The 56,129-nt window shown below is 71.2% G+C and carries 54 protein-coding genes and 2 pseudogenes (1 of these 56 running past the window's edge); 28 read left to right on the top strand and 28 right to left on the bottom strand.

The genetic code is table 11. The annotated features are described in order from the left end of the window. The 3 genes from AB0J36_RS24935 to AB0J36_RS24925 form a co-directional block, all read right to left on the bottom strand. Positions 1-1,265, bottom strand: partial view of a DUF234 domain-containing protein gene (locus AB0J36_RS24935; protein WP_357127775.1) — the 5' portion only. It extends 148 nt beyond the left edge of the window; only the first 1,265 of its 1,413 coding nucleotides appear in the window; its start codon is at positions 1,263-1,265; its stop codon lies beyond the left edge, outside the window. A 92-nt stretch (positions 1,266-1,357) separates the two neighbouring features. Next, a complete protein-coding gene (locus AB0J36_RS24930; RefSeq protein WP_363661184.1) occupies positions 1,358-2,125 on the bottom strand; it encodes a response regulator transcription factor in 768 nt (255 codons plus the stop codon). After that, complete coding sequence (locus AB0J36_RS24925; RefSeq protein ID WP_363661182.1) at positions 2,104-3,363, bottom strand: histidine kinase; 1,260 nt, start codon at positions 3,361-3,363, stop codon at positions 2,104-2,106. Before AB0J36_RS24925 ends, AB0J36_RS24930 begins: the two co-directional genes overlap by 22 nt. Before the next feature lie 132 nt (positions 3,364-3,495). Here AB0J36_RS24925 and AB0J36_RS24920 point away from each other — a divergent pair, with 132 nt between their 5' ends. From AB0J36_RS24920 to AB0J36_RS24905, 4 genes are read left to right on the top strand one after another with little or no spacing between them, the layout of a single operon-like run. Next, positions 3,496-4,392 (top strand): ATP-binding cassette domain-containing protein, encoded by an 897-nt coding sequence (locus AB0J36_RS24920; RefSeq protein ID WP_357127781.1) that lies wholly within the window; start codon positions 3,496-3,498, stop codon positions 4,390-4,392. After that, entirely contained in the window at positions 4,389-5,189 is an 801-nt protein-coding gene (locus AB0J36_RS24915) for an ABC transporter permease (RefSeq protein ID WP_357127784.1), read from the top strand. The genes AB0J36_RS24920 and AB0J36_RS24915 overlap by 4 nt, the downstream gene beginning before the upstream one ends. A 2-nt stretch (positions 5,190-5,191) precedes the next feature. Further along, positions 5,192-5,929 carry a hypothetical protein gene (locus tag AB0J36_RS24910; RefSeq protein WP_363661181.1) on the top strand — a complete coding sequence of 246 codons (738 nt, stop codon included), beginning with the start codon at positions 5,192-5,194 and terminating at the stop codon, positions 5,927-5,929. A gap of 31 nt (positions 5,930-5,960) precedes the next feature. After that, positions 5,961-6,524: a heme-binding protein gene (locus tag AB0J36_RS24905; RefSeq protein ID WP_357172968.1), complete on the top strand. Its 564-nt coding sequence runs from the start codon at positions 5,961-5,963 to the stop codon at positions 6,522-6,524. A 68-nt stretch (positions 6,525-6,592) separates the two neighbouring features. On the opposite strand, the gene AB0J36_RS24900 is transcribed toward AB0J36_RS24905, so the two are convergent. Next, positions 6,593-7,879: a hypothetical protein gene (locus AB0J36_RS24900; protein WP_363661180.1), complete on the bottom strand. Its 1,287-nt coding sequence runs from the start codon at positions 7,877-7,879 to the stop codon at positions 6,593-6,595. A gap of 146 nt (positions 7,880-8,025) precedes the next feature. Here AB0J36_RS24900 and AB0J36_RS24895 point away from each other — a divergent pair, with 146 nt between their 5' ends. Further along, positions 8,026-8,565, top strand: a complete 540-nt coding sequence (locus tag AB0J36_RS24895; RefSeq protein ID WP_363661179.1) for a DUF1697 domain-containing protein — start codon at positions 8,026-8,028, stop codon at positions 8,563-8,565. A gap of 33 nt (positions 8,566-8,598) precedes the next feature. Here AB0J36_RS24895 and AB0J36_RS24890 read toward each other — a convergent pair whose 3' ends face one another. Then, positions 8,599-9,573: an MBL fold metallo-hydrolase gene (locus AB0J36_RS24890; protein ID WP_363661178.1), complete on the bottom strand. Its 975-nt coding sequence runs from the start codon at positions 9,571-9,573 to the stop codon at positions 8,599-8,601. 152 nt (positions 9,574-9,725) lie between these two features. Continuing rightward, complete coding sequence (locus AB0J36_RS24885) at positions 9,726-10,610, bottom strand: serine hydrolase (RefSeq protein WP_357127802.1); 885 nt, start codon at positions 10,608-10,610, stop codon at positions 9,726-9,728. Between the two features lie 48 nt (positions 10,611-10,658). Here AB0J36_RS24885 and AB0J36_RS24880 point away from each other — a divergent pair, with 48 nt between their 5' ends. Then, positions 10,659-11,618, top strand: a complete 960-nt coding sequence (locus tag AB0J36_RS24880; RefSeq protein ID WP_357127805.1) for a LysR family transcriptional regulator — start codon at positions 10,659-10,661, stop codon at positions 11,616-11,618. 95 nt (positions 11,619-11,713) lie between these two features. Further along, entirely contained in the window at positions 11,714-12,565 is an 852-nt protein-coding gene (locus AB0J36_RS24875) for an aldo/keto reductase (RefSeq protein WP_363661177.1), read from the top strand. A gap of 57 nt (positions 12,566-12,622) precedes the next feature. On the opposite strand, the gene AB0J36_RS24870 is transcribed toward AB0J36_RS24875, so the two are convergent. Continuing rightward, positions 12,623-13,465: a helix-turn-helix transcriptional regulator gene (locus AB0J36_RS24870; protein WP_357127811.1), complete on the bottom strand. Its 843-nt coding sequence runs from the start codon at positions 13,463-13,465 to the stop codon at positions 12,623-12,625. A gap of 102 nt (positions 13,466-13,567) precedes the next feature. Here AB0J36_RS24870 and AB0J36_RS24865 point away from each other — a divergent pair, with 102 nt between their 5' ends. Together AB0J36_RS24865 and AB0J36_RS24860 are read left to right on the top strand one after the other, a co-directional pair. Continuing rightward, positions 13,568-14,320: an SDR family oxidoreductase gene (locus tag AB0J36_RS24865; RefSeq protein ID WP_357127814.1), complete on the top strand. Its 753-nt coding sequence runs from the start codon at positions 13,568-13,570 to the stop codon at positions 14,318-14,320. Between the two features lie 83 nt (positions 14,321-14,403). Continuing rightward, positions 14,404-15,390 carry an aldo/keto reductase gene (locus AB0J36_RS24860; RefSeq protein WP_363661176.1) on the top strand — a complete coding sequence of 329 codons (987 nt, stop codon included), beginning with the start codon at positions 14,404-14,406 and terminating at the stop codon, positions 15,388-15,390. A 24-nt stretch (positions 15,391-15,414) separates the two neighbouring features. On the opposite strand, the gene AB0J36_RS24855 is transcribed toward AB0J36_RS24860, so the two are convergent. Beyond that, the gene (locus tag AB0J36_RS24855; RefSeq protein WP_357127820.1) at positions 15,415-15,930 is read right to left on the bottom strand and encodes a GNAT family N-acetyltransferase; all 516 of its coding nucleotides are present in this window, start codon (positions 15,928-15,930) and stop codon (positions 15,415-15,417) included. 174 nt (positions 15,931-16,104) lie between these two features. Here AB0J36_RS24855 and AB0J36_RS24850 point away from each other — a divergent pair, with 174 nt between their 5' ends. Together AB0J36_RS24850 and AB0J36_RS24845 are read left to right on the top strand one after the other, a co-directional pair. Then, the gene (locus AB0J36_RS24850; RefSeq protein ID WP_363661175.1) at positions 16,105-17,118 is read left to right on the top strand and encodes an ATP-binding cassette domain-containing protein; all 1,014 of its coding nucleotides are present in this window, start codon (positions 16,105-16,107) and stop codon (positions 17,116-17,118) included. Further along, the gene (locus AB0J36_RS24845; protein WP_357398770.1) at positions 17,115-17,978 is read left to right on the top strand and encodes an ABC transporter permease; all 864 of its coding nucleotides are present in this window, start codon (positions 17,115-17,117) and stop codon (positions 17,976-17,978) included. The genes AB0J36_RS24850 and AB0J36_RS24845 overlap by 4 nt, the downstream gene beginning before the upstream one ends. A 387-nt stretch (positions 17,979-18,365) precedes the next feature. Here the strand turns inward: AB0J36_RS24845 and AB0J36_RS24840 are convergent, their stop codons facing one another. Next, positions 18,366-21,767, bottom strand: a complete 3,402-nt coding sequence (locus AB0J36_RS24840; RefSeq protein WP_363661174.1) for an AAA family ATPase — start codon at positions 21,765-21,767, stop codon at positions 18,366-18,368. Between the two features lie 104 nt (positions 21,768-21,871). Between AB0J36_RS24840 and AB0J36_RS24835 the strand changes: the two genes are divergently transcribed. The 5 genes from AB0J36_RS24835 (at position 21,872) to AB0J36_RS24815 (ending at position 25,823) form a co-directional block, all read left to right on the top strand. Beyond that, on the top strand, positions 21,872-22,411 hold the full coding sequence (locus AB0J36_RS24835; RefSeq protein ID WP_363661173.1) for a PadR family transcriptional regulator: 540 nt from the start codon (positions 21,872-21,874) through the stop codon (positions 22,409-22,411). Beyond that, positions 22,408-23,121, top strand: coding sequence for an ABC transporter ATP-binding protein (locus AB0J36_RS24830; protein ID WP_357127835.1), 714 nt, complete (start codon positions 22,408-22,410; stop codon positions 23,119-23,121). Before AB0J36_RS24835 ends, AB0J36_RS24830 begins: the two co-directional genes overlap by 4 nt. Before the next feature lies 1 nt (position 23,122). After that, complete coding sequence (locus AB0J36_RS24825) at positions 23,123-24,904, top strand: FtsX-like permease family protein (protein WP_363661172.1); 1,782 nt, start codon at positions 23,123-23,125, stop codon at positions 24,902-24,904. A gap of 108 nt (positions 24,905-25,012) precedes the next feature. Continuing rightward, positions 25,013-25,462: a helix-turn-helix domain-containing protein gene (locus AB0J36_RS24820; protein WP_357172940.1), complete on the top strand. Its 450-nt coding sequence runs from the start codon at positions 25,013-25,015 to the stop codon at positions 25,460-25,462. Further along, positions 25,455-25,823 carry a DUF4180 domain-containing protein gene (locus AB0J36_RS24815; protein ID WP_357395976.1) on the top strand — a complete coding sequence of 123 codons (369 nt, stop codon included), beginning with the start codon at positions 25,455-25,457 and terminating at the stop codon, positions 25,821-25,823. Before AB0J36_RS24820 ends, AB0J36_RS24815 begins: the two co-directional genes overlap by 8 nt. Positions 25,824-25,866: 43 nt before the next feature. Here AB0J36_RS24815 and AB0J36_RS24810 read toward each other — a convergent pair. The 3 genes and pseudogenes from AB0J36_RS24810 to AB0J36_RS24800 all read right to left on the bottom strand — a co-directional run. Next, positions 25,867-26,049 (bottom strand): annotated as a pseudogene (locus tag AB0J36_RS24810) (hypothetical protein); the annotation flags it as partial. 137 nt (positions 26,050-26,186) lie between these two features. After that, on the bottom strand, positions 26,187-27,092 hold the full coding sequence (locus AB0J36_RS24805) for a hypothetical protein (protein ID WP_363661171.1): 906 nt from the start codon (positions 27,090-27,092) through the stop codon (positions 26,187-26,189). Between the two features lie 216 nt (positions 27,093-27,308). After that, positions 27,309-27,656, bottom strand: coding sequence for a beta/gamma crystallin domain-containing protein (locus tag AB0J36_RS24800; RefSeq protein WP_357127850.1), 348 nt, complete (start codon positions 27,654-27,656; stop codon positions 27,309-27,311). A 130-nt stretch (positions 27,657-27,786) separates the two neighbouring features. Between AB0J36_RS24800 and AB0J36_RS24795 the strand changes: the two genes are divergently transcribed. Next, positions 27,787-28,665, top strand: a complete 879-nt coding sequence (locus AB0J36_RS24795) for a cellulose binding domain-containing protein (protein ID WP_363661170.1) — start codon at positions 27,787-27,789, stop codon at positions 28,663-28,665. A gap of 88 nt (positions 28,666-28,753) precedes the next feature. Here the strand turns inward: AB0J36_RS24795 and AB0J36_RS24790 are convergent, their stop codons facing one another. Continuing rightward, positions 28,754-29,884, bottom strand: a complete 1,131-nt coding sequence (locus AB0J36_RS24790; protein ID WP_363661169.1) for an FAD-binding oxidoreductase — start codon at positions 29,882-29,884, stop codon at positions 28,754-28,756. A 215-nt stretch (positions 29,885-30,099) separates the two neighbouring features. Between AB0J36_RS24790 and AB0J36_RS24785 the strand changes: the two genes are divergently transcribed. The 6 genes from AB0J36_RS24785 to AB0J36_RS24760 all read left to right on the top strand — a co-directional run bounded on the left by AB0J36_RS24785 (position 30,100) and on the right by AB0J36_RS24760 (position 37,761). Further along, complete coding sequence (locus tag AB0J36_RS24785) at positions 30,100-30,618, top strand: flavoprotein (protein ID WP_363661168.1); 519 nt, start codon at positions 30,100-30,102, stop codon at positions 30,616-30,618. Between the two features lie 113 nt (positions 30,619-30,731). Continuing rightward, a complete protein-coding gene (locus AB0J36_RS24780) occupies positions 30,732-32,249 on the top strand; it encodes a hypothetical protein (RefSeq protein ID WP_363661167.1) in 1,518 nt (505 codons plus the stop codon). Then, positions 32,246-32,788: a GNAT family N-acetyltransferase gene (locus AB0J36_RS24775; protein WP_357127865.1), complete on the top strand. Its 543-nt coding sequence runs from the start codon at positions 32,246-32,248 to the stop codon at positions 32,786-32,788. Before AB0J36_RS24780 ends, AB0J36_RS24775 begins: the two co-directional genes overlap by 4 nt. Positions 32,789-32,805: 17 nt before the next feature. Continuing rightward, positions 32,806-33,495, top strand: coding sequence for a DUF4433 domain-containing protein (locus tag AB0J36_RS24770; protein WP_357127868.1), 690 nt, complete (start codon positions 32,806-32,808; stop codon positions 33,493-33,495). Then, positions 33,492-34,571: a macro domain-containing protein gene (locus tag AB0J36_RS24765; RefSeq protein ID WP_363661166.1), complete on the top strand. Its 1,080-nt coding sequence runs from the start codon at positions 33,492-33,494 to the stop codon at positions 34,569-34,571. The genes AB0J36_RS24770 and AB0J36_RS24765 overlap by 4 nt, the downstream gene beginning before the upstream one ends. A gap of 106 nt (positions 34,572-34,677) precedes the next feature. Next, complete coding sequence (locus tag AB0J36_RS24760) at positions 34,678-37,761, top strand: DUF3427 domain-containing protein (RefSeq protein ID WP_357395993.1); 3,084 nt, start codon at positions 34,678-34,680, stop codon at positions 37,759-37,761. Positions 37,762-37,778: 17 nt separating this feature from the next. Here AB0J36_RS24760 and AB0J36_RS24755 read toward each other — a convergent pair whose 3' ends face one another. Together AB0J36_RS24755 and AB0J36_RS24750 are read right to left on the bottom strand one after the other, a co-directional pair. Further along, positions 37,779-38,078 (bottom strand): helix-turn-helix transcriptional regulator, encoded by a 300-nt coding sequence (locus AB0J36_RS24755; protein ID WP_357127877.1) that lies wholly within the window; start codon positions 38,076-38,078, stop codon positions 37,779-37,781. Then, positions 38,075-38,470 (bottom strand): type II toxin-antitoxin system RelE/ParE family toxin, encoded by a 396-nt coding sequence (locus tag AB0J36_RS24750; protein ID WP_357127880.1) that lies wholly within the window; start codon positions 38,468-38,470, stop codon positions 38,075-38,077. The genes AB0J36_RS24755 and AB0J36_RS24750 overlap by 4 nt, the downstream gene beginning before the upstream one ends. A 108-nt stretch (positions 38,471-38,578) precedes the next feature. Here AB0J36_RS24750 and AB0J36_RS24745 point away from each other — a divergent pair, with 108 nt between their 5' ends. Continuing rightward, positions 38,579-39,016 carry a VOC family protein gene (locus AB0J36_RS24745; protein WP_357127883.1) on the top strand — a complete coding sequence of 146 codons (438 nt, stop codon included), beginning with the start codon at positions 38,579-38,581 and terminating at the stop codon, positions 39,014-39,016. A gap of 30 nt (positions 39,017-39,046) precedes the next feature. Here AB0J36_RS24745 and AB0J36_RS24740 read toward each other — a convergent pair whose 3' ends face one another. The 6 genes from AB0J36_RS24740 to AB0J36_RS24715 form a co-directional block, all read right to left on the bottom strand. Beyond that, positions 39,047-40,252 carry a hypothetical protein gene (locus AB0J36_RS24740; RefSeq protein WP_357395999.1) on the bottom strand — a complete coding sequence of 402 codons (1,206 nt, stop codon included), beginning with the start codon at positions 40,250-40,252 and terminating at the stop codon, positions 39,047-39,049. A gap of 167 nt (positions 40,253-40,419) precedes the next feature. After that, positions 40,420-41,550 (bottom strand): epoxide hydrolase family protein, encoded by a 1,131-nt coding sequence (locus tag AB0J36_RS24735; protein ID WP_363661165.1) that lies wholly within the window; start codon positions 41,548-41,550, stop codon positions 40,420-40,422. Between the two features lie 129 nt (positions 41,551-41,679). Next, entirely contained in the window at positions 41,680-42,078 is a 399-nt protein-coding gene (locus AB0J36_RS24730; protein WP_363661164.1) for a VOC family protein, read from the bottom strand. Then, a complete protein-coding gene (locus tag AB0J36_RS24725; RefSeq protein ID WP_363661163.1) occupies positions 42,075-42,824 on the bottom strand; it encodes a MarR family transcriptional regulator in 750 nt (249 codons plus the stop codon). The genes AB0J36_RS24730 and AB0J36_RS24725 overlap by 4 nt, the downstream gene beginning before the upstream one ends. A 39-nt stretch (positions 42,825-42,863) precedes the next feature. Then, the gene (locus tag AB0J36_RS24720) at positions 42,864-43,409 is read right to left on the bottom strand and encodes a hypothetical protein (protein ID WP_355051961.1); all 546 of its coding nucleotides are present in this window, start codon (positions 43,407-43,409) and stop codon (positions 42,864-42,866) included. A 45-nt stretch (positions 43,410-43,454) separates the two neighbouring features. Continuing rightward, a complete protein-coding gene (locus tag AB0J36_RS24715) occupies positions 43,455-44,603 on the bottom strand; it encodes a hypothetical protein (RefSeq protein ID WP_363661162.1) in 1,149 nt (382 codons plus the stop codon). A gap of 138 nt (positions 44,604-44,741) precedes the next feature. On the opposite strand from AB0J36_RS24715, the gene AB0J36_RS24710 reads away from it, so the two are divergent. Then, complete coding sequence (locus AB0J36_RS24710) at positions 44,742-46,292, top strand: gluconokinase (RefSeq protein ID WP_357172884.1); 1,551 nt, start codon at positions 44,742-44,744, stop codon at positions 46,290-46,292. Between the two features lie 334 nt (positions 46,293-46,626). Beyond that, positions 46,627-48,042 carry a serine hydrolase gene (locus AB0J36_RS24705; RefSeq protein ID WP_357396015.1) on the top strand — a complete coding sequence of 472 codons (1,416 nt, stop codon included), beginning with the start codon at positions 46,627-46,629 and terminating at the stop codon, positions 48,040-48,042. Between the two features lie 7 nt (positions 48,043-48,049). On the opposite strand, the gene AB0J36_RS24700 is transcribed toward AB0J36_RS24705, so the two are convergent. The 3 genes from AB0J36_RS24700 to AB0J36_RS24690 all read right to left on the bottom strand — a co-directional run bounded on the left by AB0J36_RS24700 (position 48,050) and on the right by AB0J36_RS24690 (position 51,697). After that, positions 48,050-48,808 carry a MerR family transcriptional regulator gene (locus tag AB0J36_RS24700; RefSeq protein WP_357396016.1) on the bottom strand — a complete coding sequence of 253 codons (759 nt, stop codon included), beginning with the start codon at positions 48,806-48,808 and terminating at the stop codon, positions 48,050-48,052. 50 nt (positions 48,809-48,858) lie between these two features. Further along, on the bottom strand, positions 48,859-51,114 hold the full coding sequence (locus tag AB0J36_RS24695; protein WP_357396019.1) for an EAL domain-containing protein: 2,256 nt from the start codon (positions 51,112-51,114) through the stop codon (positions 48,859-48,861). A 349-nt stretch (positions 51,115-51,463) separates the two neighbouring features. Beyond that, entirely contained in the window at positions 51,464-51,697 is a 234-nt protein-coding gene (locus AB0J36_RS24690; protein WP_355232752.1) for a zinc-ribbon domain-containing protein, read from the bottom strand. A gap of 98 nt (positions 51,698-51,795) precedes the next feature. Between AB0J36_RS24690 and AB0J36_RS24685 the strand changes: the two genes are divergently transcribed. Further along, on the top strand, positions 51,796-52,161 hold the full coding sequence (locus AB0J36_RS24685) for a type II toxin-antitoxin system RelE/ParE family toxin (protein ID WP_357172872.1): 366 nt from the start codon (positions 51,796-51,798) through the stop codon (positions 52,159-52,161). Then, positions 52,158-52,475 carry a helix-turn-helix transcriptional regulator gene (locus tag AB0J36_RS24680; RefSeq protein WP_357172870.1) on the top strand — a complete coding sequence of 106 codons (318 nt, stop codon included), beginning with the start codon at positions 52,158-52,160 and terminating at the stop codon, positions 52,473-52,475. The genes AB0J36_RS24685 and AB0J36_RS24680 overlap by 4 nt, the downstream gene beginning before the upstream one ends. Positions 52,476-52,592: 117 nt before the next feature. On the opposite strand, the gene AB0J36_RS24675 is transcribed toward AB0J36_RS24680, so the two are convergent. The 4 genes and pseudogenes from AB0J36_RS24675 to AB0J36_RS24660 form a co-directional block, all read right to left on the bottom strand. Next, positions 52,593-53,462, bottom strand: coding sequence for an SRPBCC family protein (locus tag AB0J36_RS24675; protein WP_357172868.1), 870 nt, complete (start codon positions 53,460-53,462; stop codon positions 52,593-52,595). After that, entirely contained in the window at positions 53,455-54,012 is a 558-nt protein-coding gene (locus AB0J36_RS24670) for a helix-turn-helix domain-containing protein (protein ID WP_355051970.1), read from the bottom strand. The genes AB0J36_RS24675 and AB0J36_RS24670 overlap by 8 nt, the downstream gene beginning before the upstream one ends. Positions 54,013-54,146: 134 nt before the next feature. Beyond that, entirely contained in the window at positions 54,147-55,490 is a 1,344-nt protein-coding gene (locus AB0J36_RS24665) for a class I SAM-dependent methyltransferase (protein ID WP_363661161.1), read from the bottom strand. Then, positions 55,487-56,129: pseudogene (locus AB0J36_RS24660) on the bottom strand (FAD-binding protein); the annotation flags it as partial. The pseudogene AB0J36_RS24660 and the gene AB0J36_RS24665, both read right to left, overlap by 4 nt.

The following is a 56,129-nucleotide window of genomic DNA, read 5'->3' as shown; positions in this document are numbered from 1 at the left end:
TGGGCGTCGAAGGGCCGGTTCTCCTGCCACTTCACCGAGCCGACGAAGCAGATGCGCTCAGCGACCGGCCCCCGATCGGCACCGACGATGTCGATCTCCGGGTCGTTCGTACGCGTCCAATAGCCGCCGATCGCCGACGCTTCGGCCGGCAGCGTGTCTCCGGGCAGCCGGCGCATCGTCTCGCGGACGACAGGCTCGATCGCCCGACCCCGCCAGGACGTCCACGATCGCAGGATCCGCTGCAGGGTCAGGTCACCTCGCCCACGCTCGATCTCGGCCAGGTGGGGCCCCAGGAACGACAGCCAGAAACGCAAGTACGGGTCAGCCACCGCATACCTCGTTTCCCGTGACGGCTTGGTCGACAGCGGGACGGTGACCTCCACGGCCCGCTTCTGGGTCAGCAGACCCAGGGCACGGTTCAGGGACGCCTGCGGTAGGTCCCCCGCCGCACGGGAGATCAGCGTAAAGGTCCGTTCACCGGAGCCGATGGCCCGCAGCACCAGACCTGCCTGGGACTGGGGTGGAAACTCCGCCGCGAGCGCGCGTTCGCCGCTGACCAGCAGGGCCGAGGTCGGATCGCGTACCGCGTCGGCCAGATAGTCGTGCACCGACGCACCGGTCGGCCACTCGTCGAGGATCAGCGGCAGACCCCCGGACACCAGGTAGGCGTCGAACGCGTCGGCGGCGGAGAGGTCGAGCATGTCGCGGACATCGGCCGGGCTCAGCGGAGGGACGACCATCTCGGTGGCCCGCTGGTGGAACGGCCGACCATAGTCGTTCAAGGCCTCCATCATGGCCAGGTCCGAGCCGACGCAGATCAGCAGGACCGGCCGCCGGGACAGCTCGCGGTCGAAGACCTTCTGCAGCGTGCCCTCGAAACCCGGATCGCTCGCGATGAGGTACGGCATCTCGTCCAGGACGACGACGCTCGGCCGATCGGTCGGCAGGGCGGCGACGAGCAGGGTGAGCGCGGCGTCCCAGGTCCGTGGCTGCTGCTCGCTCAGCAGTTGCGCTTCGGGCAACGTGGAGGCGGCCGCCGCTTCCACGAAGAGGGCGAGGTCGGCGGCGGCAGAGGGCTGCGCGGAGGCGGTGAAGAAGAGGTGGGGGACCTCAGCCCGCTCGACGAACTCCTCCACGAGCCGGGACTTGCCGACCCGGCGGCGGCCGCGCATGAGCAGCGCGCGCCCCGGCCGACCAGCCCGGCCACCGCGAGCTACCCGGGCGAGCATTCCGTCGAGCAAGGCCAGCTCTCGCTCTCGTCCCACGAAACCGTCCATGAACCACCCCTGATGCTGTCATTTTTGGAACACTCAAAAATGAGTGTATCAACGACAGTGGCGCGAGCCAGCTCGCAAGCTCAGACGAGGTCGGCGTCGTGCACGAGCAGGGCCACCTGGACCCGGTTGTTGAGGTCGAGTCGGGTCAGCAGCCGGGAGACGTACGCCTTCACCGTCGCCACGCTCATGAACAACTCCCCCGCGATCTCGGCGTTGGTGTAGCCCCTGCCCAGGGCGATGGCGACCTGCCGTTCCCGCTCGCTGAGCGCGGCGAGCAGGCGCAGCGCCCGTTCGCGTCGCGGATCGGGGCCGGGCGGGCCCGGGTTGGCGGCGGTCACGTGGTTGATCAGCGTGCGCGTCACCGACGGGGAGAGCATCGCCTCGCCCCCGGCGACCCGGCGTATCGCGTGCACGATGTCCACCGGCGGGGTGTCCTTGAGCAGGAAACCGGCCGCTCCGGCGCGCAATGCCCGGAGCACCTGCTCGTCGGCGTCGAAGGTGGTCAGCACCAGCACCTCGGGCGGGTTCGGTTGCCCGCGCAGCGCCTCGGTGGCGGCCAGCCCGTCCACCCGGGGCATCCGGATGTCCATCAGCACCACGTCCGGGGCGTACGCGGCGACCGCGGCGGGAACCTCGCCGCCGTCGGCCGCCTCGCCCACCACCCGCAGGTCCGGCAGGCCGCCGAGGATCATCGAGAGCCCCGCGCGGACCAACGCGTCGTCGTCCACGATCAGCACCCGCACCGGCTTCGGCCCCGCCCCGGCGGTCGGACCAGCGTCGTGGGCGCTGGGCACGTCAGGAGAGCCGGGACCGCTGGGCTGTGCGGTCACGCCGGCCACGGCAGCCAGGCCGCCAGTCGGAAGTCGCCGGTGTCGTCCCGCCCGTAGGCGAGCCGGCCGCCGGCCAGGGCGACCCGTTCGCTGATGCCGACCAGGCCGGTGCCCGCGCCCGGGAGCGTGCCGCCGACCGGAGTGCCCACCGGCCATCGATTGGCGATCGCCACGGTCAGCCCGCTGCCCGGACCACCGGTCACGTCCACGGTGACGACCGCGCCGGCCGCGTGCTTACGGGCGTTGGTCAGACCCTCCTGCACGATCCGGTAGGCGGCCCGGCCCAGCGCCGCCGGCACCTCCGCCGGCCGCGCCACACCGTCGCTGACGTTGACCCGCACGCCGGCCGTCCGCGACTCGTCGATCAGGGCCGGAAGGTCGGCGAGGGTGGGCTGGGGCGGCTCGGGCGCGTCGCCGGCGCCGTCGCCGTCGCCCTCGGCCCGGAGCACCCCGATGACCTCCCGCAGGTCCTGCAGGGCCGCGTGGGCGCTGCCCCGGATCACCCCGGCGGCTCGGGCCACCTCGTCGGCGGGCGCGTCGGGGCGGAACTCCAGCGCTCCCGCGTGCAGGCTGAGCAGGGAGATCCGGTGGGCCAGCACGTCGTGCATCTCCCGGGCGATGCGGGTGCGCTCGAGGTGGCGGGCCTGGGCGACGCGCAACTGCTGCTCGGCCTCGGCCCGCTCGGCGCGTTCGCGTAGCGAGACGATCAACTGCCGGCGGGCCCGCACGAACATCCCCCAGGCCAGCACGGCCAGGGTGATCACCGCGCCCCAGGACACGGTGAGCCAGTACGGCATGGCCGGATCGGGACGCGCCCAGCTGAAGACCAGGTTGGTGAGCAGGCCGACACCGGTGACCGCCACCGCGACGGCCGTCCGGCGGTGCACCACCACGGTGAAGTACACGATCACCAGCGGGATCGCGGCGGCCATCGAGAACATGCTCAGCGGCAGGGTGGCCAGCGCCAACCCCAGCGGCCACCGGCGACGCACCCAGAGCAGACCGCAGCAGACCAGCCCGATCAGCGCATCCACGCCGACCATCCAGTCGTGCGGAAGCGGGACGGCCGCCTCAGGGGTGGGCGAGAGGCTGTCGACGGTGGCGAACAGCACCCAGAGCAGGCTGATCAGGAAGGCCAGGCTGTCCACCACCCAGTCCCGGGTGGTGCGACGCGGACGGGCACGCTCGGGCTCCGCCGGCACCACCAGCTCCCCGGGCAACAGCCAGGGGTGCTCGGGGACGGCGATGCTGGTCACGCGCCCATGCTAGGCAGCTACCGGCCCGGACAACCAGCTACCAAAGTCTCGACCCGGGCGTCGACCAAGGTAGCTGCGGCACCGACCAGCGGCCGCAGCGGATGGCCGGCCGGCGGCGGCAGGCTCGACCGCATGATCACCGTGGAGAACCTGACCAAGCGGTACGGGCCGCACCCGGCGGTGGACGACGTGTCGTTCCAGTGCGAGCCCGGCACCGTCACCGGCTTCCTCGGTCCCAACGGGGCCGGCAAGTCGACCACCATGCGCATGATCTGCGGGCTCACCACACCGACCGCGGGTCGCGCCACCGTCGCCGGGCACCCCTACCGGGAGCTGCCCAACCCGGGACGGGAGGTCGGTGTCCTGCTGGACGCCTCCGCCCAGCACGCGGGCCGCACGGGCCGCGAGGCGTTGACGCTGTCCGCGTACACCCTGGGTTTGAGCAGGCGCGAGGTCGCCGCGAAGCTCGACCTGGTCGGGTTGAACGCGGTGGCGGCGAAGCGTCGGGTACGGGCGTACTCGCTGGGCATGCGTCAGCGGCTCGGCCTGGCGCAGGCGCTGCTCGGCGACCCCCGGGTGTTGATCCTCGACGAGCCGGCGAACGGCCTGGACCCGGAGGGGATCTTCTGGATGCGGGGTCTGCTGCGCGACTTCGCCGACCGGGGCGGCACGGTGCTGCTCTCCTCCCACCTGCTGCGCGAGGTGGAGGCGGTCGCGGACCGGCTGGTGGTGATCGGGGGTGGCCGGATCGTGGCCCAGGGCCGCAAGGACGAGCTGCTGGCCGGCGGCGGCACGGTGGTGCGGGCGCGCGACGACGGGGCATTGCGTCGGGCGCTGGAGGCGGCCGACCTGACCCCCACCGACAGCCCCGACGGCCTGCTCGTGCCGGCGGACGCCGAGACGGTCGGCCAGGCCGCGGCCGACGCCGGCGTCGCGCTGGCCGAGCTGCGCCCGGCCGGCAGCGGCGGCCTCGAACAGCTCTTCCTCACCCTGACCGCCGGCGAATCCACCCGAGAGGCCGTCCGATGACCACCACCACCGCCGCACCCACCGCCGGGGCCGTCGCGCCCCGGCACCATTCCCCGGTACGCCGACCGTCACTGCTCCGGCTCACCGCCGTCGAACTGCGCAAGCTCGTCGACACCCGGGCCGGCCGCTGGCTGCTGATCACCATCGGCCTCGTCGTCGTCGCGGTCGTCACCCTCCTGCTGATCTACGCGGAGGACGCCGAACAGACCTTCGGCACCTTCTTCGTGACCTCGCTGCTGCCCGCCAACGTGCTCCTGCCGGTGCTGGGCATCCTGTCGATCACCAGCGAGTGGTCCCAGCGCACCGCCCTCACCACGTACGCGCTGGTCCCCCGGCGGGAACGGGTGGTGACCGCGAAGCTGATCGCGGTGGTGCTGGCCGCGATCGCCTCCGTGCTGGTCGCCCTCGCCGTCGCCAGCATCGGGACGCTCGTGGCGTCGGCCACGGGCGGTGCGGGCACCTGGCAGGTCGGCGCGACGCTGATCGTCAACGGGGTGATCGTCCAGGTGGCCGTGGTGCTGATGGGTGCCGCCTTCGGTCTGCTGCTGCTCAACCCGCCGTTGGCGATCGTCGGCTACCTGCTGCTGCCGACCCTCTGGTCGGTGCTCGGCGAGATGGTCCGGCCCCTGCGCGGTCCGGCCGGGTGGCTGGACACCAGCCGGACCATGGACCCGTTGTTCAGCAGCGATGCGCTCACCGGCGAACAGTGGGGGCGGCTGGCGGTGTCCCTGCTCGTCTGGATGGTCCTTCCGTTGGCCGCCGGCCTGGTCCGGACGCTGCGCCGCGAGGTGTCCTGACCATGGACGCGGCCGACTACCGCCCCCGCACAGTGGTCACCGGTGGTCCGCTGGAACTGGTCGTCCTGTGGGGTGGCTTTCCGCTGCTCGGCGCGGGCGCCGGTTGGCTCCTCGCCGCGTCGACGGGATGGCTGGCCCGGCTGTCGTGGGTGCCGTTCGGCGACCTCATCAGGTGGTTGGACCGGCTGCCCGAGCCGCCGGCGACCCTCGGCGCGATGGCCGTCGGCGTCCTGGGCGGCCTGGTCGTCGCCGGGGTCGGCACCGCCGAACGGCTGATCGTCACCGTGGACTCCACGCAGGTCCGGCTGCGCCGCGCCGACCAGGTACGCACCGTCGCACGGGCCGACACCCGGGCCGCCTTCCTGGCCGACAAGCACCTGGTGCTGCTCGACGGCGACGGCGCGGAACTCGTCCGGGAGTCGACGGACCTCCCGGCGGCCCACCTGGCGGCGGCGTTCCGCGCGCACGGCTGGGCCTGGACGGACGACGATCCGCACCGCTCGGCGTACCGGCTGTGGGTGCCCGACCTGCCGGGGCTGCCGGTCGGCGCGGACGCTCTGCTGCGCGCCCGGGAGCGGGCTCTCGGACGGGACCACCGCGACGACGTACGGGAGCTGCGCCGCGAACTCGGCCGGCTCGGAGTGGTGCTGCGCGACGAGGGCGGACGCCAGTACTGCCGGACCGTCGCCCGGCGGGCGGGACAGTCGACTTCGGCAGAGCGGGAGCCGGAGGGGCGGTAGCGTCTGTTCCAGCAGATCCTGGGAGCGCGCGATGACCGAGCAGCAGCCGTACCGGGTGGTGTCCCGACACCCCGGCTTCGAGCTGCGCCGCTATCCGGCTCACCTGGTGGCCGAGATGCGGATCCAGGCGTCGTTCACCCGGGCGCCGATCGAGGCGTTCCGGCCGCTGGCCGCGTACGTCGGGGGCGCCAACCGGGCCCGACAGCCGGTCGGGTCGGCGCTGCCGGCGACGTCCACGGCCGACGGCGCGACGAAGATCCCGATGACGCTGCCGGTCGTCCAGGTCGAGGGCGAGTGGCCGGGCGCGTACCTGATCCAGTTCGTTCTGCCGGCCACCGTCACCGCCGCGACGGTGCCCGAGCCGGTGGACGCCCGGGTACGGATCCACGAGGTCCCGGCCCAACTGGCGGCGGCGATGCGGTTCTCCGGCCGGTGGACGGAGCGGGCGTTCAGCCAACGGGCCACCATGCTGGGCCGGTCGGTGACGGCCGCCGGGCTGCAGCCCACCGGCGCCATCCGGTACGCGCGTTTCGACCCGCCGTGGAAGCCGTGGTTCCTGCGCCGCAACGAGGTCGTGCTGCCGGTCGTCGAGTGAGCTGAGTGGGCTGCCTACGGTCTTGGGCGCGGGAGCATCCGGTCCGGACGCTCCCGCGCTCACTAAGATCAGCTGACGTACACCGGCGCGCTGGTCGCCGACTGGAAGTCGGTCGATGTGCCGGGATAGACGACACGCCAGTAACCGGCCGTCTTCTTGTAGATCGACGTGGCGAAGTCGTAACTGCCGCCCGCATAGATGGTGGCCGGCGTAGCCCAAGTGCCGTCTTCGCCGGTGGCCGAGAACTGCACCTTCAGTGGCACCGTCCCGGGGGACAACCCACCGGTGAACTCCATCTCACCGCTGAGGGTCACGGTCGTCGCGTTCTCCCGGACCGCCGAGAAGCTCCGGAAGGCGGCCGGCTGGAGCACGGAGATGTTCGTGCTGGCGATCGCGGGGCTGACGAACTCGTCGTTCATCGAGTAACCGACCTGGAGGCGGCCGGACTCGTACGGCGAGGTGGTCAGCGAGTAACGACCGTCCGCGGCCGTGGTGGCAGAGCCGAGGAACGTGCCGCAGTAGTCGGCGCTCATGCAGAGGGAAACCCCCGGCTGCGCACCAGGCACCGGCACCCAACCCTCCGGCGTCCGCCAGGTCAGCTGGCCGCTAACCGTGACGGTCTCATCCTTGAGGATCTTGGGTCGATCCGCCTCGATGGTGATCCGCATCGGCCGCTTGTTGATCGCGATGGTGGTCTCGCCCGACCGCGACGAGCCGTGGAAGAGATGGTCGTTGTCGTAGCTGTAGGCCGCGTACACCATCTCGTCCTTGCGACCGATCGTGACCGTGCCGGTGAAGGAACCATCGGCCCTGGTGGTGACCGCTTCCCAACTAGAGTCGGCGTTCACCGACATGGGGAACCTCCCCAGGGACCTGATCTCGCCGCTGCCCGGCCAGCGACCCTTGAGCCATCCCCGCACTGTCACGTTGCGGTTCTCGTAGGTCACCGTGGTGCGGTTCAGCGTGACGTTCTCGAAGAACGTGACCACCGAGTAGTTCAGGTCGCCGGCATCGGTCTGAGTGACGTGGTGACCGGCCTCGTCGGTGACCTCCACGTCGACCCGGTAGTAACCGAGCTTGTCGAGGATGATCGGGTTGGATCGCCACACCCCGTCACGCTCGGTGCCGGACTGTAGGTAGAAGTCCTCCTGAACGGCGACCTCTGACCCGGTGTTGTACTCCCGGATGTGCGCACGGACGTCGGTGACGTCGCTCGGTGACGTAATGGACACCAGCAACGTCCCCAGATCGAGGTCGTAGTCGCTGTGCGCGGACGTGACGATCGGAATCTCGTCGGCGTGTGCGGTCGCGGGAAGCCCCACGATCGCGGTCGCTGCGGCGACGGCGACCGCCACAGCAAAACGGGAACGGATCAAAGCTGACCTCCAGGAAGGACCGGCGATTCGCTTCGTGGCGGCCGGCAGTGGGAGCCTACCGATCGGGTCCGACAGCTACGTCCACCCCGCTAGGCTGACGTCGTACCCATGTGGACGGAGGAGCCATGACCCGGTACGTCGCCCTGCTGCGCGGGGTCAACGTCGGCAGCGCCCGCCTCGCGATGGCCGACCTGCGCCGGATCGTCACCGACCTCGGCCACGACGACGTCACGACGTACCTGCAGAGCGGCAACGTGGTCTTCGGCAGCACGGTGCGCGACGCGGAGAAGCTCGCCGCCGGCATCGAGCGGGCGCTCACCGACGAGCTGGGGCTCACCGTGCCGGTGCTGGTGCGCAGCGGCCGGGAGTTGGCGGCGGTGGCCGGCGGCAACCCGTACGCCGAGCTCGACGACGACCCGAAGCGGCTGCTGGTGGCCTTCCTCGCGACCGCTCCGAAGAAGTCGCTTGTCGACGCGCTCACCGTGCCCGGTGGCGAGAACGTGGCGTTCACGGTGACCGGCCGCGAGGTCTTCCTGCACTTCCCCGACGGCGGTTACGGGCGGACGAAGTTCACCAACGCGTACCTGGAGAAGCAGCTCGGCGTGGTGGGCACCACCCGCAACTGGAAGTCGGTGCGCACCCTGGCGGAGCTGGCGGCCGGCTGACCGGGCGGGCGTGCGACGCCCGCCCGGGACCGGTCAGAAGTGGTACGCGGTCTCGTACTCGGGCACCAGTACCCGGCTGCGCGGCGAGATCCGACGCACCGCCGCGACCATCTCGTCGAGGCGGGCGCGGTCCGCCGGCGCGACGACCGGCGGGTTCCGCAACGGCGTCTCGAAGTTGTCCCAGTGCACCGGCACCACGACCTTCGGATAGTCCAGACCGGCCAGCAGCCGGGGCAGGTAGTCGGCGGTGGTGGTGGCGCTCTGCATGGCCACCATCGCCACGTCCGGCGCCAGGCCGGTGAGGTTGCGCTCGGCGACGTCGCTGGCCCCGGTGAGGTAGACCGACGGGCCGCCCGCGACCCGCAGCAGGTAGCCCAACGTGTCGCCCTCCGGCAGGTCCGCGATGGTCGCCGGCCGCGCCGGCTGACTCACCCGCACCCCGGGAAAGGCCACCGAGTACGACGCGTTGCGGCTGTGCAGCGAGCCGACCACCTCGACGGTGTGGTCGCCGAAGTCGAGCACCTCCCCGCCCTTCACGGCGCTGAGCTGCGCCGACGGCACCCCGTACGCCAGTCCCAGGTGGTACGCGGTGAGGGTGCCGAACACCCGCGCGCCGGTCCGCCCGGCGATGTACGGCACGTCCATGAAGTGGTCCCAGTGCGTGTGCGTGACCAGCACGGTCGTGGCCTTCTCGACGCGCTGGTCGATCACGTCGGTGCGCACGGTCAACGGGGTGTCCGTCTTGAACGCGCCGGCGAACAGGCCGGTGTCGATCCGGCTGAGGAAGGGGTCGACCAGGATGGTCCGGTCGGCGATGTCGATGCGCCAGCCGGCCGTACCCCACCAGCGGAAGCTGACCGCGCCCTTTGCGCGGGTGGTCGGCGTGGGCGCGGCGGCCGGGGGCGCGGCCTGGGCCGGGGTGGTCGAGGCGGCGAGTCCGCCGGCCGAGACCAGGGCGGTGGTGGCTGCGGCGTCGCGGAGGAAGCGACGGCGGTCGAGGTGGGACATACGGATCTGCTCCCCGTGTCGGTTGATCGGTCGACCCGAGCCAACCAGCGCCCTCGGGCCCAGGTCCAAGATCGAACGCTGTCGCCTCCGATACGCCAGCGCATATCAGGCCTGCTCGACGGTGCTGTCCCGTCGCTCGACACGGCGAAAAATCAGTCGCCGCGTAACGCCTCAACGGCCGTACGAGCGGCCCGCCCGATGGCCAGGTCCACGTCGATCCGGCGCGGGGCGAGATCCTCGGCGCGGGCGAAGACGGCGATCGCGTACCGGCCGCCGTCGGGGTATTCGGCGACTCCGGCCTCCAGGTGCAGTCCGGGCAGGGTGCCGGTCTTGCCGGACACCCGCACGGCGGGCGGGAAACCGGCCGCCAGGCGGGTCCAGAAGAGCTGCCGGGCCATCCAGGCGCGGACCATCGCGCACGCCGATGCCGGCCCGGCCTCGTCCCGCCAGATCAGGGTGAGCAACCGGGTGATGTCCCGCGCCGTACTGGAGGTGGTGCGTTGCGGGTCGAAGACCCGCATGGCCCGAACCTGGTCCGCCGGCAGGGTAGGGAAGATCCGCGCGAACTCCGCCTCGGTACGCGCCCCCACGTCGGCGAGCATCATCTCGACCAGCTCCCGTGGGCCGCCGAGAACGCGGGTTCGGCGAAGGCCCAGCTCGGCGGCGAGCATCGGCAGCAGGTCCGGACCGACCCGGCGCAGCAGCACGTCGGCGGCGGTGTTGTCGCTGACCGACATGGCGAAGTACGCGAGGTCCCGCAACGACACCTCGGCGTCGTCGGCGCAGCCGGCCAGTCCCCACCCGCCGAGCCGGTCGGCGGCGGTGACCAGGACACGTTCGGTCGGGTCGACCTGGCCCGCCTCGACCTGCCGGGCGAACTCCAGCACCAGCAGGATCTTGAAGATCGACGCGATCACCACCTGCTCGTCGGCCCGCAGCCCGACCTCCCGGTCCGCCGCGCCCAGGTCCACGACGTGCAGGCTGCCGGTCACCCCGGCGTCGGCGAAGATGGCCTCGATCCGCTCCCCCACGTCCACCCCGGCACGGTATCCAGTGACACTCCGTCGCTGCCGTAGGGTCCGGCCGTGGACCTGCTCCGACATCTGCGGCACTTCGTGGTGGTCGCCCACGAGCTGCACTACGGGCGGGCGGCCGAGCTGCTCGGAATGGCCCAGCCGCCGTTGAGCCAGTCGATCCAGCGGTTGGAGCGGGAGCTGGCCGTCGAGCTGTTCGACCGTTCCCGCCGCCAGGTGCGGCTCACCACCGCCGGCGGTCTGCTGCTCGCCGAGGCCGAGGAGCTGCTCGCCGGCGAGGGCCGGCTGCGCAACCTCATGGGCCAGGTCCGCGCGGGCGAGCTGGGCGTGTTGCGCGCCGGTGTGCCGCCGGAGACACCGGCGGTGACGCTGCGGGCTCTGCTGGACCAGCTCGCCACCCACGCGCCCGGCCTCGACGTGGAGCTGCACGAACTGACCACCGCCGAGCAGGTGCGGATGCTCAGCGAGCGGAGCCTTGACGTGGGGCTCGTGCACCATCCGGTCGAGGCGGACGGGCTGCGCTTCGGCGCCCCTGTCGACGTACCCCTGGGGGTGTTGCTGCCGCGGACCTCGCCGCTGGCACGCGGGCGGGAGGTGCCGCTCGCCGCGCTCGCCGGCCTGGACCTGGTGACCGCACCCCGGGCCACCGCGCCGGGCTGGCACGACCACCTGCTGGAAGTGTGCCGACAGCACGGGTGGCGGCCGGCGCGGGTGCGGCCGGCGCGCAACCCGGAGTTCCTGTTCGGGTTGGTGCTGGCCGGCGGCGGCGTCGCCGTGGAGCCGGCGACCCTGGCCCGCCGGGAACCACGGATCGCCTGGCGACCGCTCGCCGACGCGGCGCTGACCAAGCGCACGTCGGCGGCCTGGCCGAAGCGGTCGGCGCACCCGGCGGCGGCGATGGTCGGGCAGCTCGCCGCCGAGGTGCTGGCCGCCGCCGAGCCGACGCCACCCACGTCGCCCCCGGGTCCGGCGGCGCGGCCCTGGCCGGTGTTGTTCGACACGACCGGGTGAACCGGACCGCCGTTGCGTCCGTCACTCGTTCCAAGCGTGAATCGTCCATCCGCCCGGGTATGGATGACGGGTAACGAAGACGCGAAGGAGCCGCAGTGGCATTCACGATTCCTGACATCAGCCTGAACGACGGCACCACGATTCCGCAGCTCGGCTTCGGGGTGTTCCAGATCGAGCCGAAGGACACCGCCGCGGCGGTGACCACGGCGCTCGAGGTGGGCTACCGGCACATCGACACCGCCGAGATGTACGGCAACGAGGCCGAGGTGGGCGAGGCCATCCGCACGTCCGGCCTCGACCGCGGCTCGGTGTACGTGACCAGCAAGCTGAACAACGGCTTTCACCGGCCGGACGACGCCCGCAAGGCGTTCGACTCGACGCTGTCGGCGTTGAAGATGGACTACATTGACCTGTTCCTGATCCACTGGCCGTTGCCGACCCTGTACGACGGCGACTACGTCTCGACCTGGAAGGTGTTGGAGGAGTTCCAGCGCGACGGCCGCGCCCGCTCGATCGGCGTGTCGAACTTCCAGGTGGCGCACCTGCGGCGGCTGGCCGACGAGGCGAGCGTGGTGCCGGCGGTCAACCAGATCGAGGCGCACCCGTACTTCACCAACGACGAGGTCCGCGCGTACGGCCGCGAGCACAACATCCTCACCGAGGCGTGGTCGCCGATCGCGCAGGGCAAGGTGCTGGACGACCCGACGGTGGTCGACATCGCCGATCAGGTGGGTCGCACCCCGGCGCAGGTGGTGCTGCGGTGGCACGTGCAGCGCGGCGACATCATCTTCCCGAAGTCGACCACGCCGAAGCGGATCGAGGAGAACACCGGGATCTTCGACTTCGAGCTGGACGACACGGCGATGGAGCGGATCACCGGCGTGGACAAGGGCGAGGCCGGGCGGCAGGGTCCGAACCCGGACACCTTCGCCTACGTGCCCCGCTGACCTGCGCGCGCTGCCCCGGAGCGACGACTCCGGGGCAGCGTGCTGTTCGCGGCCGGGTCAGCCGTCGACGCGCTCGGCAAGCCGGCGGAACACCGCCTGGGTCGGTGTGTCGGGCGTGGCGACGTAGACGATCAGCCGCTGCTCGGTCTCCGGCACCAGCAGCACGCGGCACTCGAACTCCAGCGGCCCCAGCTCGGGATGGGCCACCCGTTTCACGACGGGACGGCGCTCCCCGACCTCGTGCTCGGCCCACAGCCGGGCGAAGTGCGGCGAGGTGCCGAGCAGCTCGGTGACCAGCTCGCGGATCGCCGGGTCGGCCGGGAAGCGGCCGTAGGCCGCCCGCAGGTCCGCCACCGTGGTGTGCACGAACCGTCGCGCGTCGGCATCGGACCAGTGCGCGTCGGTCATCGGCTGCCGGAAGGTCCAGCGGATCATGTTGCGCTCGGCGTGCGGCACGGCCGCGAGATCCCCCACGAAGTGCGTGGCCAGCCGGTTCCAGGCCAGCACGTGGTACGCGGCGTCGACGAGGTACGCCGGAGTCTCGGTCATGGCGTCGAGCAGGTGCCGCAGCCCAGGCGGCACCTCGCGGCTCGGGCCGACGGCCGACGGCGGGTTCTCCCCCGCGATCCGGAACAGGTACTCCCGCTCGTCGCGGTTCAGCAGCAGCGCCCGCGCCAGAGCGGCGAGCACCTGCCGGGACGGGTGCGGGCCCCGGCCCTGCTCCAACCGGATGTAGTAGTCGATCGACATGCCCGCGAGCTGGGCGACCTCCTGCCGACGCAGTCCGGGCGTACGCCGCCGTACCCCGTCGGGGAGGCCGACCTCGGCGGGCCGCAGGCGGGCGCGGCGGGCGCGCAGGAACGCCGCCAGTTCGTCACGTCGCAGGCCGCTGCTCGTCATGTGCCCAGGATGCCCCGGGAGGCATCGATCAGGGTGGTACCGCCGGTCCCAGCCTCGCGGCGTCTCTCCCCACCGGCCGTCGTCGGGCACAGGCTCGACGGCATGACGAACATGATCGCCCTGGTCACCGGGGCCAACAAGGGAATCGGCCTCGCCACCGCCCGTCAGCTCGGCGGCCTCGGGATGACCGTGCTGCTCGGCGCGCGGGACGCCGAGCGGGGCCGCGCCGCGGAGCGGGAGCTGCGCGACGGCGGCACGGACGCGGTGTTCGTGCCGCTGGACGTCACCGACGCGACGTCAGTGGCCGCCGCCGCGAAATTCGTCGAAGCCGAGTACGACCGGCTCGACGTGCTGGTCAACAACGCCGGCATCGTGCTCGCCGACGGTACGCGGGGGCTGCCCAGCGAGACGACCGTGGCGACGATGCGCCGGCTGTACGAGACGAACGTCTTCGGCCCGGTGGCGGTCACCAACGCGCTGCTCCCGCTGCTGCGCCGGGCACCGGCGGCGCGGATCGTCAACGTCTCCAGCGAGGTCGGCTCGATCGCGGTGATGACCGACCCGGACGGCGCGCTGTTCGAGTTGACCTCCGTGCCGTACCCGTCGTCGAAGGCGGCGCTGAACATGCTCACCGCCATGTACGCCAAGGAACTTCGGGATACCCCGATCAAGGTGAACGCGGCGAACCCCGGCTACTGCGCCACCGACCTGAACGGCAACAGCGGCTTCCGTACGCCCGAGCAGGGCGCCGAGGTGAGCGTGCACCTGGCGACCCTGCCGGCGGACGGGCCGAGCGGTCTGCTCTGGGGCTTCCAGATGGACGCCGGCGGTGGGTACGGCGTCCTCCCCTGGTGAGACGGACGCTTGACCTGGAGCGCGCTCCAGGTAGCAGGGTGGTCTTCGGGCGCCCGCCGGCAGGACGCCCGGAAGGAGATCCCATGCGGTACCGCACGATCGGCACCGACCCGGCGACCCGGCGCGAGGTCAGCGTGCTCAGCCTCGGGGCCATGCTGTTCGGCAGCACCACCGACGAGGCCACCTCGTACGCGATCCTCGACCGGTACGTCGAGGCGGGCGGCACCTTCATCGACACGTCGGACAACTACGCGTTCTGGGTCGACGGCTCACAGGGCGGCCAGAGTGAGGAGCTGCTGGGGCGGTGGCGGCGCAGCCGGGGCATCGGCACCGAGATCGTCATCGCCACCAAGCTGGGCGCCCGTCCACTGGCCCCCGGCACCAGCTATCTGGACAACGCCGAAGGGCTGTCGGCGAAGGTCATCCGCGAGTCGGCGGAGCGCAGCCGTGACCGGCTCGGCGTGGAACGACTGGACCTGCTCTACGCACACATCGAGGACCGGACGGTGTCGCTCGCGGAGACCGTGGAGGGGTTCGCCGAGCTGGTCGCCGAGGGGACGGTGGGCCTGTTGGGCGCGAGCAACCACCGCGCCTGGCGGGTGGAACGGGCCCGCGCGCTCGCCGCAGCCGCCGGCCTCCCGGGGTACGAGGTGCTCCAGTACCGCCACAGCTACCTGGCCCGACGCACCGACGTGGCCAGCGAGCTGGACCCGGACGGCGACCTGGGCGGTGTTGGCGGAGACCTGCTCAGCTATCTGCGCGCCGAACCGGAGCTGACCCTGGTGGCGTACTCGCCGCTGCTCAGGGGGGCGTACAGCCGGCCGGATGTGCCGCTGGGCGCCGCGTACGACCTGCCCAGCGCGCCCCGGCGGCTGGCCGCCCTTGAGGAGGTCGCCGGGCAGACCGGCGCGACGGTGAACCAGGTGGTGCTCGCCTGGTTGCTGGGCGGCGACCTGCCGACGATTCCGCTGGTGGGTGCCTCCTCGGTGGCCCAACTCGAGGAGAGCCTGGCCGCCGTGGAGCTGGAGTTGACCGCCGAGCAGCGGCAGCGTCTCGACACCACCTGGTGACCTGCGACGGCCGTCCCGCCGACCTCACCCGTCGGCCGGCGGGGCGGTCAGGTCGAACTGCCAGTCATTGGCCCGCATCAGGTGCCCGGGCGGATACTCGAAATTCGTCTCACCCAGCAGCGTGAAGCCCGCCTTGCGGCAGACCGCGTTCGAGGCGGGGTTGTCGACGGACGGGTAGGCGTGCGCGTGACGCCGGTCCCGTCGGGCGCGCGCCACGTCGAGAGCCGCCCGCACCGCGGCGGTGGCCAGCCCCTGCCCCCGGTACGCGGGCAGCACCGCCCAGCCCAACTCGTACACCGGTTGGTCGCGCCACTCGCGACGCCAGTAGCCGACGCTGCCCGCCCGCGTGCCGTCCGGCAGCACCACCGTGAACATGCACCCCTGCCCACCCTCGGCGAAGTGCACATACCGGTTGTGCCGGGCGAGCACCTGCTCGTCGGTCTCCGGGCCGCCGGTGTGTCGGCGCGTGTCCGGTGAGTTGAGCTGCCGCAGCAGCTCGAGATCATCCTCGTGCCACGGCTCGATGCGTACCTGCGTCATCCCGTCCCCCTCGTCGACTCCAGTCAAGCCGGTCCCACCGACATTTCGTCCCGGAACGGCGCCCGCTAGTTCCGATCTAGCGGGCGGGGGTCTTCACCTCGCGCCTGTAGGGCGGCGGGGTCGTTGGTCACACCGACCACGACGTCGCCGGCCATCGGACGAGAGGTAGAAATGATGAACAGACGCGCCACCGGCCTGGCCATCGAGGCCGAAGGGCTCACCCGCACGTTCGGGGAGACCCGGGCGCTGGCCGGCATGGACCTGCGGGTGCCCGCCGGCACCGTCTACGGCCTGCTCGGCCCGAACGGGGCGGGTAAGACCACGGCGGTCCGGGTGCTCGCGACGCTGCTACGTCCCGACGGCGGCACGGCGCGGGTCTTCGGGCACGACGTGGTCACCGAGGCCGACAAGGTCCGCAGCCGGGTCAGCCTCACCGGCCAGTACGCCTCGGTCGACGAGGACCTCACCGGCACCGAGAACCTGGTGCTGCTGGCCCGCCTGCTGGGCCTGCGCAAGCCGGAAGCCCGCGACCGCGCGGCGGCGCTGCTGGCCGCGTTCGGTCTGACCGAGGCGAGCGACCGCCAGGTCAAGAAGTACTCGGGCGGCATGCGACGGCGCATCGACATCGCCGCGAGCATCCTGAACACTCCCGACCTGCTCTTCCTCGACGAGCCGACGACGGGCCTCGACCCGCGCAGCCGCAACCAGGTGTGGGAGATCGTCCGGGCCGTGGTGTCGCACGGTACGACCGTGCTGCTGACCACGCAGTACCTCGACGAGGCCGACCAGCTCGCCGGGCGGATCGCGGTCGTCGACCACGGCCGGGTGATCGCGGAGGGCACGCCGGGCGAACTGAAGTCGTCGGTCGGCTCCGGCACCGTCCACCTGCGACTGCGCGACCCCGGCCAGCGGCCCCAGGCCGAGCAGGTGCTCCGGGAGGCGCTGAACGTGCCGGTGCAGCTCGCCGCCGATCCGGTGGCCCTGACCGCCCGCGTCGGCGAGGCCGGCACCGACCTGGACGCCAGCGCGCAGGCAGCGCGTGCGCTCGGTGACCTGGCCCGCGCCGGCATCGTCGTCGACGACTTCTCCCTCGGCCAGCCCAGCCTGGACGAGGTCTTCCTGGCCCTGACCGACCATCCGGCCGTGTCGGCCGACGAGCGCGACGACGAGCTGGAGGCAGCCCGATGAGTGACACGACCACGACCGCCGGCACGGCCGAGCGGGCGCCGTCGGTCTACGTACCGTCCGCCGAGGCGCTGGCGACCGTCCTCGCGCCGGGCGCCCGACCGGCCCGGCCGAGCGCGTTGGGCGCGTCGCTCACCTTCGGCTGGCGGGCCCTGCTGAAGATCAAGCACGTGCCGGAGCAGCTCTTCGACGTGACCGCGTTCCCGATCATCATGGTGCTGATGTTCACGTACCTGTTCGGTGGCGCTCTCGCCGACAGCCCGCGTGACTACCTGCAGTTCTTCCTGCCCGGCATCATGGTGACCAGCGTCGTGATGATCACCATGTACACCGGGGTCGGCCTCAACACCGACATCGAGAAGGGCATCTTCGACCGCTTCCGGACGCTGCCCGTCTGGCGGCCCGCCGCGCTGGTCGGCATGATCTTCGGCGATGTGCTGCGCTACATCCTCGCCGCCCTGGTCATCCTCGGCGTCGGGCTGGCGCTCGGCTTCCGGCCCACCGGCGGCGTCGCCGGGGTGGCCGCCGGGATCGGGTTGCTGGTGGTCTTCTCGTTCGCGTTCTCCTGGGTGTGGACGTTCTTCGGGCTGATCCTGCGCAGCGAGAAGTCGGTGATGGGGGTCAGCATGATGGTGCTGTTCCCGCTGACGTTCCTCAGCAACGTCTTCGTCGAGCCGAGCACCATGCCCGGCTGGCTCCAGGCGTTCGTGAAGGTCAACCCGGTGACGCAGCTGGTGGCCGCGGTACGCGCCGTCATGTCCGGCCACTCGGACGCCTCCGCCACCATGTGGCTCCTGGTGTGGAGCGCCGGCTTCGTCATCGTCTTCGGCACCCTGACAATGCACCGCTACAACCGCCGCTAACCCCCACCCCCCACCTACCACCCCCCGCCCCACCCACCCCCGCGCCGCCGCTCCCCGCCCCTCCACCCCCACACCCGCCGCCGCTCCCCGCCCCCCACACCCGGGCCGCCGATCATGAAGTTGTGGTGGGTGACAAAGCGGCCTGTAAATGCTCAAACCAGGCACCACAACTCCATGATCGACAGGACCTGATGGCGACTTCCCCGCGATCTTGCATTTTCTGTGGCGACAAAAGCCACGAGAGCACCCAGATCCACAACCGAAAGTGCAAGATCGCGGCGCGGGCAAGGCGTGGGCGGGGCGTGGGCGGCGCGGGCAAGATCGCGGGCGCGGGCGTGGGCGGGGCGCGGGCGGGGCGCGGGCGTGGGCGGGGGGCGGGGGCGGGGGTTAGAGGTGCCAGGGTGGGAGGGTTTGTGGGAGGTAGCGGCAGGTGGCGCCGGTGGAGACCGAATCGCGCAGATGAGTGGCGAGCGTGGGATGGCGTTCGTCGAGCTTGCGCAGGGTGTCGCGGATTCGCGCGGTGACAGTCTTGCGGGCCCGTTCGGCCTCGTCGCCCAGCCGTCTACTCCGGCCGGCCAATCCCGCCGCGGCGCGCAGCTCCTCGAGCAGCGCGCCGCGTTCGGCGTCCAGCGCGGACACCTTCGCCGTGTCGTCGCGGGCAACGGCCCGGTCGATCTCGTCGTCGAGGCGGGTCAGGTGCCGCCGGTAGCGGGCCTTCGCCTCGTCGTCGAGGACCGGGTCGCCGCCCATCCGACGGGCGGCCACCAGCACCGGCCCGGCGGCGGGGTCGAGCAGTTCCACCGCCGGGACGTCGCCGCCGGGGCGGCTCAACAGCAGGTGCAGGTCGTGTAGGCCCTTGGCGTCGGGCAGGTGCGCCACCACGCCCGCGTAGGCGAGCCGCCAGACCGGCCCGTCGCGTCGAAACGCGTACCCCTCGATCGTCGGGTCGGGCGGCGTCACCTGACGCCGGCCGACGGCCGGGCCGCCCCCGACGACCTGGTCGCCCTCGCCTGCGTGGCCTCTCCCGCCGGCCTGGCCGGCGAGCGCGACATCGCCCAGCACGCTGCCCTCGGCCCACCCAACGGCGGGCCCCGAAACGGCGTGGCCCGACACGGCGGGCCCCGACACGGCGTGAGCCAGCCCGCCTTGGTCCGGCTCGGCGTGGGTTGGGTCCGGGTCGGCGAGCCGGAGGAGCACCTGCCTCATGCCGAGGGCGGCGGCGTCCCGGACGGTGCTCGCGCGCAACTGGGCAACCGTGGCGGCGTCGCCCGGCTGGTCGCGGCCGGCGAGGGCGTTCACCAGCCCCGCGCGGGCGATGAGCGACCAGGGTCGGGAGCCCATCCGGTCGGCGGCGTCACGGGCCGCCGTGAATCCGGTGACCGCGTCGTCCCAACGCTCCTGCGCGGCGTCGACCACGGCGAGCCAGTGGTCGATGGGCCCGCTGATGTCGCAGCCGAACAGCCCCACCGCCCACTGCCCACGGTGCGGAACCAGCGCGGCCCGCGCGTCGTCGCAGCGCCGTGGATCGCGGGACGCGGCGGCGGCCTGGGCGCGCAGCCGCAGCCACAGCGGCGACATCGGACGCGGGTAGTGGATGCCGGCCGCCTCGATGCCGGCCGTCAACCGCACCGCCTGCTCGTCGTCGCCACGCTCGGCCGCCGTGATGGCCGACAGCAGCTCCCGGTACGGGTAGTCGGTCGGCGCCCACTCGTGCAGCAGCGTGTCGATCTCGTCGAAGCGCCCCTGCAACAGCAGCCGGGCCCAGCGCAGGTGGTGGCCCATGAAGGCGAACTCGGCGTGCCCCGGGTCGGACAGGTCGACGATGACGCGGAACCGCTCGTCCGCTTCGGCGAAGTCGCCCCGGAACGCCGCGATGATCCCGCCGTCGACGGCCGCCGCCATCCGGGGACGGGCCAGCTCGCGGTGCTGACCCACGGTGACGAAGGCGGTGAACTCCTCCATGAAGCGCGGGTCGCCCAGTTCCAGCAACGCCACCCAGCGCAGCGAGGTGGCCCACAGCTCGGTCTCCCGGTCGCCCGAGCGGCGGGCCACGTCCCGGATCTCGGCGGTGAGCGCGGCCCGTGCCGCCGCGGTGCCCAGCCCCCAGGTGGTGTCGTGGCGGGCCCACAGGCTGAAGGTGAGCGCCTCGTCGTCGCGACCACGACGGGCGATGGTCTCCGTCGCGGTGATCAGGTCCGCCACCAGCGCGCCCGTCGACGCGGTGGGGGCGGGCTCGCCGATCAACCGCTGGTACGCCTCGCGCACCAGGTCCGTCGTGTCAACGGCGATGGTGGTGTCCACCTGCCGGGCGCGGTGCACGGTGAGCGCGACGCGGGCCAGTGGCACCGGGTCGTCGAGCGTACGGGCGAGCGTCGCGGCTTCGGCCAACAGGCGTGCGGCCTCGGATCGGCCGGCGTGGTGGTACTGCACCTCGCCGAAGTCGACGAGCAGGCGAATCCGCTGCGCGGGGTCCTCGACGATCTCCAGTGCCCGGCGGAAGTGCACCCCCGCCTCGTCGGCGGCGAGCCGGGCGAACGCGTCCCGCCCGGCGGCGACCAGCAGCTCGCCGGCCCGGGTCCGGTCCAGCGCCGCGCCGGCCAGGTAGGCGTGGCGGGCCAGATCCGCCGGGATGAGCCGGTCGGTGAGCGCGGTCGGCGGATCCACCGCCCGGACCACCGCGGCGTGGCGGGCCTGCCGGTCGTCGGTGGTGAGCCCGTCGTACAGGGTCTCGCGGACCAGGTCGTGGGCGAAGGTGAACCGGCCGGCACCCCGGGCGGCCACGAGCCGGGCGGTCACCGCGTCGTCGAGCAGCCGGTCGACAGACGCCACCGGTATCGCCGCGCTGGCCGCCAGGACCTGCCGGTGGAACTCACGCCCCAGCACGGCGGCGACGGTCAGCGCCTCGACCACCGGGGCGGGCAGCCGGGCGAGCCGCTGTCGCACCGCTTCCCGTACGCCGGGCGGGATCGTGCCGGTGGTGCCGTCGGCGTGCCACAGCCGCGCGGTCTCCTCGACGAAGAACGGGTTGCCGCCGGTGCGGCGGTGCACCTCGTCCGCCAGGTCGGGGGCGGGCTCCCGACCGGCGGTACGCGCCATCAACGCGGCCACCTCGTCGCGGGCCAGGCCGGTGAGGGTGATCGTGGTGGCCTTGGCGACCAGGGGCAGCAGCAGCGGGCGCAGCGGGTGGTCGCCGGCCTCGACCTCCGCGTCGCGGTACGTGCCGATCAGCAGCAGGCGTTCGAACCAGGTGTGCTGGGCGGCGAACGCCAGCAGCCGCAGCGAGGCCGGGTCGGCCCAGTGCAGGTCGTCGAGGACGACCACCACCGGCCGGCGCGCGGAGACGGCGACCAGTGCCGCGGTCACCGCGTCGTACAGGGCGAACGCCTCCTGCTCGGCGACGTCCTGGCCGTCGCGGGCCGACCAGGCCGCGGCGAGGCCGGGTACGTCACCGGTGCCGCTCTCGCCGAGCAGGGCGGCGAGGGCGGGTTCGGCGTCCGGTCGGGCGAGCGCCCAGTCGTCGGCGGAGCGGCGCAGGGCCCGCAGGACCTGCACCCACGGCCAGTAGCCGGGGGCGCTGTCGGAATCCCAGCAGGCCGCTCCGAGCACGAGCGCGCCGCGCCGGCGGGCCTCGCGCGCCACCGACGTGACGAGGGTGGTCTTGCCGATGCCCGGCTCGCCGGTGACCAGAACGAGACCGCCGTGGCTGGTGGCCGCCCGGTCCAGCTCGGCGCGCAGCAGACCCGCGGGATGATCCCGCCCGATGATGGCGTCGCCGACGCGCGCGTCCATGGTTCCCAGACGGTACTGGACCCCACCGACGCTGAGCGTCGAGATTTGACAGTGCCATAGCTAGCGGTTATCTATTAGCGGTCTATCTCAAGGGGCGTGCCGGAGTGCAGGACGTGGTGCTGGCCATGCTGGCCAAGGAGCCGGCGCACGGGTACGAGCTGCGCAACCGGATGCGCGGTGCGCTCGGCCCCCTCGGCGAGACGATGAACGCGGGGCAGATCTACGTGACGCTGGCCCGGTTGGCGAAGGCCGGCCTGGTCACCTCCGAGCGGGCCGACGGCCTACCGGATCGGCCGGACCGCCGGGTCTACGCGTTGACCCCGGCCGGGCAGCAGCGGGTCGCCGGCTGGCTCACCGAGGTGAGCTGGCCGAAGCCGGACCTCGCGGAGTTCCACCTGAAGCTGGTGGCCGCCGCGGCTGCCCGGCTGGCCGATCCGATCGCGTTGGTGGACGCCCAGCGGCGCGAGGTGCTGCGCCGGCTGCGCGACGCCCAACGGGCGGCGTTGGAGCGGTCGGTGGATCCGGTCGCCGGATTGCTGCTGGAGGGCGTCGCGTTGAGGCTGCGGGCTGACCTGGAGTGGCTGGAGGCGTGCGAACGCATGTGGACCGAGCGCGGTCGCGCGGAACGGAAGGCGGGGGCATGAACGGGTCGTTGGCGCTGCGGGCACGCGGGCTGAGCAGGTGGTACGGCTGGGACAACGCGCTGGTCCGCGCGGTCGACGAGGTGGATCTGGACGTGCCCGCCGGCCAGGCGGTGGCGATCATGGGCCCCAGCGGATGCGGCAAGTCGACCCTGCTGCACCTGCTCGGCGGGCTCCAGCGTCCCACCGACGGCGAGGTGTGGCTGGCCGACCACCGGATCGACACGATGAGCGAGCGCGCCCTGGCGCGGCTGCGGCGCGACCACATCGGTCTCGTCTTCCAGTCCTTCCACCTGATGGACGAACTCACCGCCGTGGAGAACGTCGAGATGGCCGCGCTGCTGGCCGGTCGGTCGCCTGGCCGCGCCCGCCGACGCGCCCTGCACCTGCTCGACCAGGTGGGGCTGGCCGACCGCGCCACGCACCTGCCCTCGGCGCTGTCCGGCGGTCAGCGTCAACGCGTCGCCATCGCCCGCGCGTTGAGCAACGAACCGCAGGTCGTGTTGGCCGACGAACCCACCGGCAACCTCGACAGCGCCGCGACCCTGGAGGTGCTGCGGCTCTTCGAGGACCTGCGCAGCGCCGGGCAGACCCTCGTGGTGGTTACGCACGACGCCCGCATCGCGGCGGTCGCCGACCGGGTGATCTCCATGCGTGACGGGGCGTTCGCCGACGACAGCATGCTCGCCGGCGTCCACGACGGGGTGCGCTGACGTGGCGGGCCGCCTGCTGCTCGTGTGGCGACTGCTGGTGCGGGACCTGCGTCGGCACCGGACGGAGACCGTGCTGCTGCTGGTCGCCATCACCGCCGCGACCGCGACACTCACCCTCGGCCTCACACTCAACGAACTCGTGACCCGCCCGTACGAGCGGACCCGGGACGCCACCGCCGGCCCGGACCTCGTGGTGGAGACGGGTTTCCCCGGTCCGCGGGCCCTGGACGCGCTCGCGCCACTGACCACCCTGCCCGGCGTCACCGACCACAGCGGACCGTATCCATTGGCCTTCCTGGCGCTGACCGCCCGCGACACAACCGTCCGGGTCATCGTCGAGGGCCGCGACGGCACGCCGGCCGCGGTCAACCGACCGGCCGTGACCGACGGCACCTGGGTACGCCCCGACGGGGTGGTCGTCGAGCGCACCTTCGCCGACGCGCTCGGCATTCACCTCGGCGAGACGGTCAGCGTCGGCGGCCACCCCCTGCACGTGACCGGATTCGCGGTGACCGCCGCCCGGCCGGTGTACCCGCAGGTCCACTGGCACCTACCGGGCTCGAACCTGGTGGAGAAGGGCGGCCTGGTCTGGGTCGATCGTCGTGACATCGCCACCATCGCCGGGGACCAGCCGCTGTCGTACACGCTGAACCTCAAACTGGCCGACCCGGAGGTCGGCGCCGGCGTCGTCGACCCCTCGGGCAGCAATCCCTACTACCGCGGCTGGAGCTTCCGCTCGGCGCGGGACATCGCCGACAGCAGTGGTCGCCAGAACGGGCAGGCCGAGACGGCCCTGGTGGTCGGCAGTTGGCTGCTGACCGGCCTCGCGGTGATCGGCGTCGCGGGTATCGTCGCGGGCCGCGTCATCGCCCGCCGCCGCCGGGTGGGGCTACTCAAGGCCGTCGGCGCCGGGCCCGCCGTGATCGCCGCCGTCCACCTGGCCGAATACCTCGTGATCGGGCTCGCCGCCGCCGGGGCCGGCCTGGCCGCCGGCTGGATCGCGGCACCTCTGCTGTTCCGCACCAGCGCCGGATTCGTCGGCGTCGGCGTCATGAGCCCGCCGCTGCGCGTGGTGATCGCCAGCACCGCGCTCGCCCTCTCGATCGCCGTCGCGGCGACCCTGGCACCGGTGCTCCGCGCCGCCGTCACCACCACCGTGCACGCGTTGGCCGACGCGCCCACGCCACCGCGCCGTCGGCGCTGGGCCATCTGGCTGTCGCGCCGGCTGCCCACCGCCCTCCTGATCGGCGTACGCATCAACGCGCGGCGGGCACACCGCGCCCGGCTCGTCACCGTGAACACCCTGATCACCACGGCCGCCCTGGCCGCGGTGCTCACGATCCTGGCGCAGGACGACGATCCGCTGAATCTCGGCTACGCGGAACTCCCCGACCCCCGCAACGAACGAACCCTCCAGGCCATGCTGATCGTCGCCGGGATGGCCTGTTTCCTCGCGCTGCTCAACACCATCGTGAGCACGTGGACGGCGGTCCTCGACACCCGGCAACCGCTGGCGGTCGCCCGCGCGCTCGGCGCGACCCCCGCCCAGACCGGCTTGGGCCTGGCCGTGGCACAACTCCTCCCCGCCGTGCCCGGCGTCGCGCTCGGGATCCCGTTCGGCATCGGCCTCTACCTGTTCTTCGATGGCGAGCGATACCCACCCGCTGCCTGGACGCTCACCACGGCGTTCGGAGTCCTGCTCGCGGTCGCCATGGTCACCGCCATTCCCGCCGTCGCCGCGGCACGCCGCCCGGTCGCGGACATCATCCGCTCCGCGGGGTGACCTGACCACGGCCGATGGCCGGTCACCACCTGACGCTGATTCCAGTGACGCTGCTGCGGTCACCCCTATTAGTCCTCATCCTTCCCTATGAAGGTAGGATGAGGAACGATGACGGAAGACATGTACTCGGTTGAACAGGTCGCCGACCGGCTCGGCCTACACGTACGAACGGTGCGCGGCTACATCCGCGCCGGCCGGCTGCGCGCCGTCCGGATCGGCAAGCAGTATCGGATCGCCGCCAGCGATCTCGACGCGCTCACCGGACGGCCGCCCGCCGCCGTCGTGGCCGGGCACGCCGAGGTGTCGAGCATCGTGCAGATCGACGGTGTCGACCGGGCCGCCGCCGACCGGCTCGGCACGCTCGTACTGGCCAGCGTCAACACCGGGCACGACCCGGCCCGGCCGCTGCGGGTGCAGACCGTGCACGACGATGACCGCCGCCGCCTGAAGATCATCATCCTCGGTGATCCCGCCGGCACCGCCGAGGTGCTGCACCTGCTCGACGCCGTCCTCAACGCCGACAACGGCCTGCTCGACCGGGAGGTCCACGATGCCTGACGAGATCCAGGAACGCGCCGGGGTGCCGGTGCTGGTCTGCGACCCGGCCGGCCCGCCGATCGCCACCGAGCAGGACGCGCTGGACCTGATCGGCGCGGCCTTCCTCGGCGCCCAGGTGGTGGCCGTGCCGGCCCACCGGCTCGACGACCGTTTCTTCTCGCTCGGCACCCGCTTCGCCGGTGACGTGATGCAGAAGTTCGTCAACTACCGGCTGCGGCTCGCCGTGGTCGGCGACATCTCGACGCAGCTCGCGGGAAGTTCGGCGCTGCGCGCCCTGGTGCACGAGTCGAACCGGGGCGAACAGATCTGGTTTGTGCCGGACCTGGACGCCCTCGACGATCGACTGCGCGCCGCCCGATAGCCAGCTCACCGGTCGGGCCTGACCGCCATCTCCACCGCGACCTGGTGACGCGCCATGGGCCGTACCCGATGGGGCCGTAGGCCCAGGCCAGTACGGCCGCCAGCGGGTGGCGCGGACTCGCGGCACCAGCACGGCACGCCTCGGCCACCGCGAAGACGTCGCGCCGCCAGACCTCGCCGCTCGCCGGGAAGGCGTCGGGCCAGGCATCAGGTGGCAGTCCCGTCATGGTGGCCTCCCTCGACTCGCGTCCCTGTCCGGACGCTATGGCCGAGGCACACCGACGACAGCCCGCTGACTCCATATGGGGGGAACGAACACGCCGGTGGCCGCCCCTGCCTTCGGGACGGCCACCGCACGTGGCCGTTACGGCGTGGCGCAGATGGCGTACGCCGTGTCGGACCAGTTGCCGGCGAAGGCGTCCTCCTCGTACGCGCCGGACGCGGCGGACGTCGGGGCGGTCGCGGGGCCGCCGTTGGGGCGGAAGTCGTCAACGATGCCCTCACCGGTCACGCCGTTCAGTTCGTAGCCGGCGCCGGTCAGCACCTTCCCGACCGGGCAGGTCGCCGTGACGCTGCGGAAGTCGGCCGAGGTGCTGGCACCCACCGTGGAGGCGCGCACCAGGCCCGCGAGGGGGTTGGCGCAGATGGCGTACGCGGTAGCGGACCAGTTCAGGGTCGTGGCGTCCGACTCGTACGCGCCGACGGTGACCGCTGTCGGTGCCGTGGCGACACCGCCGTTGGGGCGGAAGTCGTCGACGACGCCTTCGCCGGTGACGCCGTTGAGCTCGTAACCGGTGCCGGTGAGCACCTTCCCGACCGGGCAGGTGGCCGTGACGCTGCGATAGTCGGCCGAGTTGCTGACGCCGGCCGTGGTGACCCGGACCAGGCCGGGCAGCGGATTGGCGCAGATCGCGTACGCCGTCACCGACCAGTTTCCGGCGAACGCCTCGGTCTCGTAGGCGCCGACGGTGACCGCTGTCGGTGCCGTGGCGACACCGCCGTTGGGGCGCAGGTCGTCGACGACGCCTTCGCCGGTGACGCCGTTGAGTTCGTAACCGGTGCCGGTGAGCACCTTCCCGACCGGGCACGTCGCGGTGACGCTGTGGAAGTCGGCCGAGTCGCTGACGCTTGTCGCGGCGATCCGCACCAGGCCGGGGACCGCGGCGGACGCCGGGCTCGCCGGGGCGAGCACCGCGCCGGTCGCGAGAAGAATGAGCACGGGTACGGACGCGCGAGCGCCGAACCGGCGGGCCGTGTTCTGAGTACGCATGTGGTTTCTCCCGTCTGAGGCCGGACGGGGCGGCAGTGCGACGCCGACGTCGAGGCCGTTCGTGATGACGGGTTCACGCTAGGTAGCCACCTGACCAGGCATTATCTCCAAGCCGACTACGTCGCGTAACGGACCATGAGGGGTGCCCTCCGCCGCGCTGACGTGCGGGGAGGACGCCCCTCGATCACGGACGCGACCGGCATGGCCGGCAAGTGGTCACCAGATCCGCACCTCGTACACCCTTACCGTGCGGCCGAAGTCCACTCCGTACCACTTGTCGACAGTGCTCGTGTGGTACTGGCCGCCGGCCTCGTAGTTGACAGTCACCTTGTTGTTGCCCGAGGTGTAGTGGTGGACGCCGCCGATGTTCACGGCCGTGACGCCCCGACTGGCGAAGCACCTGGACATGCCGACGGTGCCGAGCGTGATGTCGAGCTTGAGGAAGTCCGTCCGGGTGCCACAGCCGACCGAGTTGATGGCCAGGGCAGGGCTGGCCGGGAGCGCGATGGTCAGGGCGAGGCCCGCCACCGCACCGAGGGCGATCTTCTTGACACGCGTCTTCATCTCCGCGGGGTCCTTTCTGTTCCGGTGGGAGTGGTGTCGTGCGCGCCACCACTACGCCCGGGACGACCCGGTGGTTCACCGCCGAGCGAGATATTTATTGATGTTGATAGATGGGGGCTACCATTCGGCTATGCCCGCTCGCCGCGTCACCGCCGCCGTCGCCCTTGCCGCGCTGGCGAGCCTGCTCGCCGTCGGCGTGGCCCGTGCCGACGGCCCGGCCATCAGCACCCCCGGCACTCCGACCGTGGTCGCCAACGAGCCGCATCAGCTCACGCTCAGCTGGGCGTCCTCCGCCTGGGTCGAGCCCGGGGCGGAGCAGCCGATCAACTACGAGGTGCAGGTGCCGCTGGGGCCCAACACGTACCGTTTCCTCGGCTCCACCAAGGACACCACGATCACTCTCACCGACCTGGCACCCGGCACGACGTACCGGATCGCGGTTGCCGCCCGCGCGCTCGGCGGCTACTCCGACACCTCGCCCACGACGACCGTGCGCACCGCCAGCGGTCGCGCGACGGTCAGCTACCTCAACCTCGACTGGTCACCGACGAACAACCAGATCCAGCACCTCCTGAAGGTCACCAACACCGGCACCGCGCCGCTCGACCTGAGCACGGTGCGGGTGCGCTACCACCTGCGCTTCGAGGGCGGCAACACCTCACTGATGCCGAACTGCGACTGGGCCGCGCTGGGTTGCCAACGGATCCGGCAGACCGTGCAGTTCTTCGTCCCCCCAGGCGGGCCGGCCGGGCTCTCGACGCCGGCGCCGCCGAATCCGCAGCCGGGCACTGCTGTCCCCGGCTGGGTGGAGCTGACCTTCACCGACGGTACGCTCGCGCCGGGCCAGTCGACCGGGCCGATCCAGCTGCGGCACCACCGGCACAGTTGGAGTGACATCGACGAGCGCGACGACCCGAGCTGGCTCGCCGCCACCGGGCAGTGGACCGAGAACGGGCGGATCACGCTCGACGTCGACGGGGTACGCGAGTTCGGCGACACGAACACCTGACACGCGCGGGAGGCCGGTCCGCAGTCGGCCCCGACCTGACGAGCCTGATGCCTGTGCGTCATCTTGATGACTCACCGGCATCACCCACTCAGGGACCACACGGTCCGCTGGCGCGTCGGCCGAAGCTCTGGGGCATGTGGACCCTGGCGTTCGGTATGCCGAGGGCCAGCAGCCGCGCCCGGGCGGCGGCCACCATCGCGGGTGGGCCGCACACGTAGATGTCCTGGCCGGGCCGGTGATGGTCGAGGGCGATGGTCAGAGCGTCGCCCTGCTCGTCCGGCTCGGCGCAGGGGTCGTCGGAGAGGGCCGGCACGATAGTCAGCCAGTCGTGGGCGCACTGAAGCTTGTCGAGGGCGATCGCGTCGTACAGGTCGGTGAACGTACGCGCGCCGACGACAAGCGTCACCCGCCGACCGTCCGGTGCGGCGGCGACCTGCTCGACCAGGGCGCGCAGCGGCGCCAACCCGGTGCCACCGGCGACGAGCAGCAGATCATCGGTACGCGCCGGGTCCAGGCTCAGCCCGGTGTCGACGGGTGGGCCGAGCCAGAGCAGCTCGCCGGGGCGTACCCGATGAACCAGGCGGTGGGAGACGGTGCCGGCGGGTACGGCGCGGACGTGCAGCTCGACGGTGCCGTCTGGGCGTGGGGCGTTGGCCGGCGACAGCCAGCGCCAGTGCCCCGGCAGACGCGGCGTGCAGACCGGCACGGCGTGACCTGGCTGCAACGGCAGTCGCCGCAAGGGACGTACCGTCAGGATGGCGATGTCGGGCGACGGCCGATCGTGCCCGATCACCTCGACGTGCCACCAGGCCCGGCCGTCGCCGGCGAGCGCGGCGGCGCGGCGGATGGCCTGCGTGGCGCGGCACAGGGCGCGCTCGGCGACGACGGTGAGCTGCGACGTCCACACTGGCTGGGCGTGACGGGCCACCGTCGCGAGCAACGCGTCGCCGATGGTGGTGGCGTGCGGGAGCAGGTCGAAGTGACGGTACGCGTGGCCGAGTACCCGCAGCAGCGCCGCTCGGTTCGCCGGGACGTCGCCGCCGACCAGGAGGCGGCCCAGCGCGGTGAAGAACAGCGGCGCGTCGCGGCGTGGGAGCAGCCCGGTACGGCGGTCTTCGACCGTGCACCAGAAGTCGGCGGCGGCCCGCACGTCGACCGACTCCCAGGCGGCGGCCAGGCTCACGCGGGCCGGGAGGTCGTCGTCGATCGCGGTGGGCATACCGGCTCCAATTCGTCGAATCGTGGGCTGGCACCGGGGCGGGAAGAGCTGCGCCGTCGAGGGCCGGCGCAACTCCGAGGCCGAGCACCCGCCCCGGGCCATGCATCGACTGTCGCGCCTGACCAGGCACAACGGCATGTCACGGTGCTCGTCTACGGCATACGGGATCGGTATGCGCTCCACGCCGCGGCTGCCGAGTCGGGCAGACTGCGGGCATGACGGAACGCCCAGTGCTGCACCTGGTCGTCTGCGCCGCGGGTCCGGCGGAAAATGTCGACGAGCTGGTCGACCTCCTGATCGCCGACGGCTGGCGGGTCTGCATGATCGTCAGCCCGACCGCCGCGCCTTGGCTCGATCGAGCGGCGTTGCAAGAAAAAACCGGCTATCTGGTACGCGTGGAGTGGCGGATGCCCGGCGACCCCGAGCCCCACCCGCCCGCCGATGTGGTGCTGGCCGCCCCGGTCACGTTCAACACGGTGACCAAGTGGGCGTTGGGCATCAACGACACGTTGGCGCTCGGCGTCCTCAACGAGTCGCTGGGCGCGGGGCTGCCGATCATCGCGTTCCCGCACACCAAGGATGAGTTGGCCGCGCATCCCGCCTATGCGGGTCACCTGGCGGTCCTGCGCGCTGCCGGCGTGATCGTGGCGGACGGAAAGCCGCTGAATTCGGTGAACGGGCCGGGGCGTTGGGGCGTGGTCGTCGAGGCGCTGCGGGCGGTGCACCCGTCCTGAGCAGCCGCCGCTTATTGGGCGGTCCATTGGCGATATGCGTCGCGCGTATACCAGTGCTCCACGGAGCGTGTTCAATGGATAGGCTCGATGAGGCGAAGCGGACGGAGCCGCCGGTGACACACGCGAACTGCCCTCGATGCGGCGGACGGCTGGCCCGGGACAACGACACCGGACGGTGCACGCCGTGCCGGGCCGCCGAGCGGGACCGGCTCAGCGCGCCGCCGGTGGTGCCGGCGAACTTCTGGGACCACGAGCCGGTACGACTCGCGCTGGCCGAGCGACATCTGGGGCGGGTGATTCGGGCGTACCGGTGCCATCCGTACCACGGGCGGGTCGCGTTGCCGCAGAGCGTGGTGGCGGGGTGGCTGGGGATCACGCAGGCGCAGTTGAGTCGCGTGGAGAACGGCCCGCCGCTGGTGCATCTGGACAGGCTGGCGCACTGGGCCAAGCTTCTTGGGATACCGGCTTCCTGCCTCTGGTTCGGTCTTCCTGGTCAGCCTTACCGAGTCGACGACCGCGCCGCAGAGGGCACAGCAGACGATCCTTATGCGCATGACGCGATAACTGAGCAGGGCAAACTGCCGGCCATGGTGGTTACCGTGGAGGGGGCATCAACCGGAGGGGGTGGCGCTACGGACCGGCGACGCTTCAACGCAATGGCCGCGCTCGCGGGACTCGCCGCAGCCGGTCACCCATACCTGATGACGGACCCAGCCGAAGTGCCTCGGAACATTGGCATGGAACAGGTAGGGCTGGCCAGCTCGCTGGTTCAAGACTTCCGGCGAGCCGATGCGGCAGCCGGCGCCGACCAGCTGTGCGACATTGCCATCCAGGCACACGCCAGGCTGTCGAATTGGGCGGCGAGGGCGCACTACAGCCGAGAGGTCGGCGATGCCCTTCAAAGCGCCCTGGCTGACCTCGGCATCCAGGCTGCCTGGCTCGCTACCGATGCAGAGCGCAGGTCCGAAGCTAGGCCCTACCTGAACGAGGCCATCACCCGTGCCCGCATCGCCGACGATCCTCGTATGGAAGTGCAGGCGCTGACCCAGCTATCCATGCTGCTCCGCGAGAGTCAGCCCGGCGAGTCGCTGCACTGTGCCGAGGCCGCGCTACGCGTCTCGGCCAGATGGGCAACGCCTCGGCTCACCACGCTGCTACATCTGCGACGAGCGCACACATACGCCGTGCTTACGGACGCGGGCGGCTTCAGCCGGGAGATGACCAAGGCTCGTCGCGAGTTGGAGCGCGGACCGCACGAGGACGATCTCGGATTTGTCGACTTCGTGAACGAGCAAGAAGTGAACGGTATCCAGGGACTCTCCTACCTCGCCCTGGACCGGCCCGACCGCGCCGCCCAGTCGTTCCGCGCCCTCATCGCCAACCCGTCACCCGGCCATCGGCGTAACCAGGTCCTCTACACGATCGACCTCGCCAAGGCGGCGTACCAGCAGGGCGACGTCAACGAGGCGGCCCGTATAGCGCTGGACGTCCTGCCCGCGGTGAGCCAGATGAACTCGGGACGAATCAGCCGGAACCTTGCGCAGGTGCGTTCGAACCTGGCGATTCCACGGCAGGCGACCGCGGCAACGCGCCAGTTCGTCGCCGCCTACGACCGGGCGGTGAGTGTGTGATCGAGGGCTTGCAGCTTCGCCATCACAGCGCCGGCGAGGCCGAGGGGATCCTCGATCAGCTTGTGGACCTCTACTTGGAGGTCTACGCGGGCGGCGGCGAGTTCTACAGCGAGGACCGCTACCGGCGTCAGCTCGACCTGCACATGCAACGAGTGGGGTGGGAGCTGGTCATCGCCGAGGTAGACGGGAGTCTGGTTGGCTACATCTACGGGTTTCCGCTTCCCGCCGAGACGCGTTGGTGGGAGGGCCTCCATGACCCTGTGCCGCCTGGTTTCACCGACGAGGACGGGACCCGCACGTTCGCGATAAGCGAGCTGATGGTCCGCCCTGCCTGGCGACGCCGGGGCATCGCCGCGGCGCTGCACGACGGGTTGATCGCGGCCCGCACGGAGCAACGAACCACGCTGCTGGTCCGGCCGGACAATGTCGCTGCTCAGAACGCGTACCGCTCCTGGGGCTATACCAAGGTAACCAAACTTCGGCCGGGGTGGGAGAACGCGCCGACCTTCGACGTCCTGGTCCGGGTCCCGAACGCCTGATCAACAAGGACTGATCTGTGACCGAATCAGCCATGCGGCCAACACCGATTCGAATCATGCACTTCACGCATGTTGATAATTTGCCAAGGATCGTGAAGGCCGGTCGACTACTGGCGGACAGCGGTGTAGGACGACAGCTCGCAATTAACGTCGGCGCGGTCGAGATCAAGGCACGCCGACGAGAACGACCCGTGCCATGCCATCCCGGCGGAGTCGTAGCAGACTACGTGCCGTTCTACTTCGCCCCACGCTCGCCCATGATGTTCAGGATTGCCTGTGATCATCGAGCAGGAAAACCGGGATGCTATCCAGGAGGAGATGATCCCCTCGTATACCTGGTTAGTTCGGTGGAACGGGTACACGCGGCCAGAATCGAGTGGGTGGCAAGCGATGGGAACTGCGCAGTCGGCTTGACCAGATTCTCGGCTGAGTTGGCCGAGCTCACGGCGTTGGTCGACTGGCCGTTGATGGAGGCCCAGATCTGGAAAGACGTTCCCGACGACATGGACCGCATGCGTCGGCGAGCGGCCGAGTTCCTGGTACACCGGGAGTTTCCTCTCGACCTGCTCGCCGGTTACGTCGTACGGACGACGGATCGGCAGGAGCAGGTGAGGCAGCTGTTCCGAGACGCTGGCATGATCGAGCCTTACGTAGGTGTCAGACCGAGCTGGTACTACGGGTACACACGGGGGGAGGTGCGCGAATGATCATCATCAGCCACGGGAACCTGCTGACCGCCGAAGCGGACGCGCTGGTCAACACCGTCAACACGGTCGGGGTCATGGGGAAAGGCATCGCTCTTCAGTTCAAGCGCGCCTACCCGGCAAACTACGCGGCCTACCGCACGGCATGCCATGAAAACCAGGTCACCTTGGGGCAAATGTTTGTGTTCGACTCGGCGCGCCTTGGCCCCCGCAGGTACGTCATCAACTTCCCGACCAAGGGACACTGGCGGGCCAACTCGAAGCTGAAGGACATTGAGACCGGACTGGCCGACCTCGTCCGGGTGGTCCGCGAGCGGAAGATCGCATCTGTGGCGATGCCCGCCCTGGGCTGCGGCAACGGTGGACTTGACTGGGACGACGTTCGATCGCTCATCGAAGGCGCCTTCGCCGAGGTCCCTGAGGTGCGAGTCTTACTCTTCCCCCCAGAGGGAGCACCTGACCCGGCCGACATGCCGGTGGCGACGGTGAAACCTCCGCTCACTCCGGGCCGCGTCACCCTGATCCAGGCCATCGATCGCTACCTGAGCCGAGCACGACGACTCGAACCACGTGATGGCATCACCATCCTGGAGATTCAGAAGATCGCCTATTTTCTCCAGGTGCTGGGGCAACCGCTGCGACTGGAGTTCAGCCGGGGCAGGTACGGCCCGTACGCCGAAAGCCTCAACCACGTGCTGGACCGCCTCGAAGGGCACTACCTGACGGGCTTCGGCGACCGTTCTGCACGGGTTGAGGAGCTGCGACCCATTCGGCTGACCCCCGGCGCTGCCGGCGACGTCGCAGCGTGGTCAGAAGCTCATGGCACAGCAGCGTCTGAGACATTGGATCAGCTAGCTCGGTTGACCGACGGATTCGAGTCCCCGTACAGCCTGGAACTGCTGGCGACCGTGCATTACGCGGCGGCAGCGCATCCGCCTACCGACGACCTCGACGAACTAACCGAGCGCGTTCGTTCTTGGAGTGGTCGAAAAGCCCGGCTTTTCACCTCCGCGCATATCGAGCTGGCCTACGAACGCCTGCAATCGGTCGGGCTGCTACCTGCGTTGCGCGTTGCATGAGTCGCCAGTCGGGTGAGGTGGCCTCGCCGATTGCGCGACAAGTTCTGCCGATGCGACCGGTCGCCGCGCCCCATCCATAGACGGAACGTGTGGTTAGGTAGCTCGAATGACGGATCTTGAGCGGGGTGTGTACGAGCACCTGATCACCCGTGAGCTGGCTGATCGCCTCCAGCATGTCGACCCCGCCCTGGTTCAGCACCACAACCTCGACCCGGCCGACGCGCACACCGCCCTCGCCCGGCACATCGCCACCCTGGCCGCCCGAGCCCTGCAGTCCGTCCCCAATGGCGACGACAAGCTCCACCACCAGATCGCAATGGCGAACCAGATCGCTGACGCCATCACCACCCTGAGTCCCAAGGCAGCAACGGAACAGGACCAGGTCACCGACGCCAAGCACCTGCTCCATGCCATCGCCGCCCCGCCAACGCCACCCGCGCAGCCGAGCTTTCCGGACCGTCCCACCACGCCCCTCTCCACCGGCGCACTCCTGGTCAACGGCCGCCACCAGCCCCGAATCGGCCACGAGGTCAACCACGAGATGGCCTCGGCCGAGAGCGTCGATCTGCTCTGCGCGTTCATCAAGTGGTACGGCCTGCGCATCGTTGAGCACGCCATCCGCGACCTGATCGACCGAGGCGGCAAGGTCCGGGTCATCACCACCACCTACCTTGGCGCGACCGATCAGCGAGCGCTCGACCGGCTCAAAGAGCTGGGCGCAGAGGTCAAGGTGTCCTACGAGACGCGGACCACTCGCCTGCACGCCAAGGCTTGGCTGTTCCGCCGTAACAACGGCACCACCACCGCGTACGTCGGCTCGTCGAACCTGTCGAAGACCGCACTGGTGGACGGCGTCGAGTGGAACGTGCGCATCTCGAACATCGAGCAGCCGCACGTCATCGACACGTTCACGGCCACGTTCGAGGACTATTGGAACGACCCGGCGTTCGAGGCGTACGACGCGACCAGGGACGCCGAGCGGCTTCGGCATGCGCTGAGCGGGGAACGCCGCGATCAGACACCCACCGAGATCTCGAACCTGGACGTGCGCCCGTACCCGTACCAGGCAGAGATCCTCGCCGACCTGGACGCCGAACGGCTGGTGCACGGGCGTTGGCGCAATCTGGTGGTCATGGCGACGGGCACCGGCAAGACCGTCGTCGCCGCCCTGGACTACCGCCGACTGCACAGGGCGAAGCGAGCGGACTCGCTGCTCTTCGTAGCGCATCAGGAGCAGATTCTGCGGCAGAGCCTGTCTACGTTCCGGCAGGTCATGGGGGACGGCAGCTTCGGCGAGACGCTTGTCGCGGGCGAGAAGCCGAACGGTTGGAAGCACGTCTTCGCCTCCATCCAGTCGCTGCACCGGCGGGAGGTCGACCCCGAGGCGTACGACATGGTGATCGTGGACGAGTTCCACCACGCTGAAGCGCCCACGTACACCCGGCTTTTGGAGCGGCTGCGTCCCCGCGTACTCCTCGGACTGACCGCGACCCCCGACCGGGCCGACGGCGGCGACGTGCGCCGGTGGTTCGACGGGCGCGCGTCCGTTGAGCTGCACCTGTGGGACGCGTTGGAGCGGCAGTTGTTGTCGCCGTTCCAGTACTTCGGGCTGCACGACGACGTGGACCTGTCGCACCTCGCCTGGAAGCGCGGCCAAGGCTACGACCCGGCCGACCTGGACGTCGTCTACACCGGCAACCACGCACGGGCGCGGTCGGTGTTGCGTGCGGTCAGCGACAAGGTGGACGTCGGGCGGATGCGGGCACTCGGGTTCTGCGTGAGCATCGGGCACGCCGAGTTCATGGCCAGGTGGTTCAACGACCACGGCGTGGCGTCTGCGGCAGTGACGTCGCGAGCCGGCACTGATCGGGCCGCGCTGTTGCGGGACTTCAAGGCCGGCAAGCTTCGGGTGCTCTTCACCGTGGACCTGTTCAACGAGGGCGTCGACCTGCCGATGGTCGACACGATCCTGATGCTGCGACCCACCGAGAGCGCCACGATCTTCCTGCAACAACTCGGCCGTGGTCTGCGACTGGACGACGACAAGCCCTGCCTGACCGTGCTCGACTTCATCGGCGGGCAGAACGCCAACTTCCGCTTCGACCTGCGCTGGCGTGCCCTGACGGGGGTGAGCCGGCGGGCGATCACCGAGGCGGTTCGCGACGACTTCCCGAGTCTGCCCAGCGGCTGCCACGTCGAGCTGGACCGGGTGGCAAAGGATCTCGTCCTCGCCAACCTGAAAAGCGCACTGCCCACCTCGAAGACCGGCCTGGTCTCTGAGCTGCGGCAACTCGGCGACGTCACTCTGGCGACGTTCCTGCGCGAGACGGGCTTGGAGATCGAGGACGTGTACCGATCGGCCAGCGTCGGTGGCTGGACCGGCCTGCGGCGGCTCGCCGGCGTCGAGACGACCGCGCCCGGCCCCGACGACCGCGAGCTGGGCCGCGCCATCGGTCGCATGCTGCACATCGACGACACCGACCGGCTAGAGCTACTAACGAAGGTCACGGCCGGACCACCCGCGCCAGGTCAGCAGGGGTACGCGGGCAGCAGCCGACTACTGGACATGCTGCACTTCAGCCTCTGGGGGCCGAACGCCCCGCTGGCGACGCGCGGCGAACGGCTGGCACAACTGTGGAAGGAGCCGGCGCGTTGCGCCGAGTTGCGGCAGGTCGCCGAGGTGCTGCGGGACCGCATCCACCGGGTCACGCCCGCGCTCGCCGCGGGGGCGGTGCCGCTGCGGGTGCACGCCCGGTACAGCCGCAACGAGGCGTGCGCCGCCTTCGGAATGCCCAATCCGGGCTCGCTGCGCGAGGGTGTGAAGTGGCTGCCGGACGCCCAGGCCGACCTGTTCTTCGTCACCCTGGTCAAGTCCGAGGCGCACTACTCCCCCACCACCATGTACGCCGACCGGGCCATCACCGACACGGTGTTCCAGTGGGAGTCGCAGAGCACCACGTCGGCGGCGTCGGCGACCGGGCGGCGCTATACGTCGGGCGGCTCGACAGTGCACCTCTTCATTCGGGAGACCCGTATCGCCGACCGTGACCTGGGCGCACCGCCGTACCTCTACGCCGGCACCATGACGTACGAGTCGCACACCGGTGACCGGCCGATGCGTGTCCTGTGGCAGCTCCACCACGCCCTACCCGCCGACGTCTACGCCACCGCCCGAACAATCGCCGCTTAGCCCTCACCGGCGGTTGGTCAAGCTGCGTCCGCGTTTGAGGCGAACCTGACGTCCAACCGTCGATCCAGAGCCCGGGCTAACCTCTCCAGGACCGGCAGGGTCGGCACAGTCCCGCCCGCCTCGAAGCGTGCCACCGCGGACTGCGTCATGCCGGCGGCCTGCGCCAACTGGCTCTGACTCCAGCCGTGCCCTTCGCGCAGGTTGCGCACCTCCTGGCCAAGCTCGAAGGCGATCCGGGTGGCCTCGTACGTCTCGGCCGCCCCCGGCTCCGCCATCCGGTGCTCACGCAGGTCGTTCCAGTCCAGGCGATCACTCATCGCTCTGCCCTCTCGTTCACGATGTGCCGCTCCGCCACACATCGCTCGAATGCGCGGCGAGCCCGCTCGACTTCCCGGTCCTCCCGCATCCGCGTCTTGCGGAACACCGTGAGCAGGATGATCCTCCGGTCGGAGGCAATCCAGTAGGTCACGCGGACTGCGTCGCGCTCCAGATAAAACCGCAGCTCACGCAGTTTGCCGTCAAGCTGTCTGCTGTGCGGCTCTCCGAGCAAGACGCCTCGGCCGGCCAGAAGATCGATGTAGAACGCCGCTCGAGCGAAGTCGGCAGTTGATAGTTCCTCCAGCCAGTCTCGGACCTCTGGTTCCAGCTCCACGCTACCCCAACCCATAGCATCGATGCTATGGGTTAAGTCGATCTCACCGAACTCCATCAAACGCGTGTTGGCGATGATTTCGGTGCTGCCCTGGCCGCTCGGGCGGCCACATCGTCGGGGCCGCCTGCCTAACCGGCGGCGGAACTGCGCGTTAGGTTGAAGACCATGGAACAGCGGATCAGCCTCATCACCCTGGGAGTCGCGGACGTGGCCCGCGCGAAGGCGTTCTACGAGCACCTCGGCTGGCGGGGCCAGGAGGTCGAGGGGACGGTCTTCATCCAGGCCGGCGGCCTGGCCCTCGTCCTCTGGGGCCGCGACAAGCTGGCCGCCGACGCGGGCATCGACGACCCGGGCACCGACGGCTTCGGCGGGGTGACCCTCGCCCAGAACGTCCGCTCACAAGCCGAGGTCGACGAGGTGATCGCCACCGCGACCAAGGCAGGCGCGACGGTGACCAAACCAGCCCAGGAGACCTTCTACGGCGGCTACGCCGGCTACTTCGCCGACCCGGACGGTCACCTGTGGGAGATCGCCTGGAACCCGGGCTTCGCCCTTGCGGAGGACGGCTCCCTCACCGTCCCCGACTTCAGCGCCATGGACTGAGCAAGCGGCGGCAAACAGCCAAGACGCCGATCATGGTGCCGGGGACGGGCAGAGCAGCGGGTCCAGCACCGGCAGTTGAAGAGGGTCCAGACAGACAGCCAGCAACTCGGGATTCGGTGAGGGCGTAGCCGTCAGAGTCGGGGTCGGCGTCGGTGAGGCCGACGCGACGGGCGGCGTCGGCAGGGCTGACGCGGGCGGGTCCGTGCTGGGGACCGGCGTCGGCACCGGACTCGGCGAACGGGTCGGGACGACGGGCGGCGCGGCGACCGGTGGCAGGGCCACCGCTACGACAGGGGGCACCGCTGTAGAGACATCTGTCGGGGCCGACGGCCGGACAGTCGAGGCGGGCGGGGCGGTCCATACGGCACTGACGGCCGAGCCGACCCGCGTCCTGGCTGGCACCGGCCCGACGGGCCCGAGCGGCACGAACACCGCCCCAGCCCTCGGCAGGTCCATCGCGACGATCTCCGCCGAGGGCACCGGGCCGACGGGACCTGACGCTCCAGGGCCCAGAGCACCCGGTCCGAGCGTCACGAACACCACTGCGGCGACGGCGGCGGCACCGACCGCGCGCCGGTCGAGGCGTACCGCCTTCAGCGGCGCGTCGTCGGGCCCCACCCCCAGAGGAGGCGCGGGCGGAGCGGCCCGGTGGGCGGTCAGCAGTTCGTCGATCTGGGCGACGACAGCGGCGCGATCCTCGCTGGTCGCGAGGGTGAGATAGAAGCGGAAGTTCACCACGGCACCGGACGGGACCAGCAGCCCGTCCAGTCGGCCGCGGTCGGGCAGCAGGGTGACCGGGACGTCGGGGTGGTGGGCGGGGCCGACCAGGTCGTCGTACCGCCACTCGCGCCGGTGCTCCCGGCCGCCGAAGGCCACCCGTCGGCTGGTCACCACGGCCATGCCGGTGTCGACCGCCCGCAGGCCCGGCGGCAGCGCCTCCGAAGACGGCTCAGCGAAGGAACACGAACCCGGCGTGGGCAGCCCGGGGACGTGCCGCGCCTCGGCCTCGACAAGCGTGGCGACGGGAAGGACGCGCAAGACGAGTTCGTCGTCATCGAGCTCTACCGGCAGGCCGGTGCGGGGCTGCGTACACCCGATGAAGCTGGCGGCTTCGATGCGGAGCCGGACCAGGTGGTCGTCGCGGCGCTGCCAGGCGTCGATGGCGTGCCGGTACGCGCGCTGCCGGCGCTCGTTCTCGCGCTCGGCCCAGGCGGTCCGCCAGGGGACGTGGGCCACAGAGGTCACGGTCACACGCGTTACAACCGCTCACGTACGTGACAGGCAACGCGACCGGGATCGATGTATCCCGTTGCGCCCGAAAGAAGAGTATTGACGGAACGCAGCGCGTAGCCCGCTGCCGGCGGCTGCTCCGGCAGAGAACCGGAGCAGCCGCCGAGACAGCACTACGGCCGCAGAGAGGTGAAGAACTCCCTCAGCTCAGCCGCGAGCAGATCGGGCTCCTCCAGCGGCATGAAGTGCCCGCCCCGGCCCGGTTCGCTCCAGTGCCGGATGTCGGTGCAGGCCCGCTCGGCGATCGAACGGGGGAAGTTCGCCTGCGAGGGTTCGGTGCTCACCGTGAACGCGGCGGGCACGGTGATGTCGGGTCGTGGCGTGTTGTGGTCGAAGTCGGCGTACTGCCGGAACGACGAGCCGATCGTGCCCGTCACCCAGTACAGCGTGATGATGGTGAGCAGGGTGTCCCGGTCGATGCTGTTCGCCAGGTCACCGTGGTTGTCGCTCCAGTCCCGGTACTTGTCGACGAGCCACGCGGCCAGCCCGGCGGGTGAGTCGGCGAGCGCCGCTGCCAGGGTGTCCGGACGGGTGCCCATGATGGCGCTGTAGCCGCCGTCGGTCTCGTCGTACGCGGCCTCGGCGTCCAGGAACGCCTGCTCGGCCGCCGACAGCGGTCGGTCGTCGAAGCTGGCCGGGAACGGTGGATGGATCATGTGGATGCCGGCCACCCGCTCCGGATACCGGGCACCGAGCCAACCGGTGACGACCCCGCCGACGTCGCCGCCGAAGGCACCGTAGCGCTCGTAGCCGAGCACGTCGGTCATCAACTCGTGCAGCGTCCGGGCGAGGACCGCCCGGGTCAGCGGCTCGTCGGGCAGCTCCGAGTAGCCGAAGCCGGGCAGGGACGGCACCACCACGTCGAACGCGCCCCCGAGCGGGCTGGTCAGCCGGTCGACCAGGGGCAGCATCTCGACGAAGCTGCTGGGCCAGCCGTGGCTCAGGAGCAACGGCGGCGGTGCGGGCGTACCCGCCGGACGGTCCGCGCGGACGTGCACGAAGTGCAGCTTCCGGCCGCCGACGAGCGTCAGATACTGGGGGTACGCGTTGAGCGCGGCCTCCCGGGCACGCCAGTCGAACTCGTCGTGCCAGTAGGACACCAGGTCCCGCAGGTAGTCGGGATCGACGCCGCCCTGCCACGGTCGGTGGCCGCTGCGGTCGGTGAAGCGGGTGCGGGCCAGTCGAGCCCGCAGGTCATCGAGGACCGCATCGGACACGTCGATGCGGAACGGGGAGACAGACATTGATCCTCCGATAAGGGAGGGCGCACTCCCCGACCCGAAGGCGTCAGCTGAGGGGGACGGACGAGGAGGGCGCCCAGGCGTGGCAACGGGTGTTCACGGGGCTCACCTCCTTCTCGTCGCTGACGGGGATCACCGTACCTGAGCGGGCTCGAACAGCTCGACCGGGTTGCCGGCCGGGTCGTCCAGGACGATCTGCCGGCCTCCCGGGCCGCTGACGACGTCGCTGCGAAAACCCACTCCGGCCGTACGCAGCCGGGCAACCTCGGCGTCGAGGTCGGCGACGATCAGGTGGATGCGGTTCCAGCCGCCCGGCTGGGGACGGCGGCCGTCGGGCAGGGCCCGGCCCGCCGAGCTGGCCGGACCGGAGAGCAGTAGCCGCAGGTTGCCGCGCCGCACGTCGGCGAACGCGGGCAGGAAGGCGCTGGCCGAGGTGAAGCCGAGGTGCACGGTGTAGAAGTCGATCGCGGCGGCCACGTCGTCGACGAGGTACCGCACGCTGACCGTGCTGTCATCGATGGGGCTGGTCATGATGCCCTCTCTCCTGGGGTGGCGAGCGTGTGCAGCAGGAAGTCGATCCGCTGGGCGAGGTCGTCGGCGACCCGTTCGAACGCGGGTAGCCCGTCGGGGTCCGCGGCCGGGTCCGGAATGCTCCAGTGCGCGCTGCGCGGGCCTCCGGGGAAGTCGGGGCAGACCTCCTTGACCCGGTCGCAGAGGGTGATCACGGCGTCGAACGGTTGACCGGTGAACTCGTCGAGGTGCGTGGGTCGGGCCGAGCCCAGGTCGATGCCGCGCGCCGACATGACGGTCACCGCGTGCGGGTGGACGGGCTTCGGTCGGCTCCCGGCGCTGTACGCCTGCACGGCGCCGGCGGTGCGTTCCCGCAGCAGCGTCTCGGCCATCTGCGAGCGGGCGCTGTTGCCGGTGCACAGGAACAACACCCGGCCGGTCACCGAGGTGGCCGGCGACGGCGGGGCGAGCCGCAGCCCGGGATGCAGGGCCGCGCCAGCGTCCGACAGCAGGCCGGCGCAGTGGGCCAGGGCGAGCGAGTAGTAGGTGTCTCGCCCGTCGGCGCTGCTGCGCCGGGCGGTCACGAGCGCGGCCTGACGGAGCTTGCCGAGGTGGTACGAGACGAGGTTCTGCGGCTGGCCGAGACGGGCGGTCAGCTCGCGTACGGCGAGGTCACCACGGGCCAGTTCGCTGAGCAGGCCCCACCGCACGGGGTGCCCCGCGGCGGTCACAAACCCCGGTGGCGCGCTGGTGCCGGATGACCTCACTCCCGCAGATTACATCAAACTGATTTGATGTAATAGGGGTCAGCCCGCTCGTCGCCGACGCGACAGGGAGCCGAGCAGCGGATCGTCGGCCGGGAACCGCGATCGCGTACGCGGCGGGTACGCCTCGCAGTGCCCGACCCACTGGGCGGCGGCGACGGCGAGGGCGTCGGCCGAGACGGTGAGCACCAGCGGGTAGATGGCGGTGGCCGGCCGGCGCATCCACGGGGGCAGCGACTCGGCGGAGAACTCGACGATCAGTTCCAGCCGACGTCGACGGATCACCCGGGTACGCAGCGCCAGGTTGGGTTCGGTGAAGCGGACCATCGCCGGTGGCGGGTTCGGACCGCCGGCCGCCGCCGCCTGGCCGTGCAGCCAACTGCCCAGCGCGCGGGCCTCCTCGACGAGCAGGCTCGGGTAGTGATGTGACCAGAGCTGACCGTCGGCGGTCCGGGCGTCCACCTCGATGAGCAGCCAGTCCTGCCAGCCCGGCGCCGCCAACTCGGGGTCGTCGGGCGGGTCGATGCCGGGCTGGTAGCCGACCGGGCGGATCCGCACCCGGGCACCGTCGTCGGATCGGATCTCCACTCGATCATTCTGACTGACCTGAACGAGCGTTCGGGTCAAAACGCGCTACTTCGTGACGGTCCGCCGGACGCCCCGGTGGTCAGCGCACGCGCCCGCCCGGCCACCCGCGAGGCTGACCGAGCCGTCCCGGCACTGCACGAGGTAGCCCCGGCCCGCCCAGAACTGCGGCACGCAGTCGAACCAGTCGCACACCTCGACGGCGGGCCGGCGAACCCTCGTCCCGCCGCAGAAGTCGTACCCCAGGGGGTTCTCCGGCGCCCCGCAGCGCGGCCCGGACGTCGCGCTCGACGACGGGCGTGGCGACGGTTTCCGCTTGGGCGTGGTGGTGGGCGCGGGCCGCGGGACCGCCGGCCGCAGCAGCGCGGGAGGCCCGCTGGCGGCCGGTGCCGGCGTGGCCGCCACGGCGACCACCGCGCCCCCGGTCGGGTCCGACGGGTTCGATTCGAAGAGCGCCGCCGGTACGAGCAGCGCGACCGCCGCCGCCACCGCGATGGACCGGCGACCGCCGGGCACGAGCGCGGAGAGCCGGGCCTGCGCCGGGGTGGCCACCGCCGGCCGGAACGGTTTGAGCTGGTCGTGCTCCGCGATCAACTCGTCGAGCTGGGCGAGCACCGCGGCTCGCTGCTCGATCGAGTCGGCGAAGGCCAGCGTCAGCTTGAACCGGAAGTCCGCCGCCGCGTCGGTGGGCAGCAACAGTCCGGAGGTACGACGCCGGTCCAGCACCTGGATCAGGGTCACCGGCCCCACCGGGTCGTGGGTCAGGCCGGTGATCCGGCCGTACGCCCAGTCGCGCCGACCGCGCCCGCCGAGCAGCACCAACCGGCGGCTGGTGATGACGGCCATGCCGGCGTCGGTGACGCGTACGCCGTCGGGTCGGCGCGGACGCAGCGGCGCGGCCGGCACGGCGACCGTGAGGTCCGGCGCGGGCAGCACGGCCGTGTGTCGCACCTCGACCAGTTGCGCGGCGGGCAGCGCCCACAGCACCACCTCGTCGTCGACGAGTTCGAGTGGAAGGCCCGCGCCGGCCGCGGCGGAACCGTGGAAGTCGGCGGCCAGGGCGCGCAGCCGCCGTAACTCGTCGTCGCGTCGCCGCCAGGCCGTCTCCGCGCCGCGGTACGTGCTGATCCGCCGCACGTTCTGCCGCTGCGCCCAGCGGTACCGCCATGTGGAACCCGTCGAATCAGTCTTTGCCACGCCGACTCCTTCGCCGCGTAGGCCACCAATCTGGGGTGCACTCGGATTAACAGTTGTGACGGTCGGCCGGGACACGCCAAGGCGGGCGAACTACCCGAACGGCGGATCAACCCGGACGATAGGGCGATACTGACGGTCATGCCGCCAGCTACCCCGCCCGGTGTGGTGATCGGGATCGACATCGGCACCACGAGCACCAAGACCATGGCGTACGACACCGACGGGCGGCTGATCGCCAGCCACTTCGTCGGCTATCCCCTCGACGACCCGCACCCCGGGTACGCCGAGCAGAACCCGGACGTGATCCTCGCCGCCGTCGTCGAGTCGCTCCGGACCGTGGTGGCCGAGTTGGCCGCACCGATCTCCGGCCTGGCGTTCTGCTCCGCCATGCACAGCCTCATCGGCCTCGACGCGGCCGGCAACCCGCTCACGCCGTCGGTGACCTGGGCCGACTCCCGGGCCACCCGGCAGGCCGAGCGGCTGCGGGCGGTGCCGTCCGGGCTGGCGCTGCACCGGCGCACGGGTACGCCCATGCACCCGATGTCGCCCCTGCCCAAGCTGCTCTGGTTCGCCGAGCAGGAACCCAAGCTCTTCGAACGCGTCACGCACTGGGTCGGCATCAAGGACTGGGTGCTGCTGCGACTCTGCGGAGAACTGGTCACCGACCACTCGATAGCCTCGGCCACCGGCCTGATGGACATCCACACCCTCGAGTGGGACGCCGAGGCGTTGACCATCGCCGGCGTCACCGGGGAGCGGTTGCCCCGACTGGTCGCCACCACCGCCGTCCTGCCCGGCCTCACCGCGCGGGCCGCCGACGCCATCGGCGTGCCGCGGCGCACGCCGGTGGTGGTCGGGGCGGGCGACGGGCCGTTGGCCAACCTGGGTCTGGGCGCGGTGCACCCCGGCATGGTCGCCTGCTCGATCGGCACCAGCGGCGCGATGCGGGTCATGGTCGAGCGCCCCGGCGTCGACCCGCTGGGCGGAGTGTTCTGCTACGCGCTCACCGAGGACCGCTGGGCGGTCGGCGGCGCGATCAACAACGGCGGCATCGTCCTCAAGTGGGCGGGCGCCGCGCTCGCGCCGGAGTTGGGCGAGCATCCCGAGGAGGACCTGGTCGCCCTGGCAGCCCGGGCGCCGGTCGGCTCGGGCGGGCTCATCATGCTGCCCTACCTGCACAGCGAGCGCGCTCCACACTGGAGCGCCCTGCCCCGCGGCGCGTACGTCGGGCTGACCCACGGGCACCGCCGCGAACACCTCGTCCGGGCCGCCATGGAGGGGGTCTGCCAGCAACTCGCACTGGTCCTCACCTCGGTCCGCGCGGCCGGCAACGAGGTCCGCGAGATCCGCGCCGGTGGCGGCTTCGCCCGTAGTGGCCTGTGGCGACAGATGCTCGCCGACGTGCTCGGCATGCCGGTGAGCTTCCCCGCCGGACGCGAGGGGTCGAGCTTCGGCGCGGCGCTGCTCGGCATGCAGGCGCTGGGCCTGATCCCCAGCATCGACGTCGCCGCCGACCTGGTCCAGATGGAGGAGACCATCCGTCCCGACCCGGCCGCCGCCGCCACCTACGCGGCGCTGCTGCCCCTCTTCGCCGAGCTGTACGAGGCGCTGGTGCCGACCTTCACGTCGATGCGTCGCCTGGCACCCGGCCTGCCCGCCGAGCCACCCACCCCGGGACCGCCGATGTAGCCGGCTCGACCGCCGACCGGCTCGACCGGCTGGCGGCTCGACCGGCTGGCGGCTCGACCGGCGGGCGACGCGACCGGCGGGCGACGCGACCGGCGACCGGCGCGACCGGCGACCGGCTCGACCGGCGGGCGACGCGACCGGCGACCGGCTCGACCGGCGGGCGACGCGACCGGCGACCGGCTCGGCGCGGGGCTGGCCGTTCGGTGTTGAGCGTGATGCCGGTGAGTCATCTTGATGCCACTGAGGCATCACGCTCTCGCGGGCGCGGTCTCCCGGACGGGTGACTCACGCCCCGGCAGCCCCATCCGCCGCCAACGCTTCTTATCGTACAAACGTGAGGAAAAGCGACAAGAAGCGCTCATCTTCCCTGCTTGCGGCGGCGATCGCGCTGGTCGTCGCGGCGACGACCGGCCCGGCCACCGCCGACGGTCCCGGCCCGAACCACCGAACGACCCTGGGGTACGCAGCCGACGGACCCACCGCCGACACCGGGCCGAAGGACACGGACGGCCCGAGCGACACGGACGGGCCGAACGACACGGGCGGGCGGAGCGACACGGGCGGGCCGAACGACACGGGCGGGCGGAGCGACGAGCCGGGCGTGGAGCCGACGCCGGAGCGGGCGCCGACCAGCGAGGTGTCCTGGCTGTCGTTCCCTGGCGGGGCGTTCGCGGTGGACTCGCTCGGGCACACCGTGCGGTACCGGGCCTGCGACGGCGACACCGGCCGGGTCGCCGACCCGGACATGCGGGTCGCCGCCGGGGTGGCCAGTGGGGCGGTCGTCGTCGAAGGGACCGCCTACCGCTACCGGGTGCCGCTGGTCGGGCGCAGCGAGGGCACGCTTGAGGTGATCCAGCGGCACCGCCCGCCGACGACGCTCACCGGAGTGGTGGTCACCAGCCCGCAGCCGCCCACCGACCCGGTCGCGGGAGCACGGCTGTTCCCGCTCAGCGGACAGCTCGCCCGGGTGGTCGCCGACGCCAGCCTCAACCCCGCTGGCGCAACCGTCCGGGACCTCTCCGGCCGGTACGGGGACCAGCAGGTTTCGGTCAACGGGTCGCTGCGTCCCAAGGCCGCGAGCGTCATCAAGCTCTGGATCCTGGTCGAACTCCTGCGCCGGGTCGACTGTGGACAGGTGTCTCTCGACGACGGCGTGCTGGTCACGCCGGCCGACGTGGTGGGCGGCACCGGCCAGCTCCAGTTCGAGACGTTCCCGCAGGTGGTCACGCTGTACCGGCTCGCACGCTATCTGATCAAGTACAGCGACAACGTCGCGGCCAATGTGCTGATCACCTACCTGGGTGGGTTCGCCCCGGTCAACGCGCTGATCGACTCGATGAACCAGCGCTCCACCATCCTGGCCCGGCGGATGCTCGACAGCGCGGCAGCGCAGCGCGGCGAGGAGAACTACACCAGCCCGGACGACGTCGTGTCGCTGCTCGGCGCGGTCTGGGACGGCGAGGTCCTCACCCCGGCCTCCCGGGACCTGATGATCGGCTTCATGCGGGAGCAGACCCTGAACACCAAGATCCCGGCGGCGCTGCCACCCGGCGTCCCGGTGGCCCACAAGACCGGTGACCTGCCGGACGCCTCCCACGACGTCGGCTACTACCTGATCCCCGGCACGGAGACCGCCGTCGCGTTCCTCACCGCCGGGCCGATGGTGACCGGGGACGAGACCGTCCGCCGGATGGCCAGGACCGTCTACGACTTCCTGGTCCCGCCATCCGACGGCGCGGTCGAGGAGTGAGCCCCGGTCAGGCCCGGCTGATCGCGTTGGCGTGGATCGCCTCACTGATGTAAGCGGCCAACCCCGGGGCGATCTTCTCGTAGTACGCGGTGAACCGCTCGTCGGCCATGTACATGTCGGCCAACCCGGTCTGCACCTCGTACGAGCACTCGTAGAACCAGCGACTGATGATCTGCCGGTGCTCCTCGGCCAGGTCCATCGCTTCCGGGCCGTCGGCCGGCGCGCCCGAGGCCATCAGCGCGACGATCCGTCGACCCCAGTCCTCGTTCTCCGCCTTGATCCGCAGCCAGTCCTCCTTGCCGTAACGGGAGGCCCGGCGGTTCGACTCCCGGTACGCGTCGGTGCCTCCCCAACGCTGCTCCGCCTCGGCCTCGTACTCCTCCGGTCGGAAGTCACCGAAGACCTCGAACCGCTCTTCCGGGGTGAGTTGGATGTTCAACTTGCTCGCCTCCATCGCGAACTCGATCGCCGTGACCATTTCCTGCAACCGCTTCATCCGTTCCGTCAGCAACTCGTGCTGCCGGCGCAGGTGCGCGGCCGGGTCGGCCGCCGGGTCGTCGATGATCGCGGTGATCTCCTCAAGCGGGAAACCCAGCTCGCGGTAGTACAGGACGAGCTGCAACCGTTGCAGGTCCGCGTCGTCGTAGCGGCGGTAACCCGCCGAGGTACGCCCGCTGGGCGAGAGCAGACCGACCTCGTCGTAGTGGTGCAGCGTCCGTACCGTCACGCCGGCGATCTTCGCCACCTGACCCACCGTGTACGCCATGGTTCCCCTCCCTTCCGGAAACCAGGCTCCTACCTGCCGCTACGTCAGGGTCAAGCCCGATTCTGACCCACCGTGGCGGGGCTGTCCGGACGCCCGTACAGAAAGCCCTGCCCGCGCGGGCAGCCGATGGCGGTGACCGCGTCGTGCTGGCGCTCGGTCTCCACCCCCTCGGCGATCACCGCCAGGTCGTACGCGCCGGCCAGCCGGGTGACCATCTCCACCGTGGCGTACGCCCGGTCGTCCGTGCCGAGGCGGGCCACGAACGAACGGTCGATCTTCAACTCGGTGGCCGGGATGCGGTGCAGGTAGCTCAGCGACGAGTAGCCCGTGCCGAAGTCGTCGATGGCGATCTGGATGCCCAGTTCCCGGAGCTGGTGCAGCCGTTCCAGCACGGCGTCGGTCCCCTCGATCAACGCCGACTCGGTCAGCTCCAGCGTCAACGCCCGGGGTGCCAGCCCGGCGCCGGCGGTGGCCGCCGTGACCGTGGCGATGAGGTCCGGCCGGCGCAGGTGGGCGGCGGCGATGTTCACCGCGACCGTCGCCTCCGGCGCGCGGGCCCGCCAGGTCGCCGCCGCCCGGCACGCCTCGTGGATCACCCAACGGTCGATCGGGAGGATCAGGCCGGTCTCCTCCGCCAGCGGCAGGAACCGCGCCGGGGGCAACATCCCCAGTCGGGGGTGCCGCCAGCGCACCAGCGCCTCAGCGCTGCGTACCGCACCGGTGGCGAGGTCGACGATCGGCTGGAACTCCAGGTGCAGTTGCTCCTCGTCGACGGCCCGGCGCAGATCGGCGATCAGCTCCGCCCGGGTCACGGCCGACTCACGCAGCGCCGGGGTGCAGGTCCGGTACGCGGACTTGCCGGCGGCCTTCGCCGCGTACATCGCGATGTCGGCGTCGCGCAGCAGGTCGGAGTGGGAGGCGTGCTGCGGCCCGTACTCGGCGATGCCGATGCTCGCCGACGGGTGCACACCCACGTCCTCCTCCCCCTCGGACGGGCGCAGCGCGTCCAGCAGGCGTTCGGCCAGGTGCTCCGGTGACACCGGCCGGTCCCCCTCGACCAGCACCGCGAACTCGTCGCCGCCGAGGCGGGCGATCGTGCCGTCGCCGTCCACGGCAGCCCGCATCCGAGCCGCCAGCCCGGTCAGCAGGGCGTCGCCGGTGGCGTGCCCGAACCGGTCGTTGACCTGCTTGAACCCGTCGAGGTCGAGCAGCAGGACGGCCACCGGCCGACCGTCCCGCAGGGCCAGCCGCAGCAGTCGGTTGAACAGCAGCCGGTTCGGCAGCCCGGTGAGCTGGTCGCCGTACGCAAGCCGGCGCAGTCGCGCCACCAGGCGCAGGTTCTCGTTGGCGGCCAGCCCCTGCCGTACGGCGAGGGCGGCGAGCAGGGTCATCATGGTCACGAAGACCAGCGGTGGAGTCTGGCCGGTCGGCCGGCGGGCCAGCAGCACCGCGATGATCGCCCCGCCGACCGGCAGGTACGGCAGCGCCACCCGCCACCACGGCGGCAGCGGGGATTCGGCGGTCTCGTCGGTGCCGTCGCAGTCCGGCGGCGGTCGGCTGGCGGTGGCCAGCCCGATCAGGAGGTAACTCAGCGGCCAGCACAGGTCGATGGGGTGGCCGGCGGCGTAGTCCCCCCGGGCGACCAGCGAGACGTACACCACGTCGGCCACCACCCGGATGGTCAGGCTCGCCGCGAGCACGCGCATCGGCCGCCACCGGGGCCGCGCCGGACCGGCCACCGCCACCAGGATGGTGAGCTGCATCAGGTCGAACATCGGGTAGAGCAGCCCCAGCGTGCGCGCCGGATCGGCCAACTCGGCGGCGGCAACCCCACGGAACACCAGCACCCAGCCGACCGGCACCAGCGCCAGCGCGACGATCACGCCGTCCAGCAGCGTCCGGGCCCGCCCGACGGCCGTCCGCGGTCCGGACGGGGAACTGAGCAGCGCGGCGGTGCCGGTGAGGATGCCGGCGCTGAAGACGACCCCGATCAGCGCGTTGTGCGGCAGGTCGTCGCCGACGAGCCGCTGCGCCGTCCAGATTCCCCGACCCAGCGCGGCGAGCGCCATGGTGACGGCGAGCAGCGTCCAGAACCGGCGCAACGGGGCCGGGTGTCGACGGGCCACGCCGGCACAGGCGACTGTCGCCCAGCCGGCGACCAGGAGCGCGCCCACGTCGCTGACCAGCGCCGCGCCGGGCAGCGCGGCGGCCAACCAGCCGGCCTCCACGACCAGGACCGCGATCGCGACGATCGGGCCGATGGGCTTGAGCTGCCCCGCGGCCTGCTTCACGTCCTGTCGCGACACGGTCGCTCCGGCTCTTCGTCGGGTGTGCACAGTCGGGCGGACCGGTCCACGGCAAACCTCGAAAGCCTAGCCAGCGCCCGGGAACGCCGCCAGGGCCGAACATCCAGGCCGATGCGGTCTCCCCGGGCTGTCCTGGCGGTCGGTGTCCGGTGCCGGCGACAGGTCGGGTCAGCGGCCGGCGGAGCGGTTCCAGGGTGAGCGGGGTAAGGCGGTGCCGGCCAGCGGACGGCGGACGGGTCGCCGTTTACGCCGGCCGGGAGTGCACGGCGGGCGGGTGGCGGTGTACACGACGGATCCGGCCGACGGGGGTCGGCCGATCAGCCAGCACAGGAAGCGGGCCATCTGCGGCTCAGCCGACCGGGAGACGCTGGGCGTCGGACTTGGCGATCTCGTACTCCGCGCCGCAGAACGTGCACTGCTGGGCGTACCGGGTGCGGATCGGGATGAGTGGGATGAAGAAGAGGGTGAATTTCGTCGACCGGCGGGTGATCACCTGTGCGGCGTGGTTGCCGCAGTGACGGCAGACCTCCTGCACGACACCGGACCGGTCGACCTTGGTACGCAGACCAAAGATGAGGAACATCGCACGGCAGTACCCACTCCACCCCGAAAAGTCACCGAACCCGCCCCACGAGCTGCAAGATCCGCACAAGGCGGTATAGCGATTGATATACTCCCCGGATGCCGCAGGATGAGTGGGAGGTCTTCGTCGTCGACGAGGTCCGCGCCTGGATCGACAGCCTGGACGAGGCGACTTTCGTCCGGGTCGTCCAGGCGATCGACGCGCTCGCCGAGGCAGGACCCGGACTGGGCCGCCCTCTGGTCGACACGATCAGCGGGTCGGCACTGGCAAACCTCAAGGAGCTGCGACCTGGCACCGTCCGCATCCTCTTCGTCTTCGACCCTTGGCGCGCAAGCATTCTGCTGGTCGCGGGCGACAAGGCAGGCCAGTGGCAGAGCTGGTATCAACAGGCCATCCCGCTCGCCGAGCAACGCTACGAGATCTACTTGAAGGAACGCGCGCAGCAGGAGGGGGGCCAACGATGAGTGGGCATGTGCGGTGGTCGGACATTCGGTCGGAGTACGTACAGCGGGCCGGTGGCGAGGAGGCCGTCGAAGCCGGAAAGCAGGAACTGCTCGCGCAGGTCGTCGGGCACCGACTCGCCGAGGTACGACGAGCCCGCGGCTTCACTCAGCAGCAGATCGCCGAGCGCATGGGTGTCACGAAGGGTCGGGTGTCCCAGATCGAGCAGGGCCGGATCTCCGGCCAGGAGGTGGTGGCCCGATACGCCGTCGCCCTCGGCGGTCGACTGCACCAAGCCATCTACTTCGACGACGGTGATATCGCAGCCATCGCGTGAGCGTGCGGGCAGCACCCTCTCCCCACGCACAAGATCGTGCTCGATCCAGGATGTAGTGCCTTCGAGGTGCGAACGAGGCCACTAAATCCTTGATCGAGCACGATCACGGCGGGACGGTCAGAGGGTGGGCTGGGGCTCCAGGCCGGGGACCTCCTCGGCGAGCCAGATCGGCTGCCAGGCCGCCATCTCGTGGAAGCGGCGCAGCTCGAACAGGCCGGCCACCGAGCCGGACCAGGCAGCGTACGGCGGGTTGGTCTCGTCGAAGCCGCTCTGTACGAAGGTCAGCGTGGTACGGCCACCGGATTCGGCCAGCTCCCAGCTGGTGACGCCGGTCGGTCCCCAGTCGACGGACATCCGCCGGCCGGGCTCCAGGTCGACGATCTTGGCGGCGTAGCCGTGCTCGAAGCCACCCATGGCGTACCGGCCGCCGACCCAGGGCTCGATCCCGATGGGGTAGCCGAACCAGGCGCTGGCCTGCTCGGAGTCGGTCAGGGACTCCCAGACCTTGTCGGCGGGGACCGCGATGACCAGCTCGCCGCGCAGCTCCGCGGAGGTGAAGTCGGTGCGCGGCAGCAGCGGCTTGCCCTCCAGGTGGGAGGCCAGGTTCGCGATGGACAGCGCCCAGTACGTCTGGAGCACGCCCCGAATGCTGGAGCCGTCCATCGCCTCGGCGAAGTCGAAGTGGCTCTGGGTCAGCGTGAGCACCGTGGCGTCCGGGCCATCGGCGGCGAGCTGGAACTCGGTGGTGGTCTCGACCCCGTCGAGCAGCCAACCGAAGCGCAGCGAGTCGTCGTCGGCGTGCAGGAGCCGCTGGTGCGGGGCGTCACCCTCGGGCGTGTAGCGGCCCCAGAACTCGTACCGCTCGGGCAGCTCGACCTCGGCGTGCTCGGCCAGCCAGAGGCGCAGCTCGGTCGGGTCGGTCAGGGCCTGGCGGACGCGCGCCACGGGGGCGGTCAGGCGGGCCTGCACCTTCAACGGTTCACTCATTGTCGTTCCCTTTCGGATAGCAGGCGACGGCCAGCTTGAAGGCATCTCCCTCGCTGCCGCCGTAGCGGGTGAACAGGTCCTGAAGTGCGGTTTGCAGGTCGTGCAGGAACTCCTGGCGCTGCTCGGCGGGCACCCGGATCTCGCCGGAGACCCCGATCGAGGGCAGCTCGGGCGCCGCCCGGTCCAGGGCGGCGATGTCGGCCTGGACCTCCTCCATCAGGTCGAGCAGGTAGCCCAGGCTCAGCTCGTCGCGGGCCCGGCGCAGCCCGATGCGGCCGACCAGCCGCGGCGAGAGCCAGTAGGACCGGGCGGCGGCCTGGTAGATGCCCTCGGTGATCCCGCGAACCTTGCGCTCGTTGACCAGCTCGACCAGGCCGGCCGCGACGAGCTGCTTGACGTGGTAGTAGACGCGCTGCGGCGTCTGGTCGAGTCGGGCCGCGACCTCGGTGCAGGTGCGCGGCTCGGCCAGTTGCCGCAGCACCTCCACGCGCTGCGGCTTGAGCAGGACCTCGGCCTGCTCGATCTGCTCCAGGTACAGGACGTCTCTCATGGCAAAATCAGTTTGTACGTACAAAACTTGTTTGTCAATCGCTTCGCGAGAAGCCGCGCCGACTTTCTCGACGCGGCTTCCGGCGACGCTCAGCTTCAGGCGACGCTCACCCTCAGGCGACGCTCAGCGGATGATCAGGGCAACCAGTCCGGTCGCAGCGGATAGCCGTTCACGCCGTCCGGGCCGTTGTGGGTGGCCAGCACCTGGTGCAGTTGGATGCCGTTGCGCTCGAACGCCATCCGCGAACCGGCCATGTAGAGACCCCACACCCGGGCCGTCCCGGTGCCGACCTCCGAGACGCAGAAGTCCCAGTGCTCCACCAGGTTGCGGCACCAGGCGGCGAGGGTCAGCGCGTAGTGCTGGCGCAGGTTCTCCTCGTGGTGCACCTCCAACCCGGCGTCGTGCACCTCGCTGATCAGCCGACCCGGGCCGGCCAGCTCGCCGTCCGGGAAGACGTACCTGTCGATGAACGCGCCCGAACGGTGCGGCGCCCGGTTGTCGGCGCGCGTGATCGTGTGGTTGAGCAGCCGTCCACCCGTGCGCAGGCGCGACCGCAGCGCCCCGAAGTACGACGGGTAGTTGCGCACGCCGATGTGCTCGGTCAGCCCGATCGAGGAGATGGCGTCGAACTGCTCCGCGGGCGCGTCCCGGTAGTCGAGGTGTCGCACCTCGGCCAACTCGCTCACCCCTTCCCGCTCGATCGCGGCCTGCGCCCACTGCGCCTGCGCCTTCGACAGGGTCACCCCGAGCGCCTTGACCCCGTACTCGCGCGCGGCGTGCCGGACCATGCCGCCCCAACCGCAGCCCACGTCCAGCAGCCGCATGCCCTTCTTGAGTGCCAGCTTGCCGGCGACCAGGTCGTACTTCGCCGCCTGGGCCTGCTCCAGGGTGTCGCTCGGGGACCGGAAGACCGCACAGGTGTACGTCATGGACGGGCCGAGCACCTTCTCGTAGAAGGCGTTCGAGACGTCGTAGTGGTGCGAGATCGCCGTGCTGTCGCGGACCCGGGAGTGCCGAAGCCCGTTCATCACCCGCTTCCAGCGCGGCTGGGCCTCCTGCGGAGGCGCCGGCGGCGGCATCAGCCGCTCCCAACCCAACCCCCGCACCAGCGCGACGCCGTCGGCCACCGACGGCGGGCGCAGCCGCAACTCGTCCTTGAGCACCCGCAACGCCTCGTACGGGTCACCCGGGTGCACCCCCTGCAACGCCAGGTCGCCGCTCACGTACGCCCGGGCCATGCCCAGGTCGCCGGGGGCGGTGAGCAGGTACGACAGACCCCGCTCGGTACGGATCGCCAGGGTGATGCCGGCATCGGTCGGGCCGACGGCGCTGCCGTCGTACCCGGTGATGCGGATCGGCAACGGCCCGGCGGTGACCGCGCGGACGACGTCCGCGACGGTCGGGCCGGTGCGCCGGCCCCCCGCCGGCGGGGTGGCGGGGACGCTCGCCGCCCCCTGATCTCGGTCGGTCAGGCTCATGCTCGTGCTACCGCCTTTTCGTACAGTCCCGTCAGCCGGTGGTCCGGGTCGTAGCGGTCTTTCACCGCGCGCCAGGTCTCGCCGCCGTAGAGGCGATCGAAGGCGTCCCGGTCGTAGTACGCGTCGGAGTAGAGCGACTTGTGCCCACCCAGCTCCGACACCCTGCGTTCGATCGTGCGGTTGACGTCGCCGTCGGCGGCGCCGGACGCGATCGGCACGCTCCCCCAAAAACCAATGTTGACGTAGTCCTGCCCCGGGTGGAGCGGATACAGCGGCCACGACCGCGCGGAACCGGGCCCCTCCGGCTCGCGCAACCGCAGCGGGCAGAGCCACACCGGGGTCATCCCCACGTCGGCCGCGAACCAGCGCAGGAAGTCGGCCATGCGGTCCAGCGGGATCTCCACGTCCTGCACGACCCGCTCCCGGGCCGGCTGGCCCCGCAGCCGGTCGATCCGGGCCGCCACCTGGTGCCGGTGTTCGAGGCGGACCAGTCGGTGGTAGACGTCGCTGCGCCGGTAGCGCGCCGGCCCGAGCCGGCGCACGACCGGGTGGTGGGCGCCGAACGCCGCCGAGCACCAGAAACAGTCGGTGTCACCGCGCCACAGATATTCGTTAGCGGTCAGCACGAGGCGGGGGCGC

Origin of the sequence: Micromonospora sp. NPDC049662, assembly GCF_040675055.1 — a bacterium.
Lineage (GTDB): Bacteria > Actinomycetota > Actinomycetes > Mycobacteriales > Micromonosporaceae > Micromonospora.
Note: the sequence above shows the minus strand (reverse complement) of the source record. Positions and strands in the feature narration are given on the sequence as shown.

Bases quoted from the DNA above. Each gene is read 5' to 3' on its own strand.
- AB0J36_RS24920 (WP_357127781.1), top strand. From the start codon at position 3,496: ATGATCACCGTGGAGAACCTGACCAAGCGGTACGGGCCGCACCCGGCG.
- AB0J36_RS24915 (WP_357127784.1), top strand. From the start codon at position 4,389: ATGACCACCACCACCGCCGCACCCACCGCCGGGGCCGTCGCGCCCCGG.
- AB0J36_RS24910 (WP_363661181.1), top strand. From the start codon at position 5,192: ATGGACGCGGCCGACTACCGCCCCCGCACAGTGGTCACCGGTGGTCCG.
- AB0J36_RS24905 (WP_357172968.1), top strand. From the start codon at position 5,961: ATGACCGAGCAGCAGCCGTACCGGGTGGTGTCCCGACACCCCGGCTTC.
- AB0J36_RS24895 (WP_363661179.1), top strand. From the start codon at position 8,026: ATGACCCGGTACGTCGCCCTGCTGCGCGGGGTCAACGTCGGCAGCGCC.
- AB0J36_RS24890 (WP_363661178.1), bottom strand. From the start codon at position 9,573: ATGTCCCACCTCGACCGCCGTCGCTTCCTCCGCGACGCCGCAGCCACC.
- AB0J36_RS24870 (WP_357127811.1), bottom strand. From the start codon at position 13,465: ATGACGAGCAGCGGCCTGCGACGTGACGAACTGGCGGCGTTCCTGCGC.
- AB0J36_RS24865 (WP_357127814.1), top strand. From the start codon at position 13,568: ATGACGAACATGATCGCCCTGGTCACCGGGGCCAACAAGGGAATCGGC.
- AB0J36_RS24860 (WP_363661176.1), top strand. From the start codon at position 14,404: ATGCGGTACCGCACGATCGGCACCGACCCGGCGACCCGGCGCGAGGTC.
- AB0J36_RS24855 (WP_357127820.1), bottom strand. From the start codon at position 15,930: ATGACGCAGGTACGCATCGAGCCGTGGCACGAGGATGATCTCGAGCTG.
- AB0J36_RS24850 (WP_363661175.1), top strand. From the start codon at position 16,105: ATGAACAGACGCGCCACCGGCCTGGCCATCGAGGCCGAAGGGCTCACC.
- AB0J36_RS24845 (WP_357398770.1), top strand. From the start codon at position 17,115: ATGAGTGACACGACCACGACCGCCGGCACGGCCGAGCGGGCGCCGTCG.
- AB0J36_RS24840 (WP_363661174.1), bottom strand. From the start codon at position 21,767: ATGGACGCGCGCGTCGGCGACGCCATCATCGGGCGGGATCATCCCGCG.
- AB0J36_RS24830 (WP_357127835.1), top strand. From the start codon at position 22,408: ATGAACGGGTCGTTGGCGCTGCGGGCACGCGGGCTGAGCAGGTGGTAC.
- AB0J36_RS24820 (WP_357172940.1), top strand. From the start codon at position 25,013: ATGACGGAAGACATGTACTCGGTTGAACAGGTCGCCGACCGGCTCGGC.
- AB0J36_RS24815 (WP_357395976.1), top strand. From the start codon at position 25,455: ATGCCTGACGAGATCCAGGAACGCGCCGGGGTGCCGGTGCTGGTCTGC.
- AB0J36_RS24805 (WP_363661171.1), bottom strand. From the start codon at position 27,092: ATGCGTACTCAGAACACGGCCCGCCGGTTCGGCGCTCGCGCGTCCGTA.
- AB0J36_RS24800 (WP_357127850.1), bottom strand. From the start codon at position 27,656: ATGAAGACGCGTGTCAAGAAGATCGCCCTCGGTGCGGTGGCGGGCCTC.
- AB0J36_RS24795 (WP_363661170.1), top strand. From the start codon at position 27,787: ATGCCCGCTCGCCGCGTCACCGCCGCCGTCGCCCTTGCCGCGCTGGCG.
- AB0J36_RS24790 (WP_363661169.1), bottom strand. From the start codon at position 29,884: ATGCCCACCGCGATCGACGACGACCTCCCGGCCCGCGTGAGCCTGGCC.
- AB0J36_RS24785 (WP_363661168.1), top strand. From the start codon at position 30,100: ATGACGGAACGCCCAGTGCTGCACCTGGTCGTCTGCGCCGCGGGTCCG.
- AB0J36_RS24765 (WP_363661166.1), top strand. From the start codon at position 33,492: ATGATCATCATCAGCCACGGGAACCTGCTGACCGCCGAAGCGGACGCG.
- AB0J36_RS24760 (WP_357395993.1), top strand. From the start codon at position 34,678: ATGACGGATCTTGAGCGGGGTGTGTACGAGCACCTGATCACCCGTGAG.
- AB0J36_RS24755 (WP_357127877.1), bottom strand. From the start codon at position 38,078: ATGAGTGATCGCCTGGACTGGAACGACCTGCGTGAGCACCGGATGGCG.
- AB0J36_RS24750 (WP_357127880.1), bottom strand. From the start codon at position 38,470: ATGGAGTTCGGTGAGATCGACTTAACCCATAGCATCGATGCTATGGGT.
- AB0J36_RS24745 (WP_357127883.1), top strand. From the start codon at position 38,579: ATGGAACAGCGGATCAGCCTCATCACCCTGGGAGTCGCGGACGTGGCC.
- AB0J36_RS24735 (WP_363661165.1), bottom strand. From the start codon at position 41,550: ATGTCTGTCTCCCCGTTCCGCATCGACGTGTCCGATGCGGTCCTCGAT.
- AB0J36_RS24730 (WP_363661164.1), bottom strand. From the start codon at position 42,078: ATGACCAGCCCCATCGATGACAGCACGGTCAGCGTGCGGTACCTCGTC.
- AB0J36_RS24710 (WP_357172884.1), top strand. From the start codon at position 44,742: ATGCCGCCAGCTACCCCGCCCGGTGTGGTGATCGGGATCGACATCGGC.
- AB0J36_RS24700 (WP_357396016.1), bottom strand. From the start codon at position 48,808: ATGGCGTACACGGTGGGTCAGGTGGCGAAGATCGCCGGCGTGACGGTA.
- AB0J36_RS24690 (WP_355232752.1), bottom strand. From the start codon at position 51,697: ATGTTCCTCATCTTTGGTCTGCGTACCAAGGTCGACCGGTCCGGTGTC.
- AB0J36_RS24685 (WP_357172872.1), top strand. From the start codon at position 51,796: ATGCCGCAGGATGAGTGGGAGGTCTTCGTCGTCGACGAGGTCCGCGCC.
- AB0J36_RS24680 (WP_357172870.1), top strand. From the start codon at position 52,158: ATGAGTGGGCATGTGCGGTGGTCGGACATTCGGTCGGAGTACGTACAG.
- AB0J36_RS24675 (WP_357172868.1), bottom strand. From the start codon at position 53,462: ATGAGTGAACCGTTGAAGGTGCAGGCCCGCCTGACCGCCCCCGTGGCG.
- AB0J36_RS24670 (WP_355051970.1), bottom strand. From the start codon at position 54,012: ATGAGAGACGTCCTGTACCTGGAGCAGATCGAGCAGGCCGAGGTCCTG.
- AB0J36_RS24665 (WP_363661161.1), bottom strand. From the start codon at position 55,490: ATGAGCCTGACCGACCGAGATCAGGGGGCGGCGAGCGTCCCCGCCACC.